The organism is Mucilaginibacter sp. (assembly GCF_965225845.1).
Classification (GTDB): Bacteria; Bacteroidota; Bacteroidia; order Sphingobacteriales; family Sphingobacteriaceae; genus Mucilaginibacter.
This window is the reverse complement of sequence record NZ_CBDDBL010000001.1, coordinates 115344-173014: the sequence shown is the minus strand read 5'-3', so window position 1 is coordinate 173014 and position 57671 is coordinate 115344. Positions and strand designations below refer to the sequence as shown.

The following is a 57671-nucleotide window of genomic DNA, read 5'->3' as shown; positions in this document are numbered from 1 at the left end:
GATCCAGCCATCCTCATGCTCGGTTAAACGGGCATCGTAAATATTGGTATCCGGCTCACTTGTTTCAGGCATAACAATCGGCCTTTCCCAAAAAGTAAAATTGTCAATCCCGTTAGGACTTTCAGCAATCGCGAAAAATGATTTGCGGTCAGTTCCTTCTACACGTGCCATCAGCAGGTATTTACCCTTCCATTTAATGGCACCGGCGTTAAATGCCGCGTTAATGCCAAACCGCTCCAGTAAGTATGGATTGGTTTTGGGGTTTAGGTCGTACCGCCAAAAAACCGGTGCATGCGCTGCTGTTAATATGGGATTTATATAGCGGTTATAAACACCATTCCCAGGCTCTTCAGCTTTATTGGGCTTGGTAATTTGCTCGTGATAAGCATTTTCTAATGCTGATAACCGTTGTTCAAATTCTCTCGTCATTTCAGTAATTAATAGTCATTTAATTTATTCCACCAGGTTTTTTTGAGTATCGTTATAATGACCACCAATATGGCCACCGTTACCATCAGCGGTAACTTTTGCATCAGCATTAAGTACATAGGCAATATGGTAAGGCATAGCTGTGCTATGGTACCTATCACTACATTGAACATATTCAGCTTAAAGTTTTTGTTAGGTTGAAAGTTAGGATCATCTGCCATCACCAGATTCTTAATATGATCCCAGGCACCCCATGGGTGTACATTGATATAGAATGAACGGAGAACGGCAATTTCTGTAGACGGCGCAGTATATGTGCCTATAACAGCTCCCGCGATTGATACAGCAAACACTAAAGGGAACCAATAAAGAATATTGCCTATATCATAATTTAACCCTATCACCGCAAGTACAATTGCAATCACAGTGCCACTTAGCATCCCCCAGAAAAAGCCATTTGCATTAAAGCGCCACCAATGCCATTTTAAAACATTTGCTACGATGTAACCACTGTATAATCCCGATACGATTATCTCTAATGCAACATTTATATTTTTTATCAGGAACCCCAACAAAACACCTATGGCAACCACCAAAATTCCTACCAAGTAATTCATGGACATTATTTTCTTGGTAGATGCTTTTGGCGAAACGTATTTTACATAAATGTCATTAACGATGTATGCCTGTGCTGCGTTAAGCGTACCGCTAAAGGTGCTCATGAATGCGCCCAATAATCCGGCAAGCAATAAACCAACCAAACCAACAGGTAAAAAATCATTGATAACTGCCGGTAATATCCGCTCAAAATCTATCGCGCCTGTAGCATCCTTTAAATTCATCTGGTGATAGTACAGCAAGCCTAATAGGGTCAGGCTGATGATGAGCGCATACCTGATAGGCAACAAAATAATATTTACAAAACCACTCATCTTGCTGGCTTCTTCGGGCGTGCGGGTAGAGAGTATCTTTTGCATATCATAAGTTGGTGCCGGACCTGCCAACGCTGCGAAAAATCCTCTGAAGGTCATCATCATAAAAAATACCCCGAACAGCGAATAACCGTCGTCCTTTATTTTTTGGTTGACCTCGGTGATAATGCCCGACCAGTTTAAGTTAAGATGTAAACCAAAGAACGGACTATACCAGCCATTCGGCACATTTAAATTGTGCCCCTGAAACTTCATTACCGCGATGATGGAGATCCAAATACAAGCAGCCGTCATGATCACATATTTGATCACATCGCCCAGAACAATACCATGCATACCACCCAGAATGGAATAAAACATGGCAAACAGGGTAAAAATTATACCATAAAACTGCGGCACATATTTAAGCGGAACATCAAACGGCACGTAAGCTTTTACAGCATCCCACGGGGCAAATATTTCAATGAATTTCCCCAAACCTATAAAGCCGTAGGCCAAGTATCCAAAGCAACAGAACAGCGCGAATACAATAACAATAGTATGCGAAGCACCAACAGCCCTACCGTTATTGCCAAACCTTGTTTTTAACCATTCCGCACCGGTTGAGGCATTAGAGCGGCGCAGCCAGCGCGATAGATACATCATTAAAAATACCTGGTTAAATACCGGCCAAAGCCAGGGAATCCAGATGCTTTTCATCCCGTAAGCAAAACATAGGCTCACCATCCACATGGTGCCGCTGATGTCGAACATATCAGATGCATCACTTAAACCAAGCAAATACCATGGAAGCGATTTGCCGCCAAGCATATAACTCTCTTTATTTTTTCGTGCTTTTTTGCGATACCATAAGCCAATAAACACGGTTGCAAGTAAATACAACGCAATTATCGACAGATCTATTACAGATAGATGCATGGGTGTTGATTATAAAAATTAAATGGTTCGCTACAGTTTATAATTTCTTTTCAGGAACATGAAAATTATCATGTTTTGGCTGTAGCTAAATTAAATTGGTTGATAACAGTTTACTAATACTATTTTAACCATTTAAAATACGTAAAGCATCATAAATGGCAATTAAGCAACAGTATAGCTTATATAAATACCCGGTTCCCGGTATAGGTTTCCCTAAAATCTTTGGGGATGCAAAACTTCTTCCGTTTAAATATCCGGTTGAAGTTGGAAATATTATTAAACCCGCATTTATAAGCGATCTCAGCTACCGTATTAGTGGTATCAATCAGCATTCTTGAGGCATGGCCAAGGCGGATCTCGTTCAAGCTATCGATAAAGGTTTTACCTGTACGTTTTTTAATAAAACGACTGAATGATGCCTCCGGCATGTTAGCTATTTTAGCTACCTCGGCCAGGGTGATCTGCATGTTATAATGCCCATTCATATACTCAAAAACCTTCTCTATCCGCCTGCTATTATAGTGGAGTTGCTCGTTTGAAAAGCTGGAATCGGATAGTGTTTTCATGTTGCGCGATATAGAAAGATCATGCAATATGGAAAGCAATTCTAAAACCGAATCAAAGCCACTTTTTTTGTTGAGGGATCTTATCCGGTCCTGCAGTGCGGCAATAGTTTCCTGTGAAAAAAGTATACCTCTTTGCGAACGTTCCATCATGTTTTTAACAAAGCTTAACTGGTTACGGCGCAATAGCTTATCATCAAACAAATCCTTATGGAACTGAATGGTAATTTCAGTTATTGTCTCACTTTGGCATTGATGGGTGAACCAGGCGTGGTAAACATTAGGGCCAACCAATACCAGTTCCAGGTCGTCTATCACTTCTATGTGCCCACCGACCACGCGTTTAGCACCTTTTGCATTAATGATCAGGTTCAGTTCATACTCATCGTGATAATGCAGAGGGAAATCGAATTTTTGCTTTTCCCTGGAAAAGATCGTGAAACAATCGCCGGGAGTTAATGGCGTTATTTCGCGCATTACGTTACTTGTCATATCAATAAATATTAGGTATACTTAATTGGTTAAGATATTGATACGAATTTAACATAATATTATTTAATTATTGATAATCGGCTAATTTCATTTTTTGTTTTTAAAATAAAAACCACCACTTTTTAGGGTGGTGGTTTTAACAATGAATAGTAATATGCTGTAGATATAAACTAACTATTTTAACAAAATCACATCGTCATAATATAATGTTTCAGACTGGTCAGACGGGCCTGGTATCCAAAAACCAAAAGCTTTTGATCCTTGCAGATTTAAGCCTGCTAAGGGGATCTTAAAATACGTCCATACACCTGCTGGCACGGTGATCGGAGTTGTTTGGTCTGAGTTCCCAAAACCTGCACTGCGTGTATCGGCTGTTAAGTATATCGTATAAGTTTCAATACCTCCTTTTATCCACATTGACAGGTAAGTGTAATTAGAGGCCGGCAAGCCGGTTCCACTATTTCCGAATCCGTCAACCCAATAATTATTTTTTGGATAGGTTGCGGCAAAAGAGGTAGTACCCGTTTTTGCCTGAGCGGTTGAAGGCGCACCAGGACCCCATGAGTTACTATACCAACCAGCTCCGTAATTATCAGTAAACACTACATAGGCGTTATCCATATCGTTAAATATGACAGTTGACGTAACTGCGATAGTTTTTCCGCCTGACGCATAACTTAGCAGTAGTGGTGATTCTGTAGCAGTTGATGTTGGCATTTTTAAAACCAAAACGGTATCATTTTGCGAAACCACTGTTGCCGCGTCGCCGGTTGTTTTTAGTTTAACAGAAGTTACTGAACCAAAGCCCTGGCCGGTTAACGTTATTGAAGATCCCGCAGTGAAATCATTTGTTGAATACGCCAAAATAGTAGGCGGAGGCGGCAATACAGTAAAACTATACGTTGCAGAACCATGTAATGTAGTTACAACTAATTTATTTGTTGCAGCTGCGCCTGATGTCGGCACATTAATAGGGATATTTACAATAAGGCTATTATCTGAATTTAGCGCCCTATTGAAATATGCTGATACCCCATTAAAGGATATTGTTGTTGCTGTGCCTAAATTTGTACCGTAAATAACATAGTATTGCTGTAAATTACCTGAGGTAGTTACCGAATCGAATCCAACAGGGTTTACCGGGTAGCCTACCGAATCAAGTGTGACAACACCACTTGCATCAATAGTTGTAATAACTCTCGGCACTTTCGAAGTGTCGGTTTTACTTAATGTATGTACCGAAGTAATTGTTGGCGCACCTGTTCCTGGCGTAAAGCCAAGGCTTTGGTCCTTTCGGCAGGATGCTAACCCGAACAGCATCAAGGCTGATAATATCCAGGTTAAGTTTTTTGATTTTAAGATCATCTTTTTCATATTATATGATAAATTAAAATTTGTAATGAACCGGTGGTTTAGTCAGATTTGGATCCGCGGCAACATCAGTAGCCGGAATCGGGATGATAAATGAAGCATCGGTTGCTGGTATATACAGCACATTGCGTGTATAGTCAGTGTATTTTGGCGCGGTGCCTGAGCCCGAAGAACCACCCCTGTTTTGTTTTGCAATGATTGCTTCAGCCACGGGATGTGTGCCGGAGTTAAAACCGTCAATACGTTGCAAATCATACCAATAATCACCCTCAATCGCAAATTCTAAACGCCTTTCTTTGATCAGGTCGCGGTAAGTAAAGCTTGTTTTAGCTGCCAGGCCTGCACGCTGGCGTACGCGGTTAAGTGACGCTAATGCGGTAGGATCTGATGAAGTTGCATTGGTGTCAATCCCATGGCCAACACCCGGAGCTGCTGATAGGCCTAATATAGCTTCAGCATCAATTAAATATACATCGGCATAACGCATAATATAAGTGTTGTTACTGGTTGCCTGTGCGGCGCTGGAGCCATTATTATCGGCAGGTGTGCCTACAACATATTTTTTCATGCCCGCATGGGTGCCTTGTTCGTTTACTGCAAGCGGCGTGGTGTAACCACCCGTTGCTTTATGTAACTCGGCATAATACTCACCAGGCAGCATAATACAACCATGGCGGCGGATAGTATCACCGGCATTTTTAAAAGCGTCCTGCAAATCCCAGGTTGGGCCTAATTCGCCGTAACCATCACCTGTACCAGTAAGGTAGTTGCCATTTTCACCATCAGCAATAACCGATTGTATCTGGTTACCAAAGCCATAACCACCGTTAGATGTCCACTGTAAAGAAATGATAGATTCTTTATTGTTATTATAAGCTGTTTCAAAAAGGTTAACATAGCTGCCACCAAAATCAAGGCCCATTAAACCAAATTCGCCGCTGGCGATAACCTTTTCCGCTTCTTTCTTAGCATCGGCATAATCCTGCTCGTATAAATACACTTTAGCTAATAATGCCGAAGCTGAGCCGCTGGATGCATGCCCTGTACTGGCTACTCCTTTTGTGCAATTAGCCTCAGCATATAGTAAATCATTAATCATGAATGTGTATACATCTGTTACGTAGTTTGTATTTACCGTTTGAAAATTAGAAACCTGTGTTGTAGGATTTGTTATAATTGGCACATTACCAAATAAGCGCACCAGATAAAAGTAAGCAGCTGCACGCATTAACCGAGCTTCGCCTAAAGCGTTGTTAACAACCGAAGCTGGTACGCTTGAAGGAACTGCAGAAGGCAATGTGTTTAATAACGCGTTAGCCTGTGCAACAACGGTAAATAGTGAATTCCAGGTACTTTGTACTGCGAGGGTCGCATTGCCCTCAGAATAATTACGGAATGCATCAAACTCACCATCAGTACCGGCGTCGCAACGCGCGTTACCGCTTTGCAGATCACCTATGGCCAAAAATGCCTTGCCATTAAAACCAAACCATGGCGCGGCGTAAAGTATATCGGTACTTGAGGTTACCTCATCGGTAGTTTGATAATAAGTGCCGCTAGTTGAAGCATTTTCGGGCGGACGATTAAAGAAAGCTTTTTTACATCCGGCAGCAGCCACACTTATCATTGCCGCTCCGACTAAATATTTTATATGTTTTTTCATCTTTATTTAAATTATTGATTAAAACTCAGCGTTAACTCCACCGGTAATTACACGCGGTGTTGGGTACCTGCCATAATCTATATTCTGTAAGGTAGGGTTTTGATCCAATGAACCAACTTCCGGATCCAGGCCACTGTATTTTGTAAATACATATAGGTTTTGACCACTAACGAAAACCTTCAGGTGGGACATTTTGATATACTTAGCCCATCTGGCAGGCAGGTTATAACCCACTCTAACATTTTGCAATCTCAGGAATGACGCGCTTTCTAAAAACCTATCAGACATCACCAGGTTGTTGTTCCCAAAACCTGATCTTGGTGTTGGAATATTAGAATTAGGATTAGAAGGCGACCAGAAATTTGCTGTAGCAGCGGTTTGGTTCATATATAACCCGTATTCACCTTCTGTTTGAAAATCAACAGCGTTAAGCACTTTACCGCCGTATGATCCATTCAAAAAGACTGATAAGTCAAAATCCTTATAAGTAAATGTATTGGTAATACTGTAAGTAAAGTCGGGGTTTGGGTTACCCAAAGCATATTCCGTATTTGGCGCGCCGTTATTATTTCCTGCGTATAAAATATCACCCAAATAAACTCCGTTACTAACGCTTCTGTCGCTTGTTATTACTTCAGGCTGGCCTATCACATTTTGCGGGTGGGCCGCAAGGTATTGTAGTTGAGCCTGTGTTTTAATAATACCTTCTACTTTATAACCATAAAATTCCCCTACAGGGCCGCCAACTTGAGTAAGCGTGGCAGGTATTTGCGGACCAAAACCGGTAGCAACATTACCAACAATCGGAGGTGCGCCATCTAAAGAAAGCACTTTATTGGTAAAGTGCGAGAAGATTACGTTAGTTGTCCATTTAAAATCTTTATTGGTTATGTTACGGCTGGTAATACTAAACTCGATACCTTTATTTTGAATATTACCTGCATTAACATAAGGTGACTGTACAACTGCTGCATTTGAATATTCTGCAGTTGCGCCGCCAAGAAAAGCCGGCAAAGGTTTTTGAAACAGGAAGTTTTTCGAAGTTTTATCGTATACGTCAACACTTGCGTCAATTCGGTTGTTAAGCAAGCTAAAGTCAACGCCAATGTTTTTCTGGATAGCAGTTTCCCAGGTCAAATTCGGGTTTGGAAAGTTGTAAAAGCTAAAACCCGTACCCAAGCCTGTAACAACCGGCGTAATTGCAGTGCCGTAACGGTAACCGGGGATGTTTGAGTTACCTGTTTCTCCATAACCTAACCTAAGTTTAAGGTTACTGACTACTTTATCCACATCACTCATGAATGATTCCTGTGATAATCTCCATGATACAGCCACACCCGGAAAATAACCTGTTTGATGGCCCTGTGCAAAATTTGATGAACGGTCACTACGGTCGCTCGCGGTGATGCTATACTTATCATCATATGTATAGATAACACGTGCCAGGTATGATTCCATAGTTGTACTTCCCTTCGGTTCGCCTAAAGTATTGGTGCTTTGCGTACCTAAATTCAAGGTTTGAATAGTGTTACCGGCTGTAAACCCTTTGGTTCCTGCTTGTATACCATCATAAGTTGATTCCCATACCTCGCGGCCCACCAATGCATTAATTACATTTTTACCAAACGTGTGGTTGTAGTTTAAATGCTCAACCCAGTTATAATAAGTGTCGTTTGCGTCATACTCATTCAATATTGCCTGTGTGTTTACAAATGCTGCAGATGAACCTGTAGCTCCGTAAGAATAGGTTGGTAAAAATGCCTTTGCATCGCTCCAGTCAAAATTGCCATCAATTTCTGAGTGTAATGATATATCCTTTGTAAATTGAATGTCGCCATTTAAATTTCCTTGCACGTTACTTCTGAGCAATGTATTCGTTATGCTTAACGCTTGCTGAACCGGGTTGCGGCCACCCTCAATAGTCCCGTTAACTACCGCAGGCCCAGCGAACGAACCGTCGGCATTATAAACCGCCTGGTCCGGCGCTGCCAACAATGCATTGTAGATCAGTCCGTAGGAATTTCCTAAACCTATGTTTTCAAAAGTTTGATTTGCTGATATACTGGTACCTATTTTAAACCAACTCTTTACCTGTGAATTTACTGTTGTATGGAAGCTGTACCTATTAAAGCTTGATGCCAATACAGTACCCTGCTGGTTATAATAACCGCCGGATATATAATAATCGGTATTGTCTTTTGCGCCTGATATTGAAAGCGTATGGCTTTGCTCAGGTGCATTTTTAAAAATTGCTTCCTGCCAGTCAGTACCAGGGCCTAATGCACTTGGGTTAGAGAATTCAACCCGCGGGGTTATGCCAAATTCATTCGCTAATGTATTTTCAAATGATGCATATTGAGGCAAGGTCATCATTTTCAGGAATTTCCCCTGCGTTTGGTCACCATAGTAAAAGTCATAATCAATTTTAGCATTACCGTTCTTGCCTTTTTTAGTGGTGATTATTACGACACCGTTGGCGCCGCGGCTACCGTAGATAGCCGTTGCAGAAGCATCCTTTAATATATCTATCGATTCAATATCGTCAGGATTTAATTGAGCAAGGGGGCTTGGTGAGGTCTCTTGCTGGCTTGGGCTTGCCTGGCTGGTTAATTGCACCCCGTTGCCGCCAACAGCATTACTTGCGTTGCCATCAATAGCTACTCCATCAATAACATACAAGGGCTCGCTGCCACTAAATGAAGTTATGCCGCGGATGTGTACAGAAACAGCAGCACCCGGTGCACCCGAGTTTTGAGTTACTGTTACACCTGCCGCCTTACCTTGTATCATTTGGTCAATACTGGGCTGCGGGATGTCCTGGATGTCTTTAGCCGTTACAGAAGAGATGGCGCCATTTACGTCGCCTCTTTTTTGTGTGCCATATCCGATAACAACAACATCGTTTAATTGACTTGATGAAGTTTTTAAGCTAACGTTGATAGCAGTTCGTGTACCCACAATTACATCGGCCGGTTCCATGCCTATAAATGTAAAACGCAATATAGCGTTTTGACTTTGTGCTATATTAATGGAATAATGCCCATTGATGTCTGTAACTACGGCTATATTACTGCCTTTAAGCGATACCGTTACACCTGGCAGTGTAACATTCTGGTCGTCGCTGACTGTTCCTTTGATAGTGGTTACGTTCTGCTGAGTTTGTGAAAATGCCGGGGCATACACATGCAGAGCCATAAACAGCATCGCCATTTGTAGAATTTTTCTCATAACATGGTTGGTTTTAATTGATTATATCAAAATTACCTTTGAAGTAACGCGGATTATAATATTAATTTACCAATCTATAATTAAAAATTGCCCACAAACGGTAAAATAGCTTATAATGAATAGGATTGTTTACAACATATTGTGATATTATTTTAACAGAAAAACCTTAGAAATAGCTATGATACATAGTTGTATACTCTTTTCCAAGTGATAGGTCTCTTGAAAAATATAAATTAAAACATATATGCATAAGCTTAAAGCTGCCGGGAAACATTTTATTGGCTGATTGAAAATTAAGCCCGGGCAAATATCGCCCTCTACCAAATTCTCACTCTTTGATCTTCAGACTTATAATTTTTGTCACCAGGTTGCACGTTGAACGCTTTATAAAAAGGTTCAAAATTCATCAACGGCCCGTTTACCCGCCAAATGGCCGGTGAATGGGGATTGGTATTCACATAAGTTTGCAGGAATGCATCTCTTGTTTTTACCCTCCAAATCCTCGCTATTGAAAGAAAGAACCGCTGGTCTGGTGTAAAGCCATCAATTTTATCTGAACTCTGCCCTTCCGGAGTCAATTTAAAAGCATCGTAAGCTATAGCAACGCCACCATTGTCAGCGGTGTTTTCGCCCAAGGTTAATTGCCCTTTAATGTGTACCGTATCTAAGACCGTAAATGAGCTGTAAAGGTTAGCCAATTGCTTAGTTTTCTCCCTGAATTTTCGGTAATCTTCCTTAGTCCACCAGTTTTTAACGTTGCCGTCCTTGTCAAACTGTGCGCCCTGATCATCAAAAGCATGTGTCATCTCATGGCCGATCACCATGCCGATACCTCCGTAGTTAATGGCATCATCTGCTGCAAAATCAAAGTAAGGATATTGCAATATGCCCGCCGGGAAAACGATCTCATTTAAAGATGGATCATAATAAGCGGTAACCGTAGCCGGTGTTACACCCCATTCTGTTCTGTCCACCGGTTTGTTCAATTTTGCCAATTGATATTGATAATCGTTTTGGTTGAGTGAAAGCACATTTTCAAAGTATGCTGTCCTGTTTATCTGCACCTTATCATAATTGCGCCATTTATCCGGGTAACCTATTTTCTTATGAATAGCGTATAGCTTTTCTATCGCCTTTTGCTTGGTGCTGTCACTCATCCAGTCAAGATGATTGATCCTGTTTTCGAAGGCTTTCTGCAAGTTGTTTACTAAAGCAAGTACACGTTTTTTTGCATCCTCGTTAAAATATCGTTTTACATATAATTGCCCTAAAGCCTGCCCTAAATAACTGTCGACATTCTCCGTCATGGTCTGCCTGCGGGATTTTTGTGTGGCTTGCCCCGATAATGCTTTATTAAACGCAAACGAGGCATCAATAAAAAGCTGACCGAGCGTTTGTGCATAATTTTCAATAGTGTTGGCCTTTAAATAAATTTTCCAGTCATGTATCGTTATGGATGCTAACAGACTATTCAATTTATTGTAATAAGCAGGCTGAGCCATATCTATCGAGTCGGTTGTCGCGCCTAAATTGGCAAGCAAAATTGCCCAACCTATGTTGGGTTGCGTTTTATTAAGGTCCGCAATAGCTGTTTTATGATAATTTGCATTAACATCTCTTAGTTCGATATTTGTTTTATGAGCTGCCGCGATTTGTAGCTCTATGCCATAAACAATAGCCGCATTCTTCGTTGCGGCGTCACTGCTACTACCGGTTAGCTGAAATAAAATCTTCAGGTATTTTTTATAGGCTTGTTGGATGGAGTGTGTAGATGAATCTGTTTTGAAGTAATAATCCCTATCCGGCAGGCCAATGCCACCCTGGTATACATGCGCAATATCGATACTGCTGTTTTTGTTATCAGGGCCAATACCAAAGCTGATAATGGAGGTGTTCTCCGATTTTAATTCACTTGCCACAAACCGAAGCAGCGCCTGTTTATTGTTAATAGCATCAATTCGCTCCAGTATTCCTTTTATCGGCTCATATCCACGGTGATTTATAGTTGTGAGATCCATTCCGGATGCGTAGAAGTCACCTACTTTTTGCTCGATGCTGCCCATCGCATTTTTAGTTTTTGAAACACTATCAAGAATATGTTGCAGCAGTTGTTTTTGAGGGATATTCATGAACGAATAAGAACCTACGCCTGATTGATCATTTGCAATCTTTACGGTATCATACCACCGTCCGTTAACATAGCGAAAGAAATTATCGCCGGGTTTAACTTCCTGATTCAACCCGGATACATCAACAAAGGTTTTCCTTTGCGCATCCGAGTGGTTCCATATAGTTAAAAATAAAGCGGTTACACAAAGGCAAAATAATTTATTCATTAAACAAAGATTTGTTTAAAGATATAAATTTTCATACATCGATGTAAAGTACAAAGCAAATAACCATAGAAAATGCAAAAATTAATGCGCTTCAGAAAAAGAAAAATCCTTTCGCCGCTTATTCTGGTATAGATCCGTTAAGCATTCATTACGCCAATTTTTTCGCCCTTCCAATCGGGGAAAAGTATCCGGTCATTATTTACTTTCAATTGTTTATCAGCTACTTCGCTAAATACTGCACGAAAATCAGTTGTTACCGGCAAATCGCGCCCATCTTCTAAATTTTCGGTTGCTAATGATTGCATTTGCCCATGTACTAGGCCTCCGTTTACGGCATTACCCAAAATGAAATTGCATGAAGCACGGCCATGGTCGGTACCGCCGGTACCGTTTTGGTGTACTGTTCGGCCAAACTCGGTCATGGTCATTACGGTTACATCATCCTGGTAAGCATCAAGGTCATTCCAAAATGCCATCATGCTATTGCTCAGGTCGGCTACGTTTCGGGCGAAAATTCCGTTTTCCGTACCCTGGTTAAAATGGGTGTCCCATCCGTTCGATTCCGTAAAGGCAACTTCGAGCCCAACATCCATTTTAATTAACTGGGCGATCTGTTTCAATGCATTCCCCAACGCCGAGTTTGGATAAACGGCATTGTTGGCCGGTTTGTAATTACGTACATCTGTTTTTTGAAGCATTTTTATAGCTTCAAAACTTTCTTTGCCCGTGTTTTGAAGCAAACCGCTGGAATTTTGACTGTAAAGATCTTCAAAACTCCTGGATGCCAAGTCAGTACCGGTAGGGTTGCCACGCATCTGAATACCGAAATCCTGTAGATTTCCGATGGCTAATGCGGGGTTATCGCCGTAAAATGAACGCGGCATGGCCGGTGTTAAACTTACTGCGCTAAATGGGGTAAGTGCATCGTGCCCTAATAAGCCAACCGCGCGGTTTAACCAGCCACTATTGGTGCCTTTGTTAAATGGCGTTCCTGATTCCATATAATCCTGCGCGTCAAAATGTGACCGGGTATTGTTTGGCGATCCGATACCCTGCACAATAGCCAGTCGTTTATCCCTGAACATGGGTTCAAAAGCTTTCATGGATGGATGCAGCCCGAAACGGCCATCGAGGTCGATCAAAGGGTTCCCGGTTGTACCTTTGGCCGCCGACATGAATAGCGTAGGCCGGGCCTGTTGCAAATAAGTGTCGGTAAATGGTGTTACAGCCATTAAGCCATCCATCGCTCCGCGTTGAAAAATGCAAACCATTACTTTACGCTTTCCATAAGGCTTAATAATTTGCTCGGCGGCAACAGCCTCGGCCAAAAAGCCGGGTATGCCACCCATTAAACCTATTCCCATTAGGGCCAGGCCTCCTGATTTTAAAAATCCTCTTCTGCTTACCATAGTTTTAGTTATTAATCTATGTACAAATATTTTATTTACCGTTTCTGAAAATCCGGAGAGCCTATAATTATACCTGCAATCAGCGCGCGCATATTATAGGCGTTCATTCTATTGGTAGCTAATACAGGCGCTGCCGGTTGCGGAGCTGGTGCCGGCGCCGGTACTTTGGCTTGATTATCAGCAAAGGCACTCATCAGCGCCATATCCCCGGGTGCGCCAACGGTTGGCTTTTCCGAAGCTACCGGTGTTTGCTTTATGGGTTGTTTACCCGTATTAGACAGTTTGGCCAACACCATTGGATCGTTCAATATCGGTGTTAACTCTTTGATCGTTTCATTAGGGTCTGTACCCGGAAGTAAAGCTTCGCTGTAATCCTTAACAGCAGTTTGCGGATCACTTGCAGCAGCTTTTGTAAAATTGCCCAGCTTAATAATTGTGCCGCCTACCTGTCCGTTGGCCAGGGCCAGTCCAAAGTCCATCCGATCAAGCAAAGCACCGGTGTTTACCCAATAACTAGCCCTGTCGGGGAAGCCGGTTGGCGCCTGGTAATAGTAGATCTTCTGACCCATTTTTGCCATCCAGTTAAACAAAGGATAGGGGTCTTTCACATCAGCATTTAAAGCCCTTACCGAGCTAACGGCCAATTCGAAAGGCGATTTAACTTTTATATCGATGTTCTTTTTATCCCAAAACTCCTTTGAGCTCACCATGGTAATCAACACCTGCCTGATGTCGCCATCATGGTCCAAAAAAGATTTAGCCATTTTGTCAACCAGGCTTTGCGGCGGCGCGTCGCTCACAAAACGAACCGCCAGCTGCCGTGATATAAATTTAGCTGTGGATGGGTGATGTGCCAGCATTTCAAGCAGGGTTACACCTTCCTGGTAACCAACTTGTGGGTCTTTACTGGCAGGGAAATCATGGCCTAATACTATCTTTTCACCCTGGTCGTGACGATTTGGGGTAAACAAAAAATCACCTTCGCGAACATAGCCTTTCGCCGCCAGGTTATCCTTGCCAACCTTGGCCACTAAGCCCTTCATGGCTGAACCATAGGCATAATCGCTGATAGGGTAAACTGTCCACCCGGTTAATACACGTGCTGCCTGGGTTACATCGGTTTGCGTATATCCGCCATCAACGCCCAGGGTATGCAGTTCCATTACTTCGCGGGCATAATTTTCGTTCAGGCCATTTTGATTTTTACTTTGTGGGGTAATCGTTTTTACAGGCCTGGCGGGTTGCGTTGCAGATACCGTCATCATCATCGGCATATCTGCCCCGTTATCTTTTACGGTTGACTGCGGTTTATTGCCACCGGTCATCATCATATTGGCATCATCGGTTTTAGGCTGAGCTGCAAGTGCTTTTTGTGGTGGCGGAGGGCCTACGCTGGTAAAATTATCCAGGTAATATAACATAGCTGGTGATTTGGCAGAGGCTAATAGCAGTTGATCAAACTTGCCTAAAGCATTTGGCCGCACAACATCCCGCTCGTAAGCAGGTATGAACTGGGCGCATTCCCCTTTAAAAAAGGACACGTTAAAATGGTTGAACCAAAAATCAGTTAACACCTCGCGCAATTGGTTATGCGAATAAACCGCCCGGAGTATGTGCTGATCGATAAATTGTTTGTATAGGTCCTGGTCGCTCTTAAATCCTTTTTTATCCATATAGGCCTGGATTTGCGCATTGAATGCTTTTTTATCAACAGCTTTATCTACCGAGTCTTTACTAATGGCGCTATCCTTTATAGCCAGGGTGCGTATCACAAAACCGGGAGGATAAGTATGACAAACCTCCGTATTGGTTAGGTTGATAGCGTTATAAGCAGCAAGGCGTTTGTTTAAGGAATCATCGGGCAGATTGGCCTCCAGTTGTTGTGAAAACCATGCCTCGAGCCCGGTTTTCATTATGGAATCGACTTCGCCGGGAGTGGCGCCATAGGTAAAACGGTCTACAAGGTACTCTGCCGCCTGGCGTTCGGTTAGGCCAGCCCTTTTGTAGGGAAATTTAAAGGAACTTAAATTCGAGGGATGGCTAAGGAATGAAGTCAGCGCGAAAAAGCTCCCGAGAATGAGCATAGCGCAACCTATTTTTAACTTATTTTTCATAACGCAGCTGCTAAGTATTACTTACATAGACGTATTAAATTAGTATTGGTTTAACTTTTAAGAAAATAATGCTTTTGCTTTGGTGATAAATATGTTTATTGTGTACATAAAACAGGTGGAACAAGTGGCACATTTGAAACAATTTCAATCCTAAAATACCCCGGTAAATCACCGCTTTTTATCGCATTTGTACGTGTTCGGCACAGCGCTGAAACAGACCAGAACCTGCTTAAAACATTACTGACAAAATAGTGTCAGTACTTATGCCAAAAGGTTTACGGAAATTTGTATGTGCCTGGCTGGTATGGCGAGTGTTTGTTCTTTGAAAGATTGTTAAATAATATAGGCGCAAGCGGGATGCATGCGCCAGCAGTTGGGGGGGTATATTTTTTAAAATATTCATTAAAATAATAGTTAATGCGTTGAAAAGTGGGAAGTTGAATGATATTAAAAAGTCTCTATCTGCCAACTAAGTGAAATTAATGCGCAGCGGCCCGAAGTCTGGCTAAAGTTTACCAATAAAAATTAATCGCAGACCTTGCACGTGGGATGCCTATCTGGCCGGATCGACGGCATGGCGATATTTTTTGCTGCCTTTGTTAGTATTGTCACTAACAAACCAGCACCTTCATGGTTCCTAACCTTAGGAATTTTCCGTTGCTGGCCTACGCATGCTGCATGTGATTGATCAACTCCACCCGCGTAAGGTATAAGGGTGGATACCGGCTTCACGCCCAGATGCCTGCGGGCGTATGCACGGATAGTACGACCTGCTTCTATCGGCGGGTTACGCCCAAGCTTTAAAGCATGTTAAAAGGCAAATCCCGGATGATTATTTGTTTTTACTGTACAACCCAATTAATTCCCCCTGCGCCAGGATGTGGCCTTTCATAGCTTTTTCCAGTGCCGGTTTGTCGGTGGTGGTATCCAGTGTTAGCAGCTCATCCAGCGCGTAAACTTTAAAAGTATAGCGGTGGGTTCCTTCAGGCGGGCATGGGGCTTTGTACCCGGTTTTTTTATCGCTGTTATAGCCTTGTTTTCCACCAACAAAGTTTTCGGGGATAGTGCCGTTCACGGGTAGGTTCCAGGCTACCCAGTGGGTAACACCCCCGGGGTGGGGCGCGTCAGGGTCATGCACTATAATGGCCAATGAGTTGGTGCCTGCGGGAATATTGCTTATGGTTAAGGGTGGACTCATGCCCGGGCCATCGCAGGTATATTGAGCCGGGATCATCATATAGGGTGAAAACGCGGTGCTGCTTACTTTTAGGGTATCCTTTCGTACAAAAGCCAGCAGCGATAATATCACTACCGACAACATTAGTATTGACCGTGTTTTCATAGGGCGACTTTATAAGATGAATATATTTTATGGCTGTACTTCTATAGAAGATAACAATAGTCAATGACAGAAAAGGTTTGTAAAAAATTAAAAAAGAGAGGTTTAACGCAACCTAATTGCGCGTAACTATCGTAGATTTGATTTAACATCTTTAAAAAATCAAAACCATCTGCCATGAACAAGAAAAACTGCCTTTCCTTTTTAATTTTTAGCTTTTTAGTACTTACAGCATTCCCCGGTTTTGCCCAATCCAAAATGTTGGGTAAAGGAGATGCGGCGCCCGTATTTACCGCGCCTGCCAGCCTTGCCGGCAGCGAGTTTAGTTTTTCTTTAAGAAAAGCGCTTGCTAAAGGGCCGGTTGTGGTTTACTTCTACCCCTCTGCTTATACCGGCGGTTGTGATGCCGAAGCTCATGCATTTGCCGAGATGAAAGAGAAATTTACAGCGGCAGGAGCCACCATTATCGGGATCTCCGGCGATGATATCCAGCGCTTGAATGCTTTTTCCGCTGATCCCAGTTATTGCGCGGGCAAGTTTGCGGTAGCCTCGGATGCCGACGGCAAGATCGCCGCAACCTATGGACTGGTCATCAATAAACCCACGGTTAGCATGAAAGACGTACGTGGCATTGAGTTTAACCATGGCTTCATCCCGCGTACTACTTATGTTATCGGTAAAGACGGTAAAATTATAGCGGTATTTTCATCAGATAATGACCATATTACACCTACCCAGCACGTAGAAAAATCACTGGCGATTGTAAAAGCGCTATAATTATGGGCCGAGGTTCAATTGTACGGTTCCAATCTGCGTGCATTTATAAGTTATAGTTCCCGCAGGGTCTTTCTAAGAAGGCCTTGCGTTTTCACATTCATAGTCTGCCGGGCTATCGCACTCAGGGTTCTCTGCGAGAGACCCTGAGTGTACTGAACAATCCTGTAGCTTATTATTTTACCTGAACCTTTCATACCGGGAAAAAGCCATACCAATTTGATAGGATTATTTGGCGACTATAATCCCCGGCAAATTAAAAAGCGCCTTAATTTAGTTTAAAGGCGCTTTTTGTTCAAAATTCCATCGCAGGCACTCTTTTGGTTGATCATGATCTGTCCGGAAATAAACCTCCCGGTCTACGATAAATCAACAAAATAAAATGGAAGGTGAACGAATAATTGTAAGGTTGGCACAACCTTCAGATAATGTTTATGCACAGCAAATTTCAGAAGAAACGGAACGCTCGGCAATTGCCAGGGGATCCGGGATTTCTAAAAGATCATTGGCATCAATCATCGAAAAAATTAATGCAGGTAAAGCGGTTATGGCCGTTTCTGATTGCGGCAGTTGGGTGGGCTTTTCCTATATAGAAGTTTGGGATAGCGGCAAATTAGTATCCAATAGCGGTCTGATCGTTTCCCCCGCTTACCGCGAAAGGGGTGTGGCCGCGTCCATCAAAGAGCAGGTTTTCAATTTATCCCGCGAGAAATATCCTGAAGCGGATATTTTCTCTATCACTTCGGGCCTGGCCATCATGAAACTGAATAGCCGCCTGGGCTTTGAGCCGGTGACTTACTCCGAGATAACGCATGACGAATCTTTTTGGGCGGGCTGCAAAAGTTGTGTTAACCACAACATCCTCGAAAGTAAAAACAGGGGTAACTGCCTGTGTACCGCCATGATGTTTAAGCCAACTAACCATAACTAATCTATAAAAACTAAAAAAATATCGATATGTCACTTCAGTTAATTGATGAAATTTTAGAAGGAGATCAGCAATTGTCGCACCTTGCCGATGATGCCTTAATGCTTTTAAAACAGTTGATCGCTACACCTTCGTTTAGCGGCGAGGAGCATAAAACGGCCGATCTGATCCGTGATTTTATGGAGAACAGGGATATCAGCACGATGAGGCTTTTCAACAATATATGGGCTTTTAACAAATTTTACGATCCCGCAAAGCCAACTATCCTGTTAAACTCACATCATGATACCGTAAAGCCTAATGAGGGCTATACCCGCAACCCGTTTTTTCCGGAGGAACGTGATGGCAAACTTTACGGCCTGGGCAGTAACGATGCCGGTGGCTGCCTGGTATCGTTAATGGCGGTATTCATTTATTTTTATAACAGCCCCAACCTGTGTTATAACTTATGCTTTGCCGCTACCGCCGAGGAGGAAAACACGGGTGATAATGGATTGAAGACATTATTGCCAATGCTTGGCCACCTTGATTTCGCCATTGTGGGCGAACCTACGCAAATGCAACTGGCAACCGCCGAAATGGGTTGCATGGTTTTGGATTGCACAGCCCATGGCACAGCCGGGCACGCCGCCAGGAATGAAGGTGTTAATGCCCTGTATAAGGCAATGGCCGACATCCAGTGGTTCAGTTCTTTTCAGTTTCCAAAAAGATCTGCTTTTATGGGGAATATAAAAATGACCGTTACAGAAATAAAAGCAGGTATCCAGCATAATATTATTCCTTCTGAATGCCATTTTACGGTAGATGTACGCCTGAATGACTGTTACACCCCGGGCGAGGTTTTAGCCATTATTAAAAATCACACTGTTAGCGATGTATTTGCGCGCCATGGTATTGTAAAACCATCCTGCATTGATCAGATCCACCCATTGGTTAGGGCAGGGATAGCGCTGGGGCGGAAGACATATCTATCGCCTACAAGTTCCGATCAGGGTTGGCTGGACGTGCCGTCATTAAAAATGGGGCCGGGCGATTCAGCGCGCTCGCACATGGCGAATGAATATATCCTGGTGGATGAAATCAAAGAAGGGATTAATATCTATGTCAGTTTATTAAAAACAATAGTGTATTGCCTTATTCACAACCCCGAAGAAGACAATGCTTAATATATCTTGATCCTTTATGGAAAAAAGAACGGAAAATATCAGCAAGAAACTTTTGCTGTATTTTAAAGAAGACATTGCAACGGATGATGAACTTAAATTAAAACTTAAAAGCATAGATGACAAAGTACAGCAAATGCTATTATGGAGTACCCTGTGTTCGGTATGGAGCTACCTGATATTGATCATATCAATTGCCAGGATCTATTCAAGCTTTAAGGGGGTGCATACTTTGATGCTTATCGGCAGCTTGATAAGTATGTATTTGCTGATGGGCATTTTAATCTACTTTGTTTGGAAAGGCATGACCTATAAGCGCAGCTATTTTTATTACGCGAATAAAACGTATTTAAAATATCAGCTTAATAAACTGTCTGCTCAGCGAAAATTGATATCGCTTTATCTGGTGGAGTATGCGGTATTGCTGGGAGTTGCCAGCATCTTCTTTTTTAGAGATATAAATCACGGGTTAAGCTACTTATTAAAAATAACCGCTCCGGTGAGTTTTATAACCTATGTGATAGGACTTTATTTCATATCGAATTCTACTAAACAGATAAAAAGCCTTGAATTGGTACACCGGCAGATCAATGATCTGTACGTGAAAAGCATCAATTCAAATTAATTGATACCATCAAATTTAATAGGATGAAAAAGGAATTATTAAAAATCCATTCGTGGATTTTTGTTTTAGGCGTAATTACGGCATTGTGTATTGCTATAATATGCGGCATACATTATTTTGAAAGTTGTAAATAATATTAATAAACTTTTAGTTTAGCAAGAAATAGAATTGAAACATGTTAACAGTGGAAAAGATCGGCGGCACATCCATGACTGCCCTGAAAGAGGTTATTAATAATATTATTTTATTTAACAGAAGCGGCGAGCAGTTATATAACCGGGTATTTGTGGTATCTGCTTTCGCAGGAGTGACTGATATGTTGCTTGAAAATAAAAAAACGGGAAAACCCGGTGTATATCACCGCATAGCTAAATACCAGGATTTTCATAAGCCTTTAAAAGAGTTAACCGCACAGTTAAAAAACCTGAATAAAAAGTATACAGAACTTGGGCTCGACCTTGCCGTGGCCGATACCTATATTGAAAAGCACATCAGCGAGGCCGGTAAATTTTTAGAGAACCTGGCGAATATATTAGCCTCAGGCTATGTGAGTAAGGAAGGAATATTACAGGCCGCCAGGGAAATACTTGCTTCAATCGGAGAAAGCCACTCGGCTTTTAATTTCACCAATATTCTGCAAAATATGGGTATCAAAGCTACCCTGATTGACTTGAGTGGATTTGGAGATCATAACGCCTACACGATTGATCAGCGGATAAAACATGCCTTTACAGGTGTTGATATTGCCAATACCATTTGTATTGTTACAGGTTACGCCAAAGGAACTGAAGGTATTATGCGGGAATTTGACCGGGGATATTCAGAGGTTACCTTTAGCAAGATAGCTATGTTTTTAAAACCACAGGAGGCGGTTATTCATAAAGAGTACCACCTGTCAACCGCCGACCCGGCCATTGTTGGGCTGGACAATTGCTTGCCGGTAGGTTTTACCAACTATGATATTGCCGACCAGCTTGCTGACGTAGGTATGGAAGCTATCCACCCGAAAGCTTCAAAGCCGCTGGAGATCAACGGGATAAACCTGCGTATTAAAAATACGTTTCAGCCCGCTCACCCGGGCACGTTGATCACAAAAGAGTTTATTTGCGAACATAAACGCGTTGAAGTGATCACCGGAACCGATAAGGTATTGGTGATTGATGTTTACGACCCCTCAATGGTGGGTAATGTTGGCAGCGACCTGGAAATAATGCAGATATTTAAAAAACATAATGTGAGCTATTCGTTTAAAGCTACAAGCGCCAATAGTATTTCAACAGTTATATGGGAGCGCGATTTTAACAAAAAGCTGATCGTTGACCTGGAAAATTTATTTGAAAAAGTAACCATCGAAAAAGTTGCCCTGGTATGTTTATTAGGTTCTAATATGGACCAACCCGGCCTGCTGGCGAAAAGTGCTTACGCATTAACCGAGCAGGGTATAAATATTAAAAGTGCCGGTTTTGCAATAAGAAAAGTGAACATTCAATATTTAATAGCGCGCGAGCATTTTAAAACAGCTATTGTTGCCATTAATAAAGCTATGGGTTAATGTTTTTAAACCATGATACAGATCACGAATTTAAAACCATTCAGAACGACTACCGATGACTAAATTAAATAAAATCAAAGAAAAAATACTGCATAATAGTTTCACATCTCTTTTTTCCGCAAAAAACCACGAGCAAATTCACCCATCAGAAGTTGCGAAAATACTTAATGGCCTGCCTGTTAAAACGGCTATCGAAGCATTCGTGTCGCAGCCCGGGCAATCGCAATTGCTAACTTTTAAATTCCTGGGTAAATATTTACAGAAATGCATGATAGAGGCAATGGCCCATGATCAAGCAACATTTCTCCTCAATAATTTAAATTCAACCGATAGGTATTCTTTTTTTTCTTCCATCAACGGTCTGCAGCGAAGCACGCTATTAAAATTATTGGATGATAAGAACCGTAAAGACACAGAGGATATGCTGGGTTATCCGGCGCAAAGTGTGGCCCGTTTGATTAATACTTCCTTTTGTACCATTAATAAAGATATGACCATCGCACAGGCAACAGAATACCTTCGTTTGCATCATGAAGATAATGACATTGCTGACGTAGTTTATGTAACGGACGGGGAGGGCAAGCTGATTGATGACATCCCGATAAGAAAACTGGTGCTTAATGAAAATTCCAAAACAATAAGGGAAATAATGGATGATCATTATATCAAATTGGTGATCGATAATTCCGTTGATGATGCTATAGCTAAATTTAAGCAATACAACCGTACTGTATTACCCGTAACCAATACGGATAACGTTTTGCTGGGAATTGTCACTATTGATGATCTGATTGATGTTGCTGAACAAAAAAGTACAAAAGAAATGCAGAAGTTTGGCGGGGTTGAATCTTTAGAATACCCTTATGTAAAGACGCCTTTATTTTCATTGATACGTAAAAGAGCCGGCTGGCTGATCATTTTATTCTTGAGCGAAATGCTGACAGCCACTGCAATGGGCCATTTTGAGGATGAGATAGCGACAGCGGTTGTATTAGCGTTATTTGTGCCGCTGGTCATATCAAGCGGGGGGAACTGCGGCTCGCAGGCGGCAACTTTAATTATACGTGCATTAGCCGTAAGAGAACTTACTATAAAAGACTGGTGGTACGTAATGAGGCGCGAATTATTTTCAGGCCTGATTTTAGGTATTATTTTAGGCGCTATAGGCTTTTTAAGGATTATTACCTGGCAGTACCTGCATTGGTATAATTACGGTGCAAGATATTTATTGATGGGTACCACTATCTTTTTCTCATTGATAGGCATTGTGATGTGGGGTACGTTAAGCGGCTCAATGATCCCAATCATATTAAAAAAATTAAAGTTTGACCCTGCAACTTCATCTGCACCTTTTGTAGCCACACTTGTAGATGTTACCGGGTTGATCATCTACTTTACAATAGCAGGCCTCATCTATTTGAAATAAAAAACAAGATAATTTAATCTTCAAAACCTATTCTCATTTCTCTCAGCGGGCAAGGTTCGTCAACAAGTCAAAAATTAAGTTATGCTGTGCCGGCATAGCCTTAACAAAGGGCATCGTTATTAAAAATAAATTTAAAAGTCCTTTAAAATCGCTGTTTGGGGCTTTTTGCTAATAAACGCGGCACCCATCCGCCAGTACAAAGTTTATAACTGCAAAAAAAGCAATAGTTGTATTCTAAGAGATATCCATAGCCCAGGGTTGTGAAATATTTTCTATGAATAATTGCAATAAGTTTATCTTTATGGCGTTGAAAAATTTAACGCGCAATTTCCTAATGATTGGCGTAACTGTATTTGCAGTACGTGCTTCTCATGCGCAATATATAACCCGTTCGGTAGTGTCTTCAGCGGGTGATACCTACAAAAATGCTGATGTTACGTTAAGTTTTGTTGCGGGCGAAGCTATAGGCGGCCTGTTATCCAATACAGAGATCAACCCCCACTTATATTTAACCACCGGCTTTGAGCAGCCCGACCTTGAAGTATCGCAGGTTTTGGCAAACTCGCCCAAATCACTGAGTATTTTTCCTAACCCGGCCAATGGCGGGGTAGTTAAACTTGCCTTTAACCATGTACCCGACGGAGTTTACACGATCAACGTGTTTGATGCCATGGGCAGGATCCTCCAATCGCAAACCGTAGATTATAAAGCTATAAATTATTATTACTTCCCGATTAATATATCCCATTACGCGGGCGGTGTTTATTTTGTACAGGTAGTCAACCCAACCCTTTTCCACGGCGAGGTTAAACTGGTTAAATATTAAAAAAACATAAAACTGAACGAACTATCACAATTATATAGGGATATATGAAAAAACTTTTACTTCTTGTAATACTCTTCATCTTCATCTGTGGCGGAAAGTCATTAGCGCAATCGCAGGCCTTTAAGTACCAGGCGATCGTGCGTGGCTCAAACGGAGCCTTGCTCACCAATAAGCAGATTAATGTCAGGCTGTCCATTCTTACAGGCTCGCCGACAGGCACGGTTGAGTACCAGGAAACACAAACGGTAACTACGGATACCTACGGCCTGTTTGTCATTAGTGTGGGCAACGGCAATGTTACCCAGGGGAGTTATGCCGGCATCAACTGGGCATCGGGCCAAAAATATATTCAAACAGAGGTTGACCTGGGGTCAGGTTATGTGCTGCTGGGTGCATCAGAGTTATTGAGTGTCCCCTATGCTATCTATTCGTTTAACCCGGGCGGATCCAAAGGAGTTACCGGGGCAACAGGCGCTACAGGCCCGCAGGGACCAGCAGGTACCAATGGCGCACAGGGAATTCCGGGAACACCCGGAGCAATAGGCCCTGTAGGCCCGGCCGGTGCGCAGGGCCTACAAGGTGCAACTGGTGTTACGGGAGCTACCGGCGCAACAGGTGTTACGGGGTCACAAGGTATTCAAGGCATACAGGGTGCAACCGGTGTTACAGGAGTAACAGGTTTGCAGGGTATTCAAGGTGTACAGGGTGCAACAGGCGTTACGGGGTCACAAGGGATACAGGGCATTACGGGAAACACCGGTGCACAGGGTATTCAGGGCATAACAGGAAATACAGGAGCTCAAGGTGTTCAGGGTGTTACAGGATTGCAGGGCATACAGGGTGTAACAGGTGTTACAGGTGCTCAAGGCATACAGGGTGCAACCGGTGTTACAGGAGCAACAGGTTTGCAGGGTATTCAAGGCATACAGGGTGCAACAGGCGTTACGGGTGCACAAGGTATCCAGGGAATACAGGGTGTAACCGGTACTGCAGGTGCTGTTGGTGCGACGGGCAATACTGGTTTGCAGGGTATTCAAGGCATACAGGGCGCAACGGGTGTTACGGGAGCACAAGGTATTCAGGGTATTCAGGGTGTAACCGGGGTTACAGGCTCACAGGGTATTCAGGGTGTAACCGGATTGACAGGCGCTCAAGGTATAACTGGTGCGACTGGTTCTACCGGAGCACAGGGCATTCAGGGTACAACTGGGGTTACTGGAGCAGAGGGTATTCAGGGTGTAACCGGGGTTACAGGCTCACAGGGTATTCAGGGTGTAACCGGATTGACAGGCGCTCAAGGTATAACTGGTGCGACTGGTTCTACCGGAGCACAGGGCATTCAGGGTACAACTGGGGTTACTGGAGCAGAGGGTATCCAAGGTGTAACCGGGGTTACAGGCTCACAAGGTATCCAGGGAATACAAGGTGTAACCGGAGTAACGGGCGCTCAAGGCATTCAGGGCATAACAGGAAATACAGGTGCTCAAGGCATTCAGGGTGTAACCGGAGTAACAGGCGCTCAAGGAATTCAAGGCATAACTGGAAATACAGGTTCTACCGGTATTCAGGGTATCCAGGGTGTAACTGGGGTTACAGGTTCACAGGGTATTCAAGGCATTCAGGGTGTAACCGGAGTAACAGGCGCTCAAGGAATTCAGGGCATAACAGGAAATACAGGTGCTCAAGGCATTCAGGGTATCCAGGGTGTAACTGGGGTTACAGGTTTACAGGGTATTCAAGGCGTTACTGGCAATACAGGCGCAACTGGCGCAACAGGGTCTACCGGGGTAACTGGTTCTACCGGCATTCAGGGTATCCAGGGTATTACAGGCGCAACTGGGTCTACCGGGGTAACTGGTTCTACCGGAGCGCAGGGTATCCAGGGTGTAACCGGGGTTACTGGCGCAACAGGGTCTACCGGGGTAACTGGTTCTACCGGCGCACAGGGTATCCAAGGTGTAACCGGGGTTACAGGCGCTACTGGTTTACAAGGTATTCAGGGCATTACCGGCAATACGGGTGATATTGGTGCTACGGGTGTAACGGGTTCTACCGGAGCACAGGGTATCCAAGGTGTAACTGGGGTTACTGGTTCACAAGGTATTCAAGGCATTACTGGTAATACAGGTGTAGTTGGTGCTACGGGAGCAACCGGTGTTACAGGTGCGCAGGGCCTACAGGGTGCAACCGGTGTTACAGGTTCTGTTGGTGCAACCGGCGTTACGGGCACTACCGGAGCAACCGGCGCTATTGGTGCAACTGGTGTTACGGGTTCACAAGGTATTACTGGTGTGACCGGTGCAACTGGCGTGACCGGTGCTACTGGCGTGACCGGCGCAACAGGTACAACCGGTAATGGTTACGGCCCTTTTACTTCTGCTTCCGCAAACAGTACAAGTTATGGCTCAAAAACTTTCACGGTCTCCACATACCCATTTGCATATACAGTCGGTTCACGTATTCGATTCACATCGTCCACAACTCCTAGTGACTATGTGGAAGGTATTGTCACGAACATAATCGGTGCAAGCATTACGCTTACTATAGATACCTATCACGGCCCGGGAAATCCTACCTATACCTCGTGGAATTTAAATATAGCAGGAAATCCGGGCTCAACCGGAAATACGGGTGCGGTAGGTTCACCAGGAAATGCAGGTGCTACCGGAGCAGGTCTAACAGCAAGCACAACCAATACTGCAGGCCAGGTATACATAACAGGTACGGGTGGGGCTATACCAACTGCGCCAACAAGCTTATCAGGCGATGTAAGCAGTGTTTCCAGTACAGGAGCTGTTTCACTTGCTACAACAGGGGTTACAGCTGGTAGTTATGGTATTTTGGGGGGAGCATCACTTTTTACGGTAGACGCCAAAGGCCGTGTCACCTCGGCGACAAATACTACGCTTAGCCTTACCTCCGCGCAATTTGCTGGCCAGGGTGCTGGCACTAACAGTGTATTGCATGGCAGCGGAGGTGGGAACCTGACATTTAGTAAAGTAGCTACGGGCGATATATCAACAACAGGTGCTGCAACCGGTAATGCACTTACTTATAATGGCACCAGCGTTGCGTGGGCTCCTCCCTCACCTATATTGACTATAAATCCTGTTTCTTCATCAAGTTTTTATATACCATCAACAAATGCGAAAAGCTTATATTTAATCAGTCAGGATGGCCCTACATATTATGTAGGATTGCCTGCCGCATCTTCATTCGTGGCAGGGCAGGTTGTCATAATTATGCAAACAGTCACTCCAAATTCAGGCATTACGATAATTACGTCAGCAGCAGCCGACAGAATATATGACCCGGCTTACCAGGTTGTTAATAGTACTTCTGACACAATATTTGGTGTTATTCGCCTGGTAAGTGATGGCGTGAACAAATGGTATGCGTTTTAACATAAATTAATTAGCTATAGCGTAACAATTATAAATAATTAAGCGGCTATTAAGTAATCGCAGGGTCTGTTGAAGAAGATCCTGCGATTACAATTATTGATCACTCACCGAATTCAGATTTGCTGCGCTATCAAATTCCCCCGCGTAAGGGATAAAAGTGGATACCGGCCTTCGCGCCTAAAGCCTGCAGGCATAAAGAACGGATAACCCCGGCCCGCTTCTATCGGCGGGGTAGGCCAAAACGTCAACAAGAATTAAAAGTCCCTCACAATCGCTGTTCGGGACCTTTTTGCTTTTAATTCCTCATCATATATTAAATACTAATGGGGGTACACAAACCTAATAAGTTAAATGGCTGTACTTAATGGTTTTATGCTAAAGTATGTTAAAGTGTGTAATTAGTTTGCCTGTTGCGCGCCTAAAATTTGATATTTACATATCGAAAACTTAAATCAATGCAGTATAGAAAAATTAATACTTTATTAGGCTGGCTGTGTTTCGCCATCGCTTCCATCAGTTATATCCTCACTCTCGAACCTTCTGTAAGCTTTTGGGATTGCGGGGAATTCATTGCCTGCGCTTACCGCCTGCAAGTGGCCCACGAGCCCGGTTATCCGGTTTTCGCCATGCTGGGCAAGGCATTCTCGCTCTTGTCGATGGGTAACAATGCTAAAGTGCCTTATTTTACCAATATGGGTTCGGCATTGGCAAGCGGCAGTACTATTATGCTGCTGTTCTGGTCTATCACCGCGCTATGTAGAAAACTGATTGCTTATAAAGGCGAAGAAGATGCGGATCAGTCAAAAGTATACCTTATTATGGGTGCGGGTTTGGTTGGCGCTCTGGCTTTCGCTTATACCGATACCTTTTGGTTCTCTGCTGTGGAAACTATCGTGTTTGCCTGGTCGTCATTCTGCACTGCGCTGGTATTTTGGGCAATATTAAAATGGGATGCCCATGCCGATGATCCGGGCGCCGATAAATGGATCGTTTTTATTGCTTACGTAATTGGTTTATCCATTGGGATCCACTTATTGAATTTGCTCACAATCCCGGCCTTGGCACTGGTTTATTACCTGCGCCGAACGCAAAGGATCACCCTTAAAAACGCGCTTTTAGCCATTTTGACGGGTATTGTTATCCTGGTATTTGTGCAATATGGTATCAGGAATTATACGGTTATCGGTATAGCTTATTTCGATCTGTTTTTTGTGAATACATTAGGGATGGGCTTCGGCAGCGGCGCGGCAGTATTTATCGTATTGCTGATCGCGTTACTGATCGCGGGCTTATACTATACCACTAAATACAAAAAGCCAATGCTTAATTTAGCGTTTTTGTGCTGCACATTTATTTACCTGGGTTATAGTTCGTTTGCTTATATTCCTATCCGCGCCACCGCCAACACTGATCTGGATAATAACCACCCGGATAATGCCTTTATCCTGAATAGTTATTTAAACCGCGAGCAATATGGTGAAACGCCATTACTGTACGGTCCGTATTTTGATGCGAAGGCTATCGACCAAACCGACGGCGCTACAATTTACCGTAAAGGAAAAACCCAATATGAGGTTGCCGGTAAAAAACAAAAGCTTATTTATGATCATAACACCATACTGCCACGCATGTACATTACCCAGGGAGACCAGGATTACGCGAGCGCTGTACAGTTTTATACGTCGTGGTTAAACCTGCCGCAGGGGCAGTCGCCAACTTTTGGCGATAACCTGAAATTCCTGTTCAGCTGGCAGATCTACCAGATGTACTGGCGCTATTTCTTCTGGAATTTTGTGGGCCGTTACAATGATGCCGAAGGCATGGCCAGCATGACCAGTATTGATGGCAACTGGACGTCGGGGATTTTTGATGGCAGTAAGCATCTGCCAAAATCAGTAATAGGCGGCGACCCATCAAGGCCTTTGGAAGGTGTTACTTATACGCCACTATTCGCCCTGCCGTTAATTATTGGGTTGTTTGGGTTGATATACCATTTTAACCGCCGCAAGGAAGACGCGCTGGTGGTTACACTGCTATGGTTCTTCACCGGAATCGCGATTGTGCTTTATGTGAACCAGCCCAACATACAACCCCGCGAACGCGATTACAGTTATGTGGGCTCCTTTTACGCCTTCGCTATTTGGATAGGGATTGGCGTTGTTGCCATTGCTGATGTATTGCGCAAAAAACTTAGCGCTAAAGTTGCTGCTTTTGCCGCCACGGCAGTTTGCCTGTTGGCTGGCCCGGTTGTATTAGCTAAAGAAGAATGGAAAGACCATGACCGCTCCACCAAAATGGTTCCGCATGATATGGCTTATAATTACCTGAACTCGTGCCCAAAAAATGCCATTTTGTTTTGTTATGGCGATAATGATACCTACTCGCTATGGTATGATCAGGAAGTGGAAGGCATTCGCCCGGATGTGCGCATTGTAAACCTGAGTTTGTTCTCGGGCAGCTGGTATATCAGGCAAATGACACGCAAGATGAATGAATCCGCACCGCTGCCGATCACCATGCCGTATGAAAAATATGAGGATGGCGTGCGCGATGTGATCTATTTTGATGACAGGAAAATTCCCGGCTATACCGAGTTAAGTGACGTGTTTGATTTCATTACATCGGATAACCCGGCTACCATGGCGCAGTACCAAAACGGCGAGTCGGCTAATTATCTGCCTACAAAAAACTTTAAGATCACGATTAATAAGGATGAGGTTATCAAAAGTGGCGTAGTGCCGGATAGCGACAGGGCGAGATTGACGGATACTTTGAAATTTAAGTTCCCGCCTAATTATGTTACCAAGGAGAATTTAGCCATGATCGATATCCTGGCGCATAACCACTGGAAACGCCCTATCTGTTTTACATCAACCGTTGGCGATGAAAATATGATCGGCTTAGAGCCCTATTTGTATAAAGAAGGTTTTGCCTATCATTTAATACCTTTTACGCCGGATACCACCTTAAAAAATCAAAGGGAAAATGTGAACGCCATGGTGATGTACGATAATGTAATGAACAAATTTAAGTGGGGTAATTTTAAAACCGCCAAATACCTGGATCATGAAGCCAAATTTATGTCGTATACCAGTTTGCTCTCCGCTTTCCTTGATCTTACACAGGCATTAACGGCGCAAAAACGCCCCGACCTGGCGTTAAAAGTATTAGCCAAATATGACCAGGAGCTACCCGACCTTAACCCGTATATACAGATTGAGGGTAAAAAGTTGTACCTGGCCCAGGCGGCGTACCGGCTGAATGATGTAGTGATCGGCAATAAGATCTCTAAAGACATTGACGATTACCTGACAGATCAGCTGGATTATAACTATTACCTGCTGCAAAATAACAGCGGACAGATAGATCCGGAAACTATAGAGATCGGCGTTCAGGTTCTAGGTGGTTTGGCCCAGTTTACTAAGGATGGTCACCAAAACGAACTATCTGACAAGTATGCCGCGCAGTATAAAGACTACGCGGGTAAGTTTGCCAGTGTATTGAGCCAGGCACAACGATAGCAATAAACAATTAATTAAATTTGTGTTTCGCATAGCCTCCCGGCAAAATTGCGAAATACAATTGACATGCTTAGTTTAGGTAATGGAATTAACGTTGAATTAATTGAGGCTATTTATAAGTAATCGGCAAACCTAATTGTGAAAATGTTTTCACAACCTCGGCGGCAATTATCGAATTTCCTTTGTCCGATGGATGCAGGCCGTCATAGGTTAATCCAATTGCTTTTTTGGGGTAGGGATAATCGTCGTTGGAAGGATTGAATGGGATTTTGGCGGCTTCGGGATATTGATAATTTACATATTGGCCGGTAGCGGGATCTTTTAAGCGTTTAAAATTAACCAGTTTATTAAAGCTTAGTGCAGGGTTGTGGTACAGGTCAATAACCGGGATGTGTTCGTAATGGTCTATGGAATCTATCGCGTTGGCAAATGATTCCAAATATTGGCCGTTTTTGGCTTTGTATGATCCATATGAATTGTTTTTTGGATCATTGATATAAACAAAATCTGCCCTTTGCATCGGTGTGATCAACACTATTTTTGCCTGCGGATTTAAGGTGCGGATCTTATTAATAATTATGCGGAATGAGGCATATACCGACTTGTTGCCCTTGTTTTTAATATAATCTTTCAAATTGCCAAGAGGCCTGCCTTGCCACCAATCATTAGTTCCTAAAAAAATAGTGTAGATATCCGCTTTCACCAGCCCCAGGCTATCTATTTGCTGGGCGATGTTACCCGATGTCCAACCATTATATCCTTTATTAATGTAATGCAAATTATTAAAATGTTCCACCACCCTGGTTAAATAGCCTTTGCTTACACGATTGCCGGTTTCATTGGTGTGGTCATTTAAGTAAGTGATGGAATCACCGATTGCCACCCAGGTAATTTCCCGGGTTTTAAAAGAGCTTAATAAAAGCACCGCAAATAATAAAAAGGTGAATCTTGAATTGGTAAAACTCATTTGGCATCAGTTTATGGTTTAAATATAAGGATAAGCATCATTTACACGCCATTTTTTGATTCCCGTATATACACAGAAAAGTATCCGTACGCTGCGTGAACGTCGCCGACTTTATTAAGCCACGAAAATTACTATGTGCTATAAGACGAATTTTATGATGGATTTGCAGCGAACGGATGTTTAAGAAATATCAATAATACAGGTATCAGTAGAAAAGGTACTTCTGATAATGCCGACTTCATATCGCCGATCATTAACCAGCGGACGATCAAAAATAAAAACAGGCAGATGTTTAAAATATTAGCAAACAAAAATGTTTGTGGCAGTAATAAGAGTATGCCGGCTAGTATGGTTAAAACAGCAAGTATAGTTAATGTACGCTCACTAAACTTTAATTTATCCTTGAGTTGAACAAAAGGTCCGGTATCGCCGTGTTTAATATTCAAACCTTTTAATCCAACCCGGGTTCCCATAAAGGCAGAGATAAGGATAAGAATGCCGCTGATTATTTTGATGATCATGATTGATATTATTTGATAACAAAACTATAGGCATATGCTACCGATAGTTGCAAATATCAATCCATAGTTTACCAAATTCAAATAGCTATAGTGCTCACGAAGAACAAATCACATCTTTATTTCTTTAATTCCTTTTTAACATCCTTAGCCAAATCGCCGGCAACATTTATAGCCGCTCTCAATCTTTCGGGCGTTACACCAAATGTGCCTGCCCAAAAATCGAGCGCGTAATCATCTTCAATATCAATAGTACGGGTGTCGGCTATCGAAGGTTTAATTTTTCGTTCCATTTGATATTATTTTTCTAAGTATGTTTCAATTGCGGCCGCAGAGTTACCAACTGCTTTTACAGCTGTTTTTAAACGCTCTGTACTTACGCCAAACTTTGTCGACCAGTATTTCACTTCATAATTTTCACTGGTATTGATAAGGTCCCTGTCGGGGGAGCTGATGTTTTCCTTGTTGTCCATAATTTAATTTATAATTAATTATTTTACAACATTGCCTGTCCATTATAGTTTGAATACTAATGGATAATATTTATTCCCATTCTGCCTGTTAGGGTTTAGTGCGGGTGAGTATGGGCACAAGCTGGAGCTCTTTCTCGCGAATAATAACTTATGCCGTCTGTTTATTTCCTCTGATTAAGCTATTAGCCAAGATCAAAGCCAGTAAACTTACTGCCGCCGCGAAAGCTAAGTAATAGCCTACGTAAGGTAATCCATAGCTTTTTGCCAGCATGGTAGCCAGGTATGGCGTGAATGATGCGCCTAATATCCCCGCCAGGGTAAAACATAATGATGCCCCTGTGTAACGCACAGCTGGCGGAAAAATTTCGGCCAATGTAGTGCCAATCGGCCCATAAGTTAAGCCCATTAAAAACATACCTACAACCTGGAACGCGACTGTTATATAAAAATTACCTGTGTTAAAAAACGGCGCAAAAAATAAACCGAACAGCAAAATAGCTGCACTGGCAAACATCAGCATATTAGCCCTCCCAAGGCGATCGGCAATTACCGCGGATAGCGGGATGCCTATACCAAAAAATATCATCGAGATCATCTGCGCTATTAAAAAACTGCTCTTTGAGTAATGTAGTGCCGTGGTCGCCCAACTCAAGGTAAAAACGGTCATCAAATAAAATAGTAAAAACGTGGTAACAGTTGCTAAAGTGCCTAATATAACGGCCTTAGTATGCCTGGCAAAAACATCAGATATCGGGAGTTTAACAAAGGCGTCGCTCTTTTCTACCTTTAAAAATTCCGGAGTTTCGGTTATTTTTAAACGAACGTATAAACCTATCCAAACTAATAACGCGCTGGCAATAAAGGGTATTCTCCAGCCAAAATCAATAAATTGCTGTTCGGTCAGGTTTTTGCTTAATAAAAGAAATGTTCCGCTTGATAATAAAAAACCGATTGGAGCGCCCAATTGGGGGAACATACCGTACCAGGATTTTTTGCCTTCAGGCGCATTTTCGGTAGCCAATAAAACAGCTCCGCCCCATTCGCCCCCTAATCCTAATCCTTGCCCAAAACGGAATAGCGCCAGTAAAAGCGGTGCAGCAATGCCAATTGAATGATACGAAGGTAACAAACCAATAGCTACGGTTGATGGTCCCATAGTCATTAATGCGGCAACAAGTGTAGCTTTACGCCCTTTGCGATCACCGAAGTGGCCGAAAAGCGCCGCGCCGATGGGCCTGGCAATAAATGCTATGGCAAATGTGGCAAATGAAGCCAATATAGCGGCGGCAGGATTACCCGCAGGGAAAAACAATTTTGGAAAAACCAGCACCGCGGCGGTGGCATAAATATAAAAGTCGAAAAACTCAATAGTGGTGCCAATGAGGCTGGCTGTAAGTATGCGCCTTACCGGGTTTCCTGTATTGCTCATGGTTTTGGATAGTTTAAATTAAAGCAAACCCAAACATATCATATTCCCATTAAAATTGCTAATGGATTTGTTAGCGAATTTTTTTAACAACGAGGTGTAATCCATTCAGAATGGTATATATTTATCCTTAATTATCATGGTTAATGCTTTATAATTCCCTCCAGTTCCTGCTGTTCTATATTATCATAACCATAACTTATTGGTATTTACCTAATAAGCACCGGTACTTATTATTACTGATTGGGAGCTGTTACTTTTACATGGTTTTTGTGCCATCCTATATCCTCATTATTGGCTTTACCATCGTTATAGATTATATAGCAGGCATCTGTATAGAAAAAGCAGCCAATAAACCGTTGCGAAAGTTGCTGCTGATCATAAGCCTGGTATCTAATATTGGCGTATTGGTATTCTTCAAATACTTCAATTTTTTTAATGGCGCGCTTGATCACCTGCTGCATCTTTCGGGCCATCATACGCCGTTCCCGTTTGTTACCATGTTGCTGCCGATTGGCTTGTCGTTTCATACTTTCCAGGCCATGAGTTATACAATTGAAGTTTACAGGGGCAACCATAAAGCTGAAAAGCATTTTGGTATTTATAGCCTGTACGTAATGTTTTACCCGCAACTGGTTGCAGGGCCAATTGAGAGGCCGCAAAATATTTTATGGCAATTTCACAAAAATCACGATTTTGATTTTGAGAAGTTAAAAAGCGGTTTAATGCAGATGGCTTTTGGGTTATTTAAAAAAGTAGTGATTGCCGATAGGCTGGCTGGGATTATAGATAAAGCCTACGCCGACCCAAAATCGCAAAATGGGTTTACGTTCTTTATTATCAGCCTATTGTATTCCTTTCAGATCTATTGCGACTTTTCGGGTTATACCGATATTGGTATTGGCGCGGCCAAAACAATGGGTATTAAGCTGGTTGAAAATTTTAATGTGCCTTATTTGTCCCGTTCCATAGGTGAATTTTGGAGCCGCTGGCATATGTCGCTGTCCACCTGGTTCAGGGATTATTTATATATCCCTCTAGGCGGTAACCGGGTAGGTACTGCAAGGAGGTGTTTTAATATAATGGTGGTGTTTTTGATCAGTGGCCTTTGGCATGGCGCCAACTGGACCTTTATGATCTGGGGGTTATTTCACGGGGTGCTTTTAATGATAGAGAACGCTAAAAATTCGATCTTTAAAAAAATGCGGTTGGTTATTCGCTCAAACCCTTTCATCAGGCTTACGCAAACCATAAGTATATTTTTGCTGGTATCCTTTGCCTGGATATTTTTCCGCTCGCCGGATCTGCATACCGCAAGTGTGGTATTTGCTGAGATATTTAGCAAGTCGTTTTTCGGCAAGTTTAATTTTGCCCTGGTTAGTGGTAATATGTTGTGTTTTACGGCGCTGTTAATTGTAGTTTTGCTTGTAAAGGAGCGCTTTATGCTGGTTATTCCTACCGCAAATACCCGTTTGTTTTTTTTATCCATCAGCTTATTGCTGATGACTTGCTACATTTTTGGTGTATTTGATAATAAAGAATTTATCTATTTTCAGTTTTAATTATGGCTAAATTTTTTGGTTTATCGGTATTAATTATCTGCATAGTAATTTATGCAATAAGCCTTAGCGATAATTTAACAAATATATTGAGTGCAGATAGATTTCAGCCGGGTGCGATTTTAGGATCAGACAGGTTTAAATACGGCGACCTGTACGGGATGAGTTATTTGCCTTATTTCAGGAAGACTTATCCAACAGAAAACCCCATTCCGCTGCCCGAAGCTACACATGCTAAAAACATCAACCTGTACACAATTTGCGATAGCTATTTTTGGGGATTTTATAAGAGTAAAGATTTTTTTGTTGGGGTTAACAAGCTAACAATCGCTAAAACCAATATCAAACAATCCATCGTGGCTGATCTGGATCGTTCCAAAAAAAATATATTGTTGCTGGAATTTTCCGAAAGGAACCTTGATATGGTTTTATCAGATACCAATTATGTTAAAAATATGCTTATAGCATCCGGCTCAGATGTTTTGCCCAAAACCAATATATTTAATCTGAAGTCATTTATTAATAATTCTGTATTCAATAGAAAAGTTAGTGATAATATTCAGCTAAACTTGTGGGACTATTCTATATTTTCCCCGATAAAGGAATTTAAAGCCTGGATTAATTATAAGCTGTTTAACATAGTTGATAAGGATGTTGTAGTGGCATCAAACCGTAAACAATTATTTTATGTGATCACTACGGATTCAAGCCAGACTACAAGTTCATTCAAGTTGTTTTCGGATAAACGTATCAACTTTTTAGTCGATAATTTAAATAAGGTAAGCGCGCAAGCTATAAAGATGGGATTTGATAAAGTATATCTTACTATTGTACCTAACCCTGTTTCAATTTTAGAGCCGGGTTACTTAAAATTAAAATATAACCACTTAACAGCGCGTTTTCAAAACTCGCCTCAATTGCATGTTACCTATATAAACCTGATACCTGTACTTACTAAAAACAAAAATAAAGTTTATTACAGATCAGACACCCATTGGAATAATACGGGCGCAGGCATATGGCTCAACTTATTCAACGCTGAATTGGCTAAATATTAGTTGTTTTATTCATTCCATCCATAAAAAAATTTATAACTAATTACTTGCAAATGAGGATGTTTATTATGTAAATTTATACTACCAATTAGGCTTTAACCTAAGTTTCAGGAGAATTGTTATGAAAAAGAAAACTGCCCAGGTTTCTCAGCCCGATAAGGCCGAAACTAGTAACATTGAACTGTTAATCGTCCAAAATTCAAACCCCAAAATTTACCGCAACCATAATGTGTTTGATTGCCACACACATACACATGGCCGGGTAAATAAATTTCCGTTCGGAAGCAGCCACGGGCCTTTGTTTTTTTAAGGCGGGTTTAATAATTGAAGACGTTAAATGCCGGCGATAAACCGGCCCTGGATTTTTATGCGAGGATAGGAGTAGCATTTATAATGCTGGTTGAACTGCCCGGGTAAATATAGCGGATTCGCCCTTGCTGCTTGGCACCGGAGCCGGGTCTTCAATGTGTTTATAGCTATAAAACTACCATTCAAATGGTCTTATAATCGCTTACCCGTTAGCCACCAATTTATTTACACTCCTGTAAACAAAAGTGTTAAATATGTGCCTGCGCGCAAAGCGTCCCGGCGAATCGGCGTTGATTAGTTTGCGGTAGGTTTCTTTTGGTACATCGAAGTATTCGTACACATTCTCATCGCTGAAATAGATCTTCAGTACTTGTGATTTATATTCAAAATCAACAATACCAGCATTAGCGGTGGTGTTGTTATATTCTTCTGAAGATGATTCAACGGTCTCAGGGGCTATGCTCACCAAAAAGTGGTAAGCCTCAATAATGGTTTTGCTTTTTTCTTCGGCTTCCAGCTTAGCTTCAGGGCTTTCCTGGAATTTATCGGGGTGCCAGGTTTTCATCATTCCGCGGTAAACGGTTTTCAGTTCCTGTAATTCCGCTTCCTTGGTTACACCTAAAAGTTTCCTGTAGTCAACAATTTTTTTCATAATATCTATTCGCTTGTATTAAATTTTATTGATGAACAGATACCAATTATTGATCCAGGCCTTTCCAAAAATAATTTTGCAAAGGTACGCTTTTGAAAGTCAATAATTTAGAAAAATTTAAAAAGGTAATAGGGGATTAATATTAATTACTCATCTCCCAAATCTTCACAGCCTCCAAAGCTTCCTTCACATCATGCACACGCAAAATATTGGCACCTTTGGTTAGGGCAATGGTATTCAATGCGGTTGTTCCGTTTAAAGCATCTTCGGCGGTAGTGCCCAATTCATTATAGATCATCCGCTTGCGCGATATCCCCACCAGTAGTGGCAATTGCAGCACATTAAAATCCTGTAATCGTTTAATCAACTCATAGCTGTGCATTGCTTTCTTGGCAAAACCATAACCGGGATCAAGAATTACATCTTTTACGCCCAATTTGAGTAGCTGATGATATTTGGTATTGAAATAATCAAACACTTCGGCAAATACATCTTCATATTCCGCCTGCTGCACCATGTTTTGCGGCGTGCCTTTCATGTGCATTAAAATATAGGGCACCTGTAATTTAGCAACGGTCGCAAACATATCCGGGTCCAGTTCACCGCCGGAAATATCATTGACAATATGCGCCCCTGCTTTAATCGCCGCTTCCGCAACCCGTGCCCTAAAAGTATCTATCGATAAAACAGCATCCGGAAAAATTGCTGTAATTGCTTCAATTGCAGGTATCAGGCGGTCAGTTTCTTCCTGTGCCGATATATCCTTTGCGCCGGGGCGAGATGAGTAGGCGCCGAGGTCTAAGAATGCGGCTCCTTCGCTTAACATCTTGCCTGCCTGCGCTAAAACTGCTTCAACATCCTGCTTTCGGCTACCGGCGTAAAAAGAATCGGGCGTAAGGTTGATAATGCCCATAACCTTTGGGCTGCTCAAATCTATCAATTTGCCCCCTGCATTTAGGGTTACCTTTTTATGAAAAAACGTATCTTTAGCCACAGATTTTTTATTGTAAAGGTAATTATATCTTTATAAATTGATATCGGTAACAAAACATACATTACAATACTTTGAGCAATACATCAATAGAATACGACGCGGTAATTAACATTTGTAAAGGGCTTTTCATCAAAAAAACCCATGATTATGGCACGGCCTGGCGCATCCTTCGCCCGGAATCCATAACCGACCAGATATTTATCAAGGCGCAGCGTATCCGTACCCTCGAAGAAAAAAAGGTATCCAAAGTTGATGAAGATATCACCAGCGAATACATCGGCATTGTAAATTATTGCGTGATTGCCATGATGCAGCTGGAATCAACTACAGAAACACCACTTGAGCTGCCTGCAAATCAGGCCGGGAACATGTTTGATGCCAATGTTAAAGAAACTAAAGACCTGATGCTCGCCAAAAACCACGATTATGGCGAGGCCTGGCGCGATATGCGCATCAGCTCCCTAACCGATTTGATCCTGATGAAGCTTTTACGTGTAAAACAGATCGAGGATAACAAAGGCCAAACGCTTGCATCCGAAGGCATTAAGGCTAACTACCAGGATATGCTAAACTATGCGGTTTTTGCGTTAATAAAGCTTACCCCCGTTTCGTAACATCATGGCAAAAACTAAGGCAGGTAATAGTTCGTCAATTATATGGGTATCGCGCATATTAGTGGGCCTGCTGTTTATTTTTTCAGGGCTGATAAAAGCTAACGACCCACTTGGTTTTTCGTATAAGCTTGAAGAATATTTTGAAGTTTTCCATGTCACTTTTTTAAATAACCTTGCCCTGAGCATGGCGATTATTTTATGCGCATTTGAGATGATCTTAGGTTTCGCACTGCTCATCGGTGTACGCGCTAAACAGGTAGCCTGGGGATTGCTTTTGCTGATTATTTTCTTTGCGTTTTTAACCTTTTACTCTGCCGTATTTAAGGTGGTAACTACTTGTGGTTGCTTTGGCGATGCGATAGTGCTCACACCATGGCAGTCGTTTAGCAAGGACCTGATTTTATTGTTGCTGATCATCATCCTATTCCGCAACCGCGACAGCATAAATCCCCTGTTCAAACCCAAAACAGGCGATTATTTATTGGTGATAGCAACAGTTATATTCTTAGGTGTTGGGTTTTATACCTACAACTATTTGCCTGTATTTGATTTCCTGCCATATAAAGTAGGCGCTAATATAGCGGATGAAATGAAGATCCCGTCGGGTGCGCCTGTGGATGAGTACGAGGAAATCTACCAGCTAAAGAATAAAGCTACCGGAGCCACCAAATCCATGAATGATAAGGAGTACATAAAAAGCAATATTTGGAAAGATGCCAACTGGCAGGTTATCGGCAACCCGGAGTCGCGTTTGGTGAAGAAGGGTTTTACGCCAAAGATCCAGGATCTTTCAATCCAGGATGCACAGCGGAATGATTATACCAAAGAATTGTTATCGAACCCATTCTATAGTTTAGTTATTGTAACCGATGATCTCCATAAATCAAATTTGACTGCACTAAGCAGCCTGAATGCGCTTTGCATCAACCTGATCCAAAACTATAACATGCGCACCATCATACTTACCTCAAATTCCGCTGCGGATGCCGAAGCTTTTGCCAAAGCGCACAAATTGGTAAGCGAAATTTATTATGTAGATGGCGTTCCGCTAAAATCAATGGTGCGTGCTAACCCGGGCGTAATGTTGTTGAAAAACGGCACTATCATCAACAAATGGCATTACCACACAGTGCCTACCTATGATGAAATGGTAAAACAATATTTCCAAAACCAATAAATAATGACCGCCTATCTGCTGCGCAAACTGGGCTATGGAATAGCAGTAATGCTGGGTATTGTGGTGGTGGTATTTTTCCTGTTCAACGTGTTGCCGGTTGATCCTGCCCGGATGACACAGGGCCAGCGCGCCGATGTGCAATCTTTAGCCAATGTTCGTAAGGAATTTGGGTTAGATAAGCCCGTCCCGGTACAATTCGCTTATTATTTGAATGATCTTTCGCCAATTGGTATCCATGCCAATAATATCGGGGAACAACATCGTTATCACTACGTAAAGCTATTTCCGGTTTCAGCCACGAATATTATCGCCCTAAAATGGCCTTACCTGCGGCGCTCGTATCAAACCCGTAAGGACGTTACGTCGCTTTTGATAGAGGTTGTGCCTAACACGCTGGTATTGGCTACAACGGCTATGCTGTTTGCTATTATCATCGGTGGCTTTTTGGGCATCATGAGCGCAGTACATCAAAATACTTGGGTCGACAGGTTTGCAGTCGGGTTTTCGATCGTGGGGATTTCCGCACCATCATTCTTCGCGGGTATAATCATCGCCTGGATCTTTGGGTTTGTATTGAGTAAATATACCGGGCTCAACATGTCGGGTAGTCTGTTTAGCTATGACCCTTTTCGCGGCGAGGTGATCACGCTTAAGAACCTGATCCTGCCGATGATCACGCTGGGCTTGCGCCCGCTGGCGATCATCGTACAACTAACCCGCAGCGCCATGCTGGATGTTTTGAGCCAGGATTATATCCGTACCGCCAAAGCAAAAGGATTGAGCAATAATGCCATTATCTATCGGCATGCACTGAAAAACGCGCTTAACCCGGTGGTTACCGCTGTGGCCAACTGGTTTGCAGGTTTAATGGCAGGTTCCTTTTTTGTGGAATACGTGTTTGGCTACAACGGTTTAGGCAAAACTACGGTGGATGCGCTGGAAATGTCGGATTTTCCGGTAGTGATGGGATCCATACTTTTTATTGCATTTATTTTCGTAGTGATCAATATTTTGGTAGATGTTGCTTATGTTTGGATCGACCCGAGGGTGAAGTTAGGTTAATCCGTCATTGCGAGGTACGAAGCAATCTCTATACTGTAGAGAGAAAACTAGTTTGTCCGATCTGCTTAAGTAGAGGTTGCTTCGTACCTCTCAATGATAATTATATAGTAAAAAATGAGTAAGGAAACAGATAAACCTAATTTAATATTCTTTATTGGCTTTATGGGTTGCGGTAAAACCACCTGGAGCCGCAAGCTGGCTAATCATTTGGGTTATACTTTTGTTGACCTTGACCATCTGCTGGAAGAGCAATTGGGCATGACCATAGCGGAATATTTCTCCAGTTTCGGTGAGGATGCGTTTCGCAAACTGGAATCTGAGATCCTGAAGCAAACCGAATTCGCCCATAATACCATCATTTCAACCGGTGGCGGATTGCCCTGCTTTTTTGACCATATGGAATGGATGAATGCCAACGGCAAAACTGTGTATATTAAATTATCGCCCAAAACATTGGTTGACCGGTTGGAAAAAGGGAAAGCCAAACGCCCTTTGCTGGCCGATAAACATGGTGATGAACTGCTTCAGTTCATCACCGAAAAATTAGCAGAACGGGAAAGTTTTTATCTACAGGCAAGCCATATTGCGGATGGAATAAACCTCAGTGTTGAAGGTTTGCAAGCTTTAATAGCTACTAAACACCAAGACCTATAATTGTTAAATATTAACCTTAATGTAATTTACTGAAACTATCTGCAAAAAGCATTGTTGAGGTTTTATGGACCACAATGTATATTTGCTAGCTACCGATCCTAAAAACTCGTGCCGAGACGTAATACATTCGCGTGACACCGCATTAAAGATCAGGGTATTTTGCCTGAGCGAAGAAAAGTTTAGTGCGAACGACAATGAGATCCAGTTGTATGGTTATGCCCACAACAAACTATATGCTTTTGAAACCATTAACATTGTAGCCGAAGACGCCCTCGACGTTGTAGGCGCTATCCAATGGTATGCTGATTATATTGGCGTGCCTGATATGGAGATCCTGCCCGATGATCCAAGGCCGGGACATGATATCGCGATGTAAATTACACCTATCTACTATCGAGTTGTTATTTTCCCCCCACTATTAGAAATTTCTAACTTTGAAAGACTATGACTGAAGTATAAGGCTACCCCACTATAATCCCCCCTGCAAAGCCTCCATAGCATTAGCTAAATAGGCAAACGGCGCATTCCAATTTATCGCAATCTCATTTACGGCATAGGCGCGGTCATCGTCAATATAAGCTTCATCGGGCACGGTGGATGGTACCTGTATATGGTCCTGCATGCCTGGGTTTGGACCTCCGACTAACAGTCCGGGTACCGGCTCAACAACGCCATCTGATTTGGACGGACGATGATGCGGATGCATAGGCGTTTTGCTGCCATAACCGGTGATGTAAGAGTAACCAGTACCGTTTCGGCCTAAAATATAATCGAGGTTACTCAAGGCATATAATAGATACTTTTTATTTAAAGAAAGTTTGTAAGCCTGTATCAATGCCACACTCTCGTTAGCGGCAATCGAGTTACTTCCCCAGTTAAAGTTACGCGCCGATTTATCCATTACCGTTTTATAAGCTGTTTCATCAGCTCCGCTGATGAGGTTATCGGCGTAAGCTAATAGCCTTTGTTTCAATTCCGGTAATTCTTTAGGTGCATTACTTCCTAACGTGGTGCTATGCTTTATCAGCGTATAATAACCTAAAAGCCGCACATTGCTCCAGCCTGGTAATGGCATATCATTATCCGGCATCAGGTTTACTGCCTTTAAATATTCCGGCTGTTGTGTGGTTACAAACAACTCCGATGCGGCCCAGATAAATTCATCGCCGAAACTATTATCGCCATAGGCACCTGTAGTTATTGGCGGCGAAAAGATTTTATTCATTTTATCCTGGTCGTAAGCCACATTGGGGTTATTTATCGCCCATTCCCAGGCTCTTTTCGACTGGCTTAAACATGAATCAGCCAGACCCGGTAATTCCTTAGGATACGCCCTGAAAATGCGGCTCGCCTGTGCCATCACCGCGGCGAAATCAAGTGTAGCTGCCGTGCCTTTTTGTACTACATAGCGGGGAGCCTTAGCACTGTCCGGCATTTCAAACTTATCGAACGCGGCATTGGTGAGTTTGTGGTAAACGCCGCCGTCAACGTCCTGCATAAACATCATCCAGCGCAGGTTCCATAAAACTTCATTCAGGATATCAGGCACTCCATTCCCGCTTTCGGGGATATTCAACTTCACCGTTTTCATGTAGACAGGGAAATCTTCGTAAAGCGATAATAAGGTGCTGGTACTAATGCCACTGTTAACCACATATTTATTATAATCCCCGGCGTCATACCATCCCCGCGGGGCGGAAATTATAGTGTTTATTGGCCTTATTGCTGTAGCCGCCGAAGCATGTACCAAAATAGCCGTATCCGGGTGACCCTCGGCCCTGTGCCATTTACCGGCGTATTTTTCCAATAATGGTGTTGAAGCACGCATAAAGTAATAAGCTTTAATGGATGCATCAGCAACTTTTTGATAGGCATCCGGCTTAATCTCAAATGGGTAGGAATTTCCAATCCCTGGAACGTTTAAAATATATTTTCCGGATTGGGTATATGCCCCAAAATCCGCAATATAAGTTGGTTTGCCTGCAAAGTTGGGATTAGCAGATTTACTTAACTTGCCTGTGAAAACGGTCTTTCCGTCGGTTGATTCCAGGTAAAAAGCACTTTTTTTATCAGCCAATATGATAGCGATTTTGGGGCCGTCAGGATAAAATCCGAGCTGGTTTAAACGGATGAGGCTGGCGCTGTTAGCGGTTTGCTGTTGAGCAAAAGCTTGCTGCATAAGCAGCAGGAATATAATTGAAAAAAGAAATTTCATGCAGGTAGACGAGCTGATTGATTGAGTATAAATATCGGTTAAAAACGAATTATGATATAATACTTAACCTGCAAATTAGCGGTAAAATTTAGCATTATTTACCGCAATATTTTTCAAGATTTTCTTTGGCAGGTTCACAATTCATATTGCTTGCGGTTTGCCAGTCGGCAAAAGCGCCTATTTTATCGCCTATTTTAATTTTGGCCTCACCGCGAATATTGTAAGCCAAAGCCAATTGAGGGTTAATAATTATAGCAGAGTCTAGGTCGATAACCGCATCTTTATAGTCTCCCTTTAATAATTTGGCCTTGCCCCTTAATTCATACTGGTTTCCTACGATCGTATTATACATGTGGCCTTTTTTAAGTGTTCGGCTGGCATTATTATAATTGATAGCTACAGTAAAATCGTTAATAGAACTTTGGTACTCTTCGATTGCCAATTCTGCCAGGGCCCGGTTATTATATACTGATTCATCTGGCCGTAATTTAATCGACCTGGTAAATGCTTTAATGGCTCCTTTATTATCTTTCTCTTCCATTTTAATAAGGCCAATTTGATTATAATCTATCCACGCATACTTATCGGGGAGCGAGATAGCGGTGTCGAGGTCTTTAACAGCAGCTTCATAATCCTTCAGATCCCATTCCGCAGTTGCCCGGTTGGCGTAGTAAAGTGCTTTTGTTGGAGCTGCACGAATAGCATCAGTATAATACGCAATGCTGCTTTTATAATCTTTATTAAATAAGGCACTATTAGCTTGTATTATGTAAGTTTTTTCATTTGATGTGTCTTTTGCGGCTTGGGCAAAACTTATGCATGGGATAAATAAAAACACTAACAGCAGCTTTTTCATATTATTGAATATCATTTAGGTTTTATAACTATGCCGAAGTAGAATTGGGTTTATCTACCTTACCAATTCCATCATCTTCAAAATACTATCAATGTATTCGCGGTTATTGGCAAGGCGTGGCACTTTATTTTGCCCGCCCAGTTTGCCTTTTTCCCTCAACCAGTTAAAGAATGTTCCTGACGGCGCTTTACGAACAATAGGGCGGCGCAGCGCCATATCCTTAAACCGCTTGGCATCATAATCAGAATTAATGCGGCGGAGGGTTTCATCCAGCAGGTCGACAAAACGCTCAAATTCGGCAGGTTTTTGTTCAAATTCTATTATCCATTCGTGGGCACCGCATTCGTCACCATTAAAGTAAACCGGCGCAGCGGTATAATCGCGAATGATGGCGCCGGTTTGGCTGCATGCTTCGGCTAAGGCACGCTCCGCATTGTCGATGATCAGCTCTTCGCCGAAGGCGTTGATAAAGTGCTTGGTGCGCCCGGTGATCTGTATGCGGAAAGGTGAGAGTGAAGTAAAACGGATTGTATCGCCAATCATGTATCGCCACAAGCCGGCATTGGTACTTATAATAAGTGCGTAGTTCTTATCCAGATGCACTTCATCAAGTGTAAGTGTTTTAGGTTGATCATCATGCAGATCCTCCAACGGCAAGAACTCGTAGAAGATACCATAGTCGAGCATCAGCAGCATGTCGCCTGAATCAAAGCTATCCTGTATGCCGAAGAAGCCTTCAGAGGCATTATAGGTTTCCAGGTAGTACATTTCATCGTTTGGGATCAGCCTTTTAAACTGGTCGCGGTATGGGGTAAAGTTAACCGCGCCGTGAAAATACAATTCGAGATTTGGCCAAACTTCCAGCAAATTCTTTTTGCCGGTAATTTCTAAAATACGCTTGAACAATAAAATATTCCAGGTGGGTACGCCGCTGATGCTGGTCACATTCACGTCTTTGGTGGCGTAAGCCATTTTTTCGATCTTCTCCTCGAAATTTTCTATCAGGGCGATATCCAAATGTGGGGTACGGTAAAACTCCGCCCAAAGCGGCAGGTTTTTCATGATCACCGCGGAAAGATCGCCAAAGGAAGCATCTGGATGGAGCTGATTTACCTGGTTGCTTCCACCAAGCGTTAAACTTTTCCCGGTGAAGATACGGGCATCGGGCCGCTCATTAAAATAAAGCGTAAGCATATCCTTACCGCCTTTAAAATGGCATTCCTCTAATGATTCCTCGCTAACGGGGATAAACTTGCTGCGGTCGCTGGTGGTGCCTGATGATTTGGCAAACCAGCGGATACCTGAGTGCCATAATACGTTCTGCTCACCTTTAAGCATGCGCTCGATGTAAGGCTTCAGGGTATCATAATTCTGTATGGGTACGCGTTGCTTAAATTGCGTAAGCGTACTGATGCTTTTGTATTGATACAGCTTGCCCCATTCGGTTTGCTCCGCGCCGGATATGAGTTGCTCAAACCATTCTTCCTGTACTTCATTCGGGTATTTCATAAAAAGCTCTATCTGGTGGATGCGCTTTTTCATGAACCAGGTAAAAACAGAGTTAAAAATGGCCATAGGGATATTTTATTGAGCGAATGTTTTTCTTTTCAGCACGAAGTTGGCACCCAGGTAAACCTTACGCACCATTTCATTAGCTGCAAGTACTTCGGGTACACCCGATTCTAATATCTTTCCCTCGAACAGCAAATAGGCCCTGTCGGTAATCGACAAAGTTTCCTGCACGTTGTGGTCGGTGATCAAAATGCCGATGTTGCGGTGCCTTAGCTTGGCAACCATTGCCTGGATCTCTTCAACCGCAATCGGGTCAACCCCTGCAAAGGGTTCATCCAGCAGAATAAAATTAGGTTCTGCAGCAAGGGCGCGCGCTATTTCGGTACGGCGGCGTTCACCACCCGAGAGCAGGTCGCCACGGTTGCGGCGCACTTTATGTAAGCTGAATTCGTCTATCAATTCCTCTAACTTTTCCTTTTGTCGTTCTTTGGTCATGTCACCCATTTCCAAAACCGCTTTGATATTATCTTCAACAGTTAATTTCCTGAAAACCGAGGCTTCCTGCGCCAAATAACCGATGCCTTTTTTAGCACGGCGGTACATCGGGTCGGTGGTGATGTCCTGGTCATCTAAAAATATCTTGCCCTCATTAGGTTTTATCAAACCAACAATCATGTAAAACGATGTGGTTTTACCCGCGCCGTTCGGCCCCAGCAACCCCACGATCTCGCCCTGCGACACGTTGAACGACACATCGTTCACCACAGTGCGCTGCTTATATTTTTTAAGTAAATTATCTGCTCTTAGGTTCATTCTAATTCAAAAGTTAAAATCAAAATTCAAAAATGAAGTCAATCGCACCATGAGTTTGACTTTTTAATTTTGACTTTTGATTTACGCACGTATACCTTTAATATTTAATTGTATAGAACGCTTATCGCGCCAAATATTTTCTTCTATTGTGTAACAAATATCAAAAGGTTTGTCTTTCTTTATTTTGTCGAGATATTCGCCCTGGCTAAATGCAATACAATCAAATAGTTGCGATCCGTTTTGCACTACCGACATTTTTAAATGTTTTTCGCCGACCAGTGCCGGGTAGCCACTAACATACACATTTTTGCTTATGAAAACCGGCGCCATGTTCTCGGGCCCAAAAGGCGCGAACTGGTTTAATATCCGGAAGAATTTCGGCTGGATCTGTTTAAGCTCCAACTCGGCATCAATGGCTATTTGCTGGATCAGTTGTTCTTCGGTAATACTGGCGCTAACCACTTCCTCAAACTTATCAATAAAAGCAGCAACATTTTCCGGTGGCATAGTTAATCCTGCCGCGTATTTATGCCCGCCAAACTGGGTAAGCAAATCACTGCAGCCGCACAAGGCTTCATATAGGTCATAACCCAAAACCGAGCGCGCCGAGCCTGCCACATGCCCGTTAGACCGGGTAAGTACAACCGTAGGGCGGTAGTATTTTTCTGTTAACCTTGATGCTACAATACCGATTACACCTTTATGCCAATTCTCATTAAAAACCACAGTTGATTTTCGGCCCATCAGTACCGCATCACTGTCAATCATTGTCAAAGCCTCATCCGTCATCGACAGATCATGGCCTTTACGCTCGGTGTTTTTAATATTGATGAGGTCACTTTTTATTTTGGCTTGTTCCTCTGTACAGGCACTCAGCAACTCAACGGAGTGCTTGGCGTCATCGATACGCCCGGCGGCATTTATGCGTGGACCTAATGAAAACACAATATCGGATATGGTATAATTTGTGGTCTTGCCCGAGACCTCCATCAGCGTTTTTACACCAATGCAGGGGTTGTTATTCAGTTTATGTAAGCCATAATAAGCAAGTACACGGTTCTCGCCGGTAATGTGTACAATATCACAGGCGATGCTTATCGCTACCAAATCAAAATAACAGCTAACTTCTTCAAAAGGGATCTCATTTTTTTCGGCAAACGCCTGGATCAGCTTAAAGCCGATTCCGCAACCTGATAATTCTTTGTAAGGATATCCGCAATCCGCACGCTTGGGATCTAGCACGGCAACTGCATCCGGGATTGTATCCCCGGGAGTGTGGTGATCGCAAATAATAAAATCGATACCCAGTTCATTGGCATAAGCGATCTTATCAACTGATTTGATGCCGCAATCTAACGCGATGATGAGCGTATAACCATGCTCAGCAGCATAATCAATTCCCTGGGTTGATATGCCGTAGCCTTCCTTGTAACGATCAGGGATATAATACTCTAAATAGCGGTGATATTTTTTAAAGAAACCATAAACAACAGATACCGCGGTGGTTCCATCCACATCGTAATCACCGTATATTAACACTTTTTCATTGGCTTTAAGCGCCTCTTCAATTCGTTCAATAGCTTTCTCCATATCCTTCATCAGGAATGGATCATGCAGGTGGCGGTGGTCGGGCCTGAAGAAGTAGCGGGCATCCTCAAAATTATCTATGCCGCGCTGGATCAGTAGCTTGCTCAAAACCGGGTCGATAGTTAATGCGGTGGCTAACTGGGCTATAGTTCCCTCGTCTGCATTCTCCTTTATCCACCACCGTTTTTGCATATCTTTGTTGCTTTAAACAGTAAATATAACGATTTTTTGATGTGCAGATATGCTGATGTGCAGATGTTTTTGATGTGCAAATATGCAAGTGTGCAAATGTGCAGGTTAATTACGAATGTAATAATTTGAAAATCATCCTTATATCATATGAAATCATTATCTGCATATTTGCACATCTGCAAATTATAATAGTACTATGCAAATTTTCACTCTCGGCGAAGGCTCGTATTCAGTTGATGCATCAAAAAAGTTTGTTCCCTTTGATCCTCAAACCGATAACCCTAAAGACCGCCCGGCATCTTTATTCATCCATGTAAATCCTTTCCTGGTTAAAACCGGCACCGACCTGATACTATTAGACACAGGTTTAGGCTTTAAAGATACCCGTGACGAACTTTACCTGCACCAGCATATCCGTAACGCGGGCTTTGACCCGGAGGATGTTACCCTTGTTTTGATGTCGCACCTGCATTACGACCATTCCGGCGGGTTAGTGGTAGAGCGAAACGGCAAATTAGAGCCAAGCTTTCCATTGGCTACACATGTGATACAAGAACAGGAATGGGATTTTGCCATTAGCGGTAAAACATCATCTTATCACCAAGAGATCTTCGAAGCGCTGCAAGGCAAAATAGATATTCATTTTTTGAATGGTTCCGGTGAATTAAAACCCGGCATCCGGTATGAATTATCAGGCGGGCATTGCCCTTATCACCAGGTATTGTGGATTGAGGATGGCGATGAAAAAGTATTTTTTGGTGGCGATGAGCTACCTGAGCCTGAACAATTGATCCGGAAGTTTATTGCAAAATATGATTATGATGGCCGTAAGGCGATGCAGTTACGCGAAGATTATGGAAAAATTGCAGCTGCTGAAAACTGGACTTGTTTATTTTATCACGCAAAATCAATAACCGAGGGGAAGGTTAAATATGCAGACGAGCATTTTACCGTAAGTCAGGCTTAAAAAGCTTTATCCGACTCAAACAATTCTTTTATTTTCTCAACGCTTAATGGTTTCGAAATAAAGCTGTGCACAAGCGGGTATGATCTTGCTTTATTAATGTCGTTGCTAAAAACTGATGATGATATAATAAAGATTTTGCTCTTACCCAATGGATCAATGTTCAGGCGTTTGTACTCATCTAAAAACTCCCATCCGTTCATTATCGGCATGTTAATGTCTAACAAAATATAGTCGGGAAGTTTACTCGGGTCCTTGCGTTGGATCTCTACCAGCTGATCAATGGCAAATTTACCGTTAAGGCAAGCCATGATCTCGGTAGTTAACAACGCTTTTTTTATCAACTTGATGGAAATGAAGTTGTTAATTTCATCATCGTCAACCAACAAAATGCTTACTGCCTGATTAATATTGTTCATGAGTGTTCGTGTTCGTCTTCCTTATACGGGGGCTGCTAAAAAAAGGTTATATTCTTATAAGTTGTAATTTATAGTTATTGTTTTTTTAATCGAAAATAAATTTAGCTATAAAAATTCCTGCGAACAGTATTTCGCAACAGTTAAAATTCGTAGTCGCGCTCAACTTGGCAAATTCGCACTTTGTAATGCTCATACCATTGCTCCCGGCCATGCTTTTGCGCAAATAAATGGTCGGTATTTGCCTTCCATATTTTAAACAGCTTTTAAGGATTGCCAATAGGATACGGTTATCCCGATCTCGTTCCGCGCAGATTCAATTCCTAAGTAACCTTCCTGTTGTTTGGCTAGCTTCACCATCTATTCAGACATGGTTTCGTAACCATTATCGCCTTCCGTTCTAAATGAGGTAAAGATTACGGCATAATATGGGGTTGAGGAGTTTCCGCTATCATATTTTGATGTGAAATTGTGCGTATATGCAATATGCAGATGTTTGACTATACTATATAGCCACGCATCTGCATATCAGGTTAATTCAAAGTTATTTGCATATGTGCATATTCACGCATTTGCAAATTAAAATCACGTTCCGTATTCCGGGGTGGTTACTTCGCTTTCTTCAAACTCGTAATCACTTAGCGGCGGGCATGAACAGATCAGCGTCCGGTCGCCGTAAGTATCGTTTACACGACCCACCGATGGCCAGAATTTGTACTCTACTACGTAAGGCAGCGGAAATGCTGCTTTTTGGCGGGTATACGGATGCTCCCACTCGTTGGCGGTAATTACAGCCGCGGTGTGCGGTGAATTCTTCAACGGGTTATTTACTTTATCGGATAAGCCTTTTTCAACATCATCAATTTCATGGCGGATTGAGATCATCGCATCACAAAAGCGGTCAAGCTCGTGCTTAGGCTCTGATTCTGTGGGCTCAACCATTACCGTACCCGCAACCGGGAAAGAAACAGTAGGCGCGTGGAAACCATAATCCATTAAACGCTTAGCTATATCTGTAACCTCGATGCCGAAGTTTTTAAACGCGCGGCAATCCAGTATCATTTCGTGTGCGCAACGACCATGTGAGCCGGTATATAATACCGGGTAATGGTGATGCAAACGGGCTTTAATATAATTGGCATTTAAGATGGCATAACGGGTAGCATTCGTTAAGCCATCGCCGCCCATCATAGCGATGTAAGCATGTGAAATGATCAATATAGACGCTGATCCCCATGGGGCCGATGACACCGCGTGGATGGATTTTCCTTTGTCGATGTCAACCACTGCATGTCCCGGTAAAAATGGTACCAGATGTTTAGCCACACCAATCGGGCCCATACCCGGGCCACCACCACCGTGCGGGATGCAAAAAGTTTTATGTAAATTGAGGTGGCAAACGTCGGCGCCAATATTAGCCGGACTGGTTAAGCCCACCTGCGCGTTCATGTTAGCGCCGTCCATGTAAACCTGTCCGCCGTTTTGGTGGATGATCTCACAGATCTCAATGATCGACTCCTCAAAAACACCATGTGTTGATGGATAAGTAACCATTAAACATGATAACTCATTGTTATATTGCTCGGCTTTAGCTTTCAGGTCGGCAACGTCAATGTTTCCATTATCATCGCATTTCACCACTACGATCTTCATCCCTGCCATAGCGCCGGATGCCGGGTTGGTACCGTGTGCCGATGATGGGATCAACGCGATGTTACGGTGAAAATCGCCCCTATCCTCGTGATAAGCGCGGATCACCATTAAGCCTGCGTATTCACCTTGTGCGCCCGAGTTCGGTTGTAAACTCATCGATGCAAAGCCGGTAATTTCGCTTAACCATTTATTCAGTTCATCAAATAGCTGCATGTAACCGCCGGTTTGGTCGGCTGGCGCAAAGGGGTGCATCTTGCTGAACTCCGCCCAGGTAACCGGTACCATTTCAGTAGTCGCGTTCAACTTCATGGTACATGAACCTAAAGCGATCATCGAGTGGCAGAGCGAAAGATCCCTTGCTTCTAATGATTTGATATATCGCAGCATTTCATGTTCTGAATGATGCGTATTGAAGAGTTTATGTGTTAAATATGTAGATGTACGCTGTAATTCAGAAGGTATAACGGTTTGTATATTACCTTTCAGCTCGTCAAAGTTCACATCATTTAAGCTTTTGCCTTTAACCTTGGCAAAAAAGCGAACTATGGTTTTAATATCTTCAGGTGAAGTAGTTTCGTCAACAGAAATAGTAACTTCTGAACCTTTATAGTTCAGGTTTATTTCGTTATTCAAAGCTTCACCATGCAATGGTCCTGCTAAAACACCAAGATCAAATTTGATCGTATCGAAATAAGACTCATTTAATTGTTTATAACCTAACTCATTTAATGAATCAGCCAGCAAAACAGTTAAACCGTGGATGCGCTCAGCGATCAGTTTCAACCCTTGCGGACCATGGTAAACGGCATACATGCCAGCCATAATAGCCAATAATGCCTGCGCGGTACAAATGTTTGAGGTTGCTTTATCCCTGCGGATGTGTTGCTCGCGGGTTTGCAAAGCCATACGCAAAGCATAATCACCCGCGCTATCAATAGTTACACCGATGATACGACCCGGTAAAGAGCGCTTATATTCTTCCTTAGTAGCGAAAAATGCCGCATGCGGGCCACCAAAGCCCATCGGCACGCCAAAACGCTGGGTATTGCCAACTACAATATCGGCACCCCATTCGCCTGGAGGCGTTAACAGCACCAGGCTCATCAAATCAGCAACAACGGTTAGCTTAATGCCTTTTTCATGTGCACTGGCAGCGAAATCTTTATAGTTATAAACTTCGCCATCACCTGCCGGATATTGTACGATGGCGCCGAACATGTTTTCGGTTAGCTCGACCGTTTTGTGGTCGCCTATTTGCAACTCTATGCCATAAGGCTCTGAACGGGTTTTTAAAATATCAATAGTTTGCGGGAACAATTCCTGCGAAACGAAGAATGTGTTCGCCTGCTGATTTTTACGCAAGCTGTATTGCATAAACATGGCCTCGGCAGCAGCGGTACCTTCGTCTAATAAGGATGCATTGGCAATTTCCATACCGGTAAGGTCGATAACCATGGTTTGGAAGTTTAACAAGGCCTGTAAACGGCCTTGTGCAATTTCGGCCTGGTACGGCGTATATTGCGTATACCATCCGGGATTTTCAAGTATGTTACGCTGAATTACGCCCGGCACGATAACATCGTAATAACCCTGGCCGATAAATGATTTGAAAACCTTGTTTTTTGAGGCGGTTTGCTTCAGCGTTTTCAGGTAATCAAACTCGCTTTTTGCATCGGGTAAATTAAGCGGATTTTTAAGCCTGATTCCCGCAGGAACAGTTTGATCAATTAATTCATCAAGCGAACTAACGCCGATGGTTTTTAGCATTTTAGCGGTATCAGCCTCGTTCGGGGCTATATGTCGCGACTGGAATTTCTCCTGGTAATCGATGTTCAGCTTCATGTGGAATTAGCGGGCAATTAAAATTGACGCAAAGGTACAACTTTCCGCATGAGTAACAATTAGCTAACTGTATATTGACAATGGATTTACAACCCGAAGCTGTCAATAAATTTTTAAACGGCGCAAGCCCGCAAATACATTTGTATCGTATTCTCCAGCCCGAAATATAAAGCATCGCTTATTAAGGCATGCCCTATACTTACTTCATCCAGGCCGGGAACATTTTCAACAAAATATTTTAGATTGTGCAGGTCAAGGTCGTGGCCCGCGTTGATACCTAAACCGTATTGTTGCGCAACTTTAGCCGCTTCAACATAAGGCGCTATTGCCGCCTCTTTTCCTTTGGGGAAGTTGGTGGCGTAGCCTTCGGTATAAAGTTCAATACGGTCGGTGCCGGTGGTGGCAGCGGCGGCAACCATTTCGGGTACCGGGTCAACAAAAATAGAAACCCGTATACCCGCGGCTTTAAAAATGGCGATGGTATATTTCAGGTAAGCCTGGTTGGTGATGGTATCCCAGCCGTGGTTGGATGTGATTTGACCCAAAATATCAGGCACTAGCGTAACCTGCGCAGGCTTGTTGGCCAGCACCAGGTCAATAAATTTTTGCTCCTGGCAATTTCCTTCAATATTAAACTCCGTTGTTACGATCTTTTTCAGGTTAACCACATCCGCATAGCGGATATGTCTTTCATCCGGGCGGGGGTGTACAGTTATGCCTTGTGCACCAAACCGCTCACAATCCTTTGCCACTTGGATCAGGTCGGGGTTATTGCCTCCGCGCGAATTACGCAGCGTGGCGATTTTATTTATGTTGACGGATAATCGGGTCATATTGAATGTATACTTTTACTTCCGTAAATATCATTAATACTTTAAAACATCTAAAACATTTTTATGATTGATTTTATTTACATCCAAGTATGAAAAAAATATTACTCAGCTTATTATTCTTATTAATAATATCCGCCATTAGTAAAATGGCTAATGCACAGGCCAATTATACTAAAATAGAGAACTACCAGGTTTGTTACGGTTACGCCCGCCACTTTCCGCAGGAATGGATGATATTGCGCAAGTTTGATAACTACGGCAAACATTATCTTTTATTAGTTAACCCGCAAACGCTTGATACCCGGGTAGACGAAAGCAACTTCTACCAAATCAAAGAAATGAGCATTGCCCAGGCGCGCGCATTCTTTAGTACTTCTCCTTACCAGGATGCGCTTAAGAAAGCTGAAAAAGCATCCGTTATGATACAGGATGCCGGAATTGAAAGCGGTATGCCGAAAGAAACAGGGATTAGTTTAACGGCCGATCTTTGTCCCTCACATAAACCGCTGGACCGCCGCATATTTACCGATATCATAGCTGAATTTAAAAAGGTGGAAACACCTGTCCCGGTTGCCCTTTCTATAACCGGCATATGGATGCGCGATCACCAGGAGGATCTGCAGTGGCTGAAGCAATTGCAGGCCAACAACGAGATCTATGTTACCTGGATCAATCATTCCTTTAACCATCGCGTAAGCCTAAAAGCGCCTTTAAAGGAAAACTTTTTATTGGAGCCCGGTACTGATATTAATTACGAAGTACTCGAAACCGAAAAAGCCATGCTGAAAAACGGCCTGCTGCCGTCTGTATTTTTCCGGTTCCCGGGGTTGGTATCGGACCAGCAACTGGTGTATAAGATCACTGATTTTGGGTTGATACCGATAGGCACGGATGCCTGGCTGGCTAAAGGACAAGCGCCGCAGTCGGGCAGTATTGTGCTGATTCATGGTAATGGCAATGAACCTGTTGGCGTGAATGATTTTATCGCCCTGCTGAAACAAAAAGCGCCGGAAGTTGCCAAAAAGCAATGGCTGCTGTATGATTTGCGCCAAAGTGTGGATGAGGAGTTTGAAACGCCGGATACGATTGCAAAGCCGGGAAAGAAATAACAAATCAGTATATTTAGTTGATGAGCTGGATATGCCCCAAATGCGAACGTGAGCTTAGGAACGTTAACCAGTTTCACAATTGTGTTAAGGTAAGTTTGGATAGTTTGTTTGAGGGACGGCCGGCTGAATTGGAATTGGTTTTTGACAAAATATTAGCCGAGGTTGCTGGTTGGGATAATGTGCTGATCAGCACTAGTAAAAACTGTATCGTGTTTGTTCACAAGCGCACTTTTTTTGTGATCAGGCCGATGCAAAAACAACTTGACCTGAAATTTTATTCTAAAACCAAGCCGGAATCGCCGATCATTATGAAAAGTACTTTTCAAGCAGGCAAGTACGAGAACAGTACCCGGATTTCGCTACTTACTGAATTGACGACGGAGCTTTTCGGCATGATCAAGAATTCATACCTTTTGTTGTAATAAAACATTACAAGATGGTAAATAATACAGATCTGCCCGATAGCTTAATTGTTAACGAATGTTAAACTTTTGTTGAGCAACTATATAAACAGCTATCTTGTTAACAAGTAATCACAGTGTGGCAAAATATCTACTCCTTACCTTTTTATTTCTACTGATAGCGGCAGGTGCATTTGCACAGCTTTTAAGCGGGTTGGTATTGGACAAACTTTCGCATAAACCTGTTGAATATGCAACCATTCGTACGGGCCAATATGTAACTTCTACTTCTATCGAGGGTAAATTCAGTTTATATAATATTCCTTTTAATGATACCATCAGGATAACACATGTAGGTTATGTGCCTTTAACTTATACTGTATATAACATCCACACTGATACTATTTATGTTGAACCTGTTATTATAGAATTGCAGGACATCCATGTATATACCCGTAGTTATAAGGCAGATTCGCTTAGCACCCGCAAAGACTTTGCGGCTCAGTTCGGCTATCAAAAACCGGCGATAAAGGATTTCCTGAAAACAAACCTGCCGACGTCTATACCCGACCATGGGCCTGCGATAAACAGTGGTAATGATTTTGGTGGGCTAAACCTGCTGGATGTTGTCAGCCTTTTTGGCAGGAACAAGAGCAACCAGGCCAAGCTTCAAAAACAGCTGAAAGACGATGAAGAGGCCAACTATCTTAATTACCGATTTTCCAAATCGAAAGTAGAATTGATCACCCACATGCAAGGTGACTCGTTACAAGATTTTGTTACCGCCTACCGCCCGGCCATTACT

46 protein-coding genes (2 of these 46 cut by a window edge) are annotated in these 57671 nt (G+C 42.7%); 21 read left to right on the top strand and 25 right to left on the bottom strand.

Features of this window, described 5'->3' with window-relative positions:
- The 10 genes from ACYZ0U_RS00750 to ACYZ0U_RS00705 all read right to left on the bottom strand — a co-directional run.
- Window positions 1-429: the 5' end (the start) of a glycoside hydrolase family 130 protein gene (locus ACYZ0U_RS00750; protein WP_461448793.1), read on the bottom strand. Its footprint begins 765 nt before the window's first position; 429 of the gene's 1194 nt are visible here — the first part of the coding sequence; the start codon lies at window positions 427-429; its stop codon lies off the left edge, out of view.
- An 8-nt stretch (window positions 430-437) separates the two neighbouring features.
- Entirely contained in the window at window positions 438-2279 is a 1842-nt protein-coding gene (locus ACYZ0U_RS00745) for a sodium:solute symporter family protein (protein WP_461448791.1), read from the bottom strand.
- A 179-nt stretch (window positions 2280-2458) separates the two neighbouring features.
- On the bottom strand, window positions 2459-3334 hold the full coding sequence (locus ACYZ0U_RS00740) for an AraC family transcriptional regulator (RefSeq protein ID WP_461448789.1): 876 nt from the start codon (window positions 3332-3334) through the stop codon (window positions 2459-2461).
- Window positions 3335-3508: 174 nt separating this feature from the next.
- Entirely contained in the window at window positions 3509-4708 is a 1200-nt protein-coding gene (locus ACYZ0U_RS00735) for an IPT/TIG domain-containing protein (protein ID WP_461448787.1), read from the bottom strand.
- 13 nt (window positions 4709-4721) lie between these two features.
- On the bottom strand, window positions 4722-6368 hold the full coding sequence (locus ACYZ0U_RS00730; protein ID WP_461448785.1) for a RagB/SusD family nutrient uptake outer membrane protein: 1647 nt from the start codon (window positions 6366-6368) through the stop codon (window positions 4722-4724).
- 18 nt (window positions 6369-6386) lie between these two features.
- Window positions 6387-9596: a SusC/RagA family TonB-linked outer membrane protein gene (locus ACYZ0U_RS00725; RefSeq protein WP_461448783.1), complete on the bottom strand. Its 3210-nt coding sequence runs from the start codon at window positions 9594-9596 to the stop codon at window positions 6387-6389.
- A gap of 317 nt (window positions 9597-9913) precedes the next feature.
- On the bottom strand, window positions 9914-11932 hold the full coding sequence (locus ACYZ0U_RS00720) for a M13 family metallopeptidase (RefSeq protein ID WP_461448781.1): 2019 nt from the start codon (window positions 11930-11932) through the stop codon (window positions 9914-9916).
- Between the two features lie 137 nt (window positions 11933-12069).
- On the bottom strand, window positions 12070-13341 hold the full coding sequence (locus tag ACYZ0U_RS00715) for a DUF1501 domain-containing protein (RefSeq protein ID WP_461448779.1): 1272 nt from the start codon (window positions 13339-13341) through the stop codon (window positions 12070-12072).
- Window positions 13342-13376: 35 nt separating this feature from the next.
- Window positions 13377-15455: a DUF1800 domain-containing protein gene (locus ACYZ0U_RS00710; protein WP_461448777.1), complete on the bottom strand. Its 2079-nt coding sequence runs from the start codon at window positions 15453-15455 to the stop codon at window positions 13377-13379.
- A gap of 832 nt (window positions 15456-16287) precedes the next feature.
- Entirely contained in the window at window positions 16288-16797 is a 510-nt protein-coding gene (locus ACYZ0U_RS00705; RefSeq protein ID WP_461448775.1) for a YbhB/YbcL family Raf kinase inhibitor-like protein, read from the bottom strand.
- Between the two features lie 174 nt (window positions 16798-16971).
- Here ACYZ0U_RS00705 and ACYZ0U_RS00700 point away from each other — a divergent pair, with 174 nt between their 5' ends.
- The 9 genes from ACYZ0U_RS00700 (at window position 16972) to ACYZ0U_RS00660 (ending at window position 31013) form a co-directional block, all read left to right on the top strand.
- Window positions 16972-17571 (top strand): peroxiredoxin, encoded by a 600-nt coding sequence (locus ACYZ0U_RS00700; RefSeq protein WP_461448773.1) that lies wholly within the window; start codon window positions 16972-16974, stop codon window positions 17569-17571.
- Between the two features lie 379 nt (window positions 17572-17950).
- Window positions 17951-18499, top strand: coding sequence for an N-acetyltransferase (locus tag ACYZ0U_RS00695; RefSeq protein WP_461448771.1), 549 nt, complete (start codon window positions 17951-17953; stop codon window positions 18497-18499).
- Window positions 18500-18525: 26 nt separating this feature from the next.
- Window positions 18526-19662 (top strand): M20 family metallo-hydrolase, encoded by a 1137-nt coding sequence (locus tag ACYZ0U_RS00690; RefSeq protein WP_461448769.1) that lies wholly within the window; start codon window positions 18526-18528, stop codon window positions 19660-19662.
- 16 nt (window positions 19663-19678) lie between these two features.
- Window positions 19679-20284, top strand: a complete 606-nt coding sequence (locus tag ACYZ0U_RS00685; RefSeq protein ID WP_461448767.1) for a hypothetical protein — start codon at window positions 19679-19681, stop codon at window positions 20282-20284.
- Window positions 20285-20459: 175 nt separating this feature from the next.
- Window positions 20460-21836: an aspartate kinase gene (locus tag ACYZ0U_RS00680; RefSeq protein ID WP_461448765.1), complete on the top strand. Its 1377-nt coding sequence runs from the start codon at window positions 20460-20462 to the stop codon at window positions 21834-21836.
- Window positions 21837-21891: 55 nt separating this feature from the next.
- Window positions 21892-23262 (top strand): magnesium transporter, encoded by a 1371-nt coding sequence (gene mgtE / locus ACYZ0U_RS00675; protein ID WP_461448763.1) that lies wholly within the window; start codon window positions 21892-21894, stop codon window positions 23260-23262.
- A gap of 334 nt (window positions 23263-23596) precedes the next feature.
- Complete coding sequence (locus ACYZ0U_RS00670) at window positions 23597-24088, top strand: T9SS type A sorting domain-containing protein (protein WP_461448761.1); 492 nt, start codon at window positions 23597-23599, stop codon at window positions 24086-24088.
- Window positions 24089-24132: 44 nt separating this feature from the next.
- On the top strand, window positions 24133-27492 hold the full coding sequence (locus ACYZ0U_RS00665; protein WP_461448759.1) for a beta strand repeat-containing protein: 3360 nt from the start codon (window positions 24133-24135) through the stop codon (window positions 27490-27492).
- Between the two features lie 455 nt (window positions 27493-27947).
- Window positions 27948-31013 carry a glycosyltransferase family 117 protein gene (locus ACYZ0U_RS00660; protein ID WP_461448757.1) on the top strand — a complete coding sequence of 1022 codons (3066 nt, stop codon included), beginning with the start codon at window positions 27948-27950 and terminating at the stop codon, window positions 31011-31013.
- A gap of 109 nt (window positions 31014-31122) precedes the next feature.
- Here the strand turns inward: ACYZ0U_RS00660 and ACYZ0U_RS00655 are convergent, their stop codons facing one another.
- From ACYZ0U_RS00655 to ACYZ0U_RS00635, 5 genes are all read right to left on the bottom strand, one after another.
- Window positions 31123-31980, bottom strand: coding sequence for an SGNH/GDSL hydrolase family protein (locus tag ACYZ0U_RS00655; RefSeq protein WP_461448755.1), 858 nt, complete (start codon window positions 31978-31980; stop codon window positions 31123-31125).
- Between the two features lie 152 nt (window positions 31981-32132).
- Window positions 32133-32501 carry a hypothetical protein gene (locus tag ACYZ0U_RS00650; RefSeq protein WP_461448753.1) on the bottom strand — a complete coding sequence of 123 codons (369 nt, stop codon included), beginning with the start codon at window positions 32499-32501 and terminating at the stop codon, window positions 32133-32135.
- 116 nt (window positions 32502-32617) lie between these two features.
- Window positions 32618-32791, bottom strand: coding sequence for a DUF3606 domain-containing protein (locus tag ACYZ0U_RS00645; protein ID WP_461448751.1), 174 nt, complete (start codon window positions 32789-32791; stop codon window positions 32618-32620).
- A 6-nt stretch (window positions 32792-32797) separates the two neighbouring features.
- Window positions 32798-32971 (bottom strand): DUF3606 domain-containing protein, encoded by a 174-nt coding sequence (locus tag ACYZ0U_RS00640; RefSeq protein WP_461448749.1) that lies wholly within the window; start codon window positions 32969-32971, stop codon window positions 32798-32800.
- 148 nt (window positions 32972-33119) lie between these two features.
- Window positions 33120-34400, bottom strand: a complete 1281-nt coding sequence (locus ACYZ0U_RS00635; RefSeq protein ID WP_461448747.1) for an MFS transporter — start codon at window positions 34398-34400, stop codon at window positions 33120-33122.
- Between the two features lie 143 nt (window positions 34401-34543).
- Between ACYZ0U_RS00635 and ACYZ0U_RS00630 the strand changes: the two genes are divergently transcribed.
- From ACYZ0U_RS00630 to ACYZ0U_RS00620, 3 genes are all read left to right on the top strand, one after another.
- Window positions 34544-35959: an MBOAT family O-acyltransferase gene (locus ACYZ0U_RS00630; RefSeq protein ID WP_461448745.1), complete on the top strand. Its 1416-nt coding sequence runs from the start codon at window positions 34544-34546 to the stop codon at window positions 35957-35959.
- An 86-nt stretch (window positions 35960-36045) separates the two neighbouring features.
- Window positions 36046-37014 (top strand): hypothetical protein, encoded by a 969-nt coding sequence (locus ACYZ0U_RS00625; RefSeq protein ID WP_461448743.1) that lies wholly within the window; start codon window positions 36046-36048, stop codon window positions 37012-37014.
- Window positions 37015-37132: 118 nt separating this feature from the next.
- Complete coding sequence (locus ACYZ0U_RS00620) at window positions 37133-37321, top strand: hypothetical protein (protein ID WP_461448741.1); 189 nt, start codon at window positions 37133-37135, stop codon at window positions 37319-37321.
- Between the two features lie 201 nt (window positions 37322-37522).
- Here ACYZ0U_RS00620 and ACYZ0U_RS00615 read toward each other — a convergent pair whose 3' ends face one another.
- Both ACYZ0U_RS00615 and folP read right to left on the bottom strand, forming a co-directional pair.
- Window positions 37523-37972, bottom strand: a complete 450-nt coding sequence (locus ACYZ0U_RS00615) for a KTSC domain-containing protein (RefSeq protein WP_461448739.1) — start codon at window positions 37970-37972, stop codon at window positions 37523-37525.
- Between the two features lie 142 nt (window positions 37973-38114).
- Window positions 38115-38966 (bottom strand): dihydropteroate synthase, encoded by an 852-nt coding sequence (folP, locus tag ACYZ0U_RS00610; protein WP_461448737.1) that lies wholly within the window; start codon window positions 38964-38966, stop codon window positions 38115-38117.
- A gap of 71 nt (window positions 38967-39037) precedes the next feature.
- Between folP and ACYZ0U_RS00605 the strand changes: the two genes are divergently transcribed.
- The 5 genes from ACYZ0U_RS00605 (at window position 39038) to ACYZ0U_RS00585 (ending at window position 42849) form a co-directional block, all read left to right on the top strand.
- Window positions 39038-39580 carry a DUF1599 domain-containing protein gene (locus ACYZ0U_RS00605; RefSeq protein ID WP_461448735.1) on the top strand — a complete coding sequence of 181 codons (543 nt, stop codon included), beginning with the start codon at window positions 39038-39040 and terminating at the stop codon, window positions 39578-39580.
- A gap of 4 nt (window positions 39581-39584) precedes the next feature.
- Window positions 39585-40757 (top strand): BT_3928 family protein, encoded by a 1173-nt coding sequence (locus tag ACYZ0U_RS00600; RefSeq protein WP_461448733.1) that lies wholly within the window; start codon window positions 39585-39587, stop codon window positions 40755-40757.
- Window positions 40758-40760: 3 nt separating this feature from the next.
- A complete protein-coding gene (locus ACYZ0U_RS00595) occupies window positions 40761-41819 on the top strand; it encodes an ABC transporter permease (RefSeq protein WP_461448731.1) in 1059 nt (352 codons plus the stop codon).
- A 114-nt stretch (window positions 41820-41933) separates the two neighbouring features.
- Window positions 41934-42473, top strand: a complete 540-nt coding sequence (locus tag ACYZ0U_RS00590; protein ID WP_461448729.1) for a shikimate kinase — start codon at window positions 41934-41936, stop codon at window positions 42471-42473.
- A 64-nt stretch (window positions 42474-42537) separates the two neighbouring features.
- Entirely contained in the window at window positions 42538-42849 is a 312-nt protein-coding gene (locus ACYZ0U_RS00585; RefSeq protein ID WP_461448727.1) for a hypothetical protein, read from the top strand.
- Window positions 42850-42942: 93 nt separating this feature from the next.
- Here the strand turns inward: ACYZ0U_RS00585 and ACYZ0U_RS00580 are convergent, their stop codons facing one another.
- The 5 genes from ACYZ0U_RS00580 to recJ form a co-directional block, all read right to left on the bottom strand.
- Entirely contained in the window at window positions 42943-44688 is a 1746-nt protein-coding gene (locus ACYZ0U_RS00580; protein ID WP_461448725.1) for a glycoside hydrolase family 9 protein, read from the bottom strand.
- 94 nt (window positions 44689-44782) lie between these two features.
- Window positions 44783-45544, bottom strand: coding sequence for a tetratricopeptide repeat protein (locus tag ACYZ0U_RS00575; protein WP_461448723.1), 762 nt, complete (start codon window positions 45542-45544; stop codon window positions 44783-44785).
- Window positions 45545-45598: 54 nt separating this feature from the next.
- Entirely contained in the window at window positions 45599-47119 is a 1521-nt protein-coding gene (locus ACYZ0U_RS00570; RefSeq protein ID WP_461448721.1) for a GH3 auxin-responsive promoter family protein, read from the bottom strand.
- A gap of 9 nt (window positions 47120-47128) precedes the next feature.
- Window positions 47129-47869, bottom strand: a complete 741-nt coding sequence (gene lptB / locus ACYZ0U_RS00565) for an LPS export ABC transporter ATP-binding protein (protein WP_461448719.1) — start codon at window positions 47867-47869, stop codon at window positions 47129-47131.
- Between the two features lie 81 nt (window positions 47870-47950).
- Entirely contained in the window at window positions 47951-49648 is a 1698-nt protein-coding gene (recJ, locus tag ACYZ0U_RS00560; protein WP_461448717.1) for a single-stranded-DNA-specific exonuclease RecJ, read from the bottom strand.
- Window positions 49649-49844: 196 nt separating this feature from the next.
- Between recJ and ACYZ0U_RS00555 the strand changes: the two genes are divergently transcribed.
- Window positions 49845-50615 carry an MBL fold metallo-hydrolase gene (locus ACYZ0U_RS00555; RefSeq protein WP_461448715.1) on the top strand — a complete coding sequence of 257 codons (771 nt, stop codon included), beginning with the start codon at window positions 49845-49847 and terminating at the stop codon, window positions 50613-50615.
- Here the strand turns inward: ACYZ0U_RS00555 and ACYZ0U_RS00550 are convergent.
- The 3 genes from ACYZ0U_RS00550 to ACYZ0U_RS00540 form a co-directional block, all read right to left on the bottom strand.
- Entirely contained in the window at window positions 50612-51031 is a 420-nt protein-coding gene (locus ACYZ0U_RS00550; protein WP_461448713.1) for a response regulator, read from the bottom strand. The two genes, ACYZ0U_RS00555 and ACYZ0U_RS00550, sit on opposite strands and share 4 nt — an antisense overlap.
- 582 nt (window positions 51032-51613) lie before the next feature.
- Complete coding sequence (gene gcvP / locus ACYZ0U_RS00545; RefSeq protein WP_461448711.1) at window positions 51614-54523, bottom strand: aminomethyl-transferring glycine dehydrogenase; 2910 nt, start codon at window positions 54521-54523, stop codon at window positions 51614-51616.
- A 113-nt stretch (window positions 54524-54636) separates the two neighbouring features.
- Window positions 54637-55356 carry a pyridoxine 5'-phosphate synthase gene (locus tag ACYZ0U_RS00540; RefSeq protein WP_461448709.1) on the bottom strand — a complete coding sequence of 240 codons (720 nt, stop codon included), beginning with the start codon at window positions 55354-55356 and terminating at the stop codon, window positions 54637-54639.
- Window positions 55357-55445: 89 nt separating this feature from the next.
- On the opposite strand from ACYZ0U_RS00540, the gene ACYZ0U_RS00535 reads away from it, so the two are divergent.
- From ACYZ0U_RS00535 to ACYZ0U_RS00525, 3 genes are all read left to right on the top strand, one after another.
- Window positions 55446-56465, top strand: coding sequence for a polysaccharide deacetylase family protein (locus ACYZ0U_RS00535; protein ID WP_461448707.1), 1020 nt, complete (start codon window positions 55446-55448; stop codon window positions 56463-56465).
- A gap of 20 nt (window positions 56466-56485) precedes the next feature.
- Window positions 56486-56887 carry a DUF5655 domain-containing protein gene (locus ACYZ0U_RS00530; protein ID WP_461448705.1) on the top strand — a complete coding sequence of 134 codons (402 nt, stop codon included), beginning with the start codon at window positions 56486-56488 and terminating at the stop codon, window positions 56885-56887.
- Between the two features lie 118 nt (window positions 56888-57005).
- Window positions 57006-57671, top strand: the 5' portion of a protein-coding gene (locus ACYZ0U_RS00525; RefSeq protein WP_461448703.1) for a peptidase associated/transthyretin-like domain-containing protein. 111 nt of this gene lie beyond the right edge of the window; the window shows 666 of its 777 coding nt (coding positions 1-666); it begins with the start codon at window positions 57006-57008; its stop codon lies off the right edge, out of view.

Excerpts from the sequence above, each read along its gene's own strand:
- ACYZ0U_RS00745 (WP_461448791.1), bottom strand. The coding sequence starts at position 2,279 with ATGCATCTATCTGTAATAGATCTGTCGATAATTGCGTTGTATTTACTT.
- ACYZ0U_RS00740 (WP_461448789.1), bottom strand. The coding sequence starts at position 3,334 with ATGACAAGTAACGTAATGCGCGAAATAACGCCATTAACTCCCGGCGAT.
- ACYZ0U_RS00735 (WP_461448787.1), bottom strand. The coding sequence starts at position 4,708 with ATGAAAAAGATGATCTTAAAATCAAAAAACTTAACCTGGATATTATCA.
- ACYZ0U_RS00730 (WP_461448785.1), bottom strand. The coding sequence starts at position 6,368 with ATGAAAAAACATATAAAATATTTAGTCGGAGCGGCAATGATAAGTGTG.
- ACYZ0U_RS00725 (WP_461448783.1), bottom strand. The coding sequence starts at position 9,596 with ATGAGAAAAATTCTACAAATGGCGATGCTGTTTATGGCTCTGCATGTG.
- ACYZ0U_RS00720 (WP_461448781.1), bottom strand. The coding sequence starts at position 11,932 with ATGAATAAATTATTTTGCCTTTGTGTAACCGCTTTATTTTTAACTATA.
- ACYZ0U_RS00715 (WP_461448779.1), bottom strand. The coding sequence starts at position 13,341 with ATGGTAAGCAGAAGAGGATTTTTAAAATCAGGAGGCCTGGCCCTAATG.
- ACYZ0U_RS00710 (WP_461448777.1), bottom strand. The coding sequence starts at position 15,455 with ATGAAAAATAAGTTAAAAATAGGTTGCGCTATGCTCATTCTCGGGAGC.
- ACYZ0U_RS00705 (WP_461448775.1), bottom strand. The coding sequence starts at position 16,797 with ATGAAAACACGGTCAATACTAATGTTGTCGGTAGTGATATTATCGCTG.
- ACYZ0U_RS00700 (WP_461448773.1), top strand. The coding sequence starts at position 16,972 with ATGAACAAGAAAAACTGCCTTTCCTTTTTAATTTTTAGCTTTTTAGTA.
- ACYZ0U_RS00695 (WP_461448771.1), top strand. The coding sequence starts at position 17,951 with ATGGAAGGTGAACGAATAATTGTAAGGTTGGCACAACCTTCAGATAAT.
- ACYZ0U_RS00690 (WP_461448769.1), top strand. The coding sequence starts at position 18,526 with ATGTCACTTCAGTTAATTGATGAAATTTTAGAAGGAGATCAGCAATTG.
- ACYZ0U_RS00685 (WP_461448767.1), top strand. The coding sequence starts at position 19,679 with ATGGAAAAAAGAACGGAAAATATCAGCAAGAAACTTTTGCTGTATTTT.
- ACYZ0U_RS00680 (WP_461448765.1), top strand. The coding sequence starts at position 20,460 with ATGTTAACAGTGGAAAAGATCGGCGGCACATCCATGACTGCCCTGAAA.
- mgtE (WP_461448763.1), top strand. The coding sequence starts at position 21,892 with ATGACTAAATTAAATAAAATCAAAGAAAAAATACTGCATAATAGTTTC.
- ACYZ0U_RS00670 (WP_461448761.1), top strand. The coding sequence starts at position 23,597 with ATGATTGGCGTAACTGTATTTGCAGTACGTGCTTCTCATGCGCAATAT.
- ACYZ0U_RS00665 (WP_461448759.1), top strand. The coding sequence starts at position 24,133 with ATGAAAAAACTTTTACTTCTTGTAATACTCTTCATCTTCATCTGTGGC.
- ACYZ0U_RS00660 (WP_461448757.1), top strand. The coding sequence starts at position 27,948 with ATGCAGTATAGAAAAATTAATACTTTATTAGGCTGGCTGTGTTTCGCC.
- ACYZ0U_RS00655 (WP_461448755.1), bottom strand. The coding sequence starts at position 31,980 with ATGAGTTTTACCAATTCAAGATTCACCTTTTTATTATTTGCGGTGCTT.
- ACYZ0U_RS00650 (WP_461448753.1), bottom strand. The coding sequence starts at position 32,501 with ATGATCATCAAAATAATCAGCGGCATTCTTATCCTTATCTCTGCCTTT.
- ACYZ0U_RS00645 (WP_461448751.1), bottom strand. The coding sequence starts at position 32,791 with ATGGAACGAAAAATTAAACCTTCGATAGCCGACACCCGTACTATTGAT.
- ACYZ0U_RS00640 (WP_461448749.1), bottom strand. The coding sequence starts at position 32,971 with ATGGACAACAAGGAAAACATCAGCTCCCCCGACAGGGACCTTATCAAT.
- ACYZ0U_RS00635 (WP_461448747.1), bottom strand. The coding sequence starts at position 34,400 with ATGAGCAATACAGGAAACCCGGTAAGGCGCATACTTACAGCCAGCCTC.
- ACYZ0U_RS00630 (WP_461448745.1), top strand. The coding sequence starts at position 34,544 with ATGCTTTATAATTCCCTCCAGTTCCTGCTGTTCTATATTATCATAACC.
- ACYZ0U_RS00620 (WP_461448741.1), top strand. The coding sequence starts at position 37,133 with ATGAAAAAGAAAACTGCCCAGGTTTCTCAGCCCGATAAGGCCGAAACT.
- ACYZ0U_RS00615 (WP_461448739.1), bottom strand. The coding sequence starts at position 37,972 with ATGAAAAAAATTGTTGACTACAGGAAACTTTTAGGTGTAACCAAGGAA.
- ACYZ0U_RS00600 (WP_461448733.1), top strand. The coding sequence starts at position 39,585 with ATGGCAAAAACTAAGGCAGGTAATAGTTCGTCAATTATATGGGTATCG.
- ACYZ0U_RS00595 (WP_461448731.1), top strand. The coding sequence starts at position 40,761 with ATGACCGCCTATCTGCTGCGCAAACTGGGCTATGGAATAGCAGTAATG.
- ACYZ0U_RS00590 (WP_461448729.1), top strand. The coding sequence starts at position 41,934 with ATGAGTAAGGAAACAGATAAACCTAATTTAATATTCTTTATTGGCTTT.
- ACYZ0U_RS00585 (WP_461448727.1), top strand. The coding sequence starts at position 42,538 with ATGGACCACAATGTATATTTGCTAGCTACCGATCCTAAAAACTCGTGC.
- ACYZ0U_RS00580 (WP_461448725.1), bottom strand. The coding sequence starts at position 44,688 with ATGAAATTTCTTTTTTCAATTATATTCCTGCTGCTTATGCAGCAAGCT.
- ACYZ0U_RS00575 (WP_461448723.1), bottom strand. The coding sequence starts at position 45,544 with ATGAAAAAGCTGCTGTTAGTGTTTTTATTTATCCCATGCATAAGTTTT.
- ACYZ0U_RS00570 (WP_461448721.1), bottom strand. The coding sequence starts at position 47,119 with ATGGCCATTTTTAACTCTGTTTTTACCTGGTTCATGAAAAAGCGCATC.
- lptB (WP_461448719.1), bottom strand. The coding sequence starts at position 47,869 with ATGAACCTAAGAGCAGATAATTTACTTAAAAAATATAAGCAGCGCACT.
- recJ (WP_461448717.1), bottom strand. The coding sequence starts at position 49,648 with ATGCAAAAACGGTGGTGGATAAAGGAGAATGCAGACGAGGGAACTATA.
- ACYZ0U_RS00555 (WP_461448715.1), top strand. The coding sequence starts at position 49,845 with ATGCAAATTTTCACTCTCGGCGAAGGCTCGTATTCAGTTGATGCATCA.
- ACYZ0U_RS00550 (WP_461448713.1), bottom strand. The coding sequence starts at position 51,031 with ATGAACAATATTAATCAGGCAGTAAGCATTTTGTTGGTTGACGATGAT.
- gcvP (WP_461448711.1), bottom strand. The coding sequence starts at position 54,523 with ATGAAGCTGAACATCGATTACCAGGAGAAATTCCAGTCGCGACATATA.
- ACYZ0U_RS00540 (WP_461448709.1), bottom strand. The coding sequence starts at position 55,356 with ATGACCCGATTATCCGTCAACATAAATAAAATCGCCACGCTGCGTAAT.
- ACYZ0U_RS00535 (WP_461448707.1), top strand. The coding sequence starts at position 55,446 with ATGAAAAAAATATTACTCAGCTTATTATTCTTATTAATAATATCCGCC.
- ACYZ0U_RS00530 (WP_461448705.1), top strand. The coding sequence starts at position 56,486 with ATGAGCTGGATATGCCCCAAATGCGAACGTGAGCTTAGGAACGTTAAC.